Source organism: Streptomyces diversicolor (genome assembly GCF_057537855.1).
The window spans coordinates 1-57,671 of record NZ_BAAJXA010000023.1 but is presented as its reverse complement, the minus strand read 5'-3'; the positions used below and the strand labels follow the sequence as shown (position 1 = coordinate 57,671).

Genomic DNA, 57,671 nt, shown 5'->3' with positions numbered 1-57,671 from the left:
TGTTCCTGCGACTGCGAGCCGATGACCCCGTCCTCCAGGATTCCCGCCGTGTGCACGACGGCGGTCAGCGGATGCTCCGGTCCGACGGCGCCCATCACCGCGGCCAGCGCCCGCCGGTCGGTCAGATCGCAGGCGGCGAACGTCACCCGGGCCCCTTGTCCGGCCAGCTCGGCGGTCAGCTCCGCGGCGCCCGGCGCGTCGGAGCCGCGCCGGCTGACCAGCACCAGGTTCCGCACCCCGTGCTCGGCCACCAGATGCCGCGCGACCACGCCTCCGAGACCGCCGGCACCGGTGATCAGCACGGTGCCGTCGGGCGTTAGGGGCTGTTGGACCGTCAGCACCAGCTTGCCGACGTGCCTGGCCTGGCTCATGAACCGGAACGCCTCCGGTGCCCGGCGCACATCCCACGCCGTCACCGGCAGCGGCCGCAACGCGCCGGCCTCGAACAGCGTCACCAGTTCCCGCAGCATCTCCTGGATCCGATCGGCGCCGGCCTCCATCAGGTCGAAGGCCCGGTAGCTCAACGACCGGTCGCGGAAGTCCTCCGGTGACCGGATGTCGGTCTTGCCCATCTCCAGGAACCGTCCGCCCGGAGCCAGCAGATCCACCGACGCGTCCACGAACTGACCCGCGAGCGAGTTCAGGACCACGTCCACACCCCGGTCCGCGGTGGCGGCCCGGAAACGCTCACGGAAGTCGAGGTCCCGGGACGACGCCAGCCGCCCGGCCGTAACTCCCCACTCCCGCAGGGCACCCCACTTGCCCGCACTCGCCGTGGCATAGACCTCCGCGCCTCGGTGGCGTGCCAGCTGAATCGCCGCGAGCCCGACACCGCCGGCGCCGGCATGGACCAGCACCGACTCACCGGGTTCCAGCCCGGCGAGATCCAGCAGCCCGTAGGAGGCGGTCAGGAACACGACAGGAACCGACGCCGCGGTGGCGAACGACCAGCCCTCGGGGATCCTCGCCAGCAGCCGGTGGTCGGTCACCGCCACCGGACCGAACGCGCCGAACGCCAGGCCCATCACCCGGTCGCCGGGCGACAGGTGCGGCACACCGGGACCGACCTCCGTGACGACACCGGCGACCTCGCTGCCCAGCGGGCCCGCCGCGCGTACGTCGCTGACCATGTCGAGCGCGTTGAGCACATCGCGGAAGTTGAGGCCCGCCGCGTGGACCTGGACGCGCACCTGCCCGTGTGCAAGCGGATCGGCCAGTTCCAGAGCCGGCACGAGCGCCAGGTTCTCCAGCATGCCCTTGTCCGTGGAGTCCAACCGCCAGGGCACGTCCTGCGGTGCGGGCAGTTCGTCGGCCGGCCGGGCCCGGACGAGCCGTGCGGTGTGCAACCGCCCGCCGCGCACCGCCCACTGCGGCTCGCCGGACGCCAGGATCGCGCCCAGCACACCGGCCTCGATCCCGATGCCAGTGCCGGTGTCGGTGTCGGTGTCGGTGTCGAGCAGCACGATCCGGTCCGGGTTCTCCGACTGCGCCGACCGCACGAGACCCCACACCGCGGCGGCGGCCAGGTCGGTCACCGGCTCGCCCGAGCGCACGGCCACCGCGCCCCGGGTCGACACCACCAGCGGGATCGACGCGAACCGTGCCTCACCAAGCCAGTACTGCAGCTGCCGCAGCACCCAGCCGGTGAGTTCGTGCGTGGACCTGACCACCGGGTGCGGCCCGCCGGCCACGGCCAGCACGACCGCTCCGGGCACCGGCCTGCCCTCGTCGAGCGCGGTACCGACCGCGCTCAGGTCGAGGTGGTCCGCGCCACGGGAGGCGACTGTCACCCAGTCACCCATCGGGTCGGCTGCGCCGGGCCCGGTCTCACTCCACTGCGTCAGCAACACGGCCCCGTCGCCCAAGCCGGCCGTCAGGCTGTCCGGGGCGAGCGCCCGCACGGCCAGCGATCCGATGGACAGCACGGGAGCGCCTGCGCTGTCGGCGACCGCGACGGCGACCTGGTCCGGGCCGGTCCGGGTGAGTACGACCCGCAGCCGCGACGCACCCGAGGCGCGCAGCCGTACGTCGGTGAAGCTGAACGGCAGCCCGCCCTGCTCGGCCGCGTCGAGACCGGCGAAGACCGTGGTGTGCAGTGCCGCGTCCAGCAGCGCCGGATGGATGCCGAACGACTTTGCCGAAGCGCGGGCGGACTCCGGCAGTTCGACCTCGGCGAGGATCCGGTCCCCGCTCCGCCATGCCTTGCGCAGCCCCTGGAACACCGGGCCGTAGCGGAGGAAACCGCCTTCGGCCAGCCGCTGGTAGAACTGCTCGGTCTCCAGCGGTGCCGCATCCGCGGCGGGCCAGGTATGGGCAAGAGGGTGGAACGCGTCGTCGGCCCGGTCGTCGGCGGCGGACGCGCTCACGACACCGGTCGCGTGGCGAGTCCATCTCTCCTCGCCGTCCACCCGCGCATACACCGTGACGCTGCACCGTTCAGCCTCGTCGAGCGCCCCGGCCACCACCTGCACCTGCGCGCCGCCTGAGGCGGGGAGCACGAGCGGCGCCTCAAGGACGAGTTCGTCGAGCCGGTCGCAGCCGACGCTGTCTCCCGCGCGGATCGCCAGCTCCACGTACCCGGTGCCGGGGAAGATCACCGAATCGCGCACGGCATGGTCCGCAAGCCACGGATGCGTCCGCACCGACAGCCTGCTGGTGAAGACCACCTCGTCGTTCTGCGGCAACGACAGCATCGCTCCCAGCAACGGATGCTCCGCCGCCGTAAGCCCGGCCGCGCCGACGTCGGTCGCCCCGCCGGCGCTCTGTGGCCAGAAGCGCTGATGCTGGAAGGCGTAGGTCGGGAGCTGGACGCGCCGCGCCCCGGAGTCCGGGAGCACGGTCGTCCAGTCCACGGCCACGCCGTGGACACTGGCCTGGGCGACCGCCAGCACCATGCGGTGCAGGGACCCTTCGCCACGCCGGAGCGTGCCCGCGACGGGCACCACGCCCTCACGGGAGTCGACGATGTCCTGCACCGCGGGCACCAGCACCGGATGCGGACTCACCTCCAGCACCACCCGGTCACCGGCATCCAACGCCGCCGTGACCGCCTCCTCGAACCGCACCGTGCTCCGCAGATTCCGATACCAGTACCCCGCGTCCCACTCCGCGGTGTCCGCCTGCTCCCCTGTCACGGACGAAAACACCGGGATCGCCGCGGGCCGCGGCGCGATCGACGCCAGGTCGGTCAGCAGCCGCTCCTCGATCCGCTCCACCAGACGCGAGTGCGACGCGTAGTCCACCGCGATCCGCCGCGCCCGCACACCCCGCCCCTCGCAGTCGGCCAGCAGCCGCTCCAGAGCACCGGTCTCGCCGGCGACGACCGTCGACTCCGGCCCGTTGATCGCGGCCATCGACACGTCCGGGTGCTCCGCGAGCAGCTCACGCACCTGACCGGCAGGCAACGGCAAGGCCACCATCCCACCGCCACCGGCAACCTCTTCCGCGATCGCCCGGCTCCGCAACGCCACCACCCGCGCCCCATCAGCCAACGACAGACCACCCGCCACACACGCCGCCGCGATCTCACCCTGCGAATGCCCCACCACCGCAGCCGGCTCCACACCGAACGACCGCCACACCGCGGCCAACGACACCATCACCGCCCACAACACCGGCTGCACCACATCCACCCGCCCCAACGCCACCTCATCACCCAGCACCCGCTCCAACGACCAGTCCACAAACGGCCCCAACGCCTCACCACAAGCACGCATCGACCGCGCGAACACCGGCGACCCGGCCAGCAACTCCCGCCCCATCCCCACCCACTGCGCACCCTGACCCGGAAACACGAACACCGCCCTGCTCCCCACCCGCGCCACACCCCCCACCACACCCCGAGCCGCCTCACCCGCAGCCGCCGCACGCAAACCGGCCAGCAACTCCCCCCGACCAGCACCCACCACCACCAACCGATGACCGAACACCGCCCGCGAACTCACCAACGACCACCCCACATCCACCCCACCCACCGACGGACACCGCTCCCAGTACTCCAGCAACCGGGCCGCCTGAGCCCGCACCGCCCCACCCGACTTGCCCGAGAGCACCAACGGCACCACAGGCTCGACCTCGGCTGCTTCCTCCCCGGCCACGGCTTCGACAGCCGGGGTTTCGACAGCCGGGGTGTCGTCCGCGTCGGCTTCGGCAGGAGCCTCAAGGATCACGTGCGCGTTGGTCCCGCTCACGCCGAACGCCGACACCCCGGCCCGGCGGGGGCGACCGGTCTCCGGCCACGGCGTCGCCTCGGCGAGCAGCCGCACGTTGCCCTGGGACCAGTCGACCTTTGTCGACGGCTCGGCCACGTGCAGGGTTTTCGGCAGCAGCCCGTGCCGCAACGCCATCACCATCTTGATCACACCACCGACACCGGCCGCCGCCTGCGCGTGTCCGATGTTCGACTTCAGCGACCCCAGCCAGAGCGGCCGGTCCTCTGGCCGGTCCTGACCGTAGGTCGCCAGCACCGCCTGCGCCTCGATCGGATCACCGAGCTTCGTCCCGGTGCCGTGCGCCTCCACCACATCCACATCGGCGGCGGACAGCCCCGCCGCGGCCAACGCCTGCCGGATCACCCGCTGTTGAGAGGGGCCGTTCGGCGCCGTCAGACCGTTCGACGCGCCGTCCTGATTCACCGCGCTGGACCGCAGCACCGCCAGCACCTCATGACCGTTGCGGCGAGCGTCCGACAGCCGCTCCAGCACCACCACACCGACGCCCTCGGACCACCCGGTCCCCTCGGCATCGTCCGAGAACGACCGGCACCGGCCGTCCGCCGCCAGACCACCCTGCAGCGTGAACCGGACGAACATGTCCGCCGCGGCCATCACTGTGACACCGCCCGCGAGGGCGAGCGAGCACTCGCCCGACCGCAGCGCCTGCGCCGCCAGGTGCATCGACACCAACGACGACGAACACGCCGTGTCCACACTCACCGCAGGGCCTTCGAAGCCGAACGTGTACGCCACGCGCCCCGACATCACGCTCCCGGCCGCGCCGGTGAGCAGATGGCCTTGCAGCTGCTCCTCGGCTCGTGCGACCAGTTCGGCGTAACCGGTCTGGTAGACGCCCGTGAACACACCGGTCGCACTGCCGGCCAGCGAACTCGGGTCGATGCCCGCGCGTTCCAGTGCCTCCCACGACACCTCCAGCAGCAGCCGCTGCTGCGGGTCGGTGGCCAGCGCCTCACGCGGGGAGATCCGGAAGAAGGCCGCGTCGAACTCGCCCGGCTCGTCGAGGAACCCGCCCTCGCCGGTCGCGGACGTACCGGTGCCCGGGCCGCCGCTGCCCAGCAGCGAGTCCAGGTCCCAGCCGCGGTCGGCCGGGAACGGCGTGATCCCATCGGTCCCCTCGGCGACCAGCCGCCACAGGTCCTCCGGGCCGAAGACGCCGCCCGGGAACCGGCACGCCATGCCCACCAGCACGATCGGATCGTCGGCGACGGACGCGAGAGCCGGCATCACGGCGGCCTCGGCGGGTTGCGCGCCGAACTCGGCCGCCAGGTACCTCGCCACGTGGCCGACGGTCGGGTGGTCGAACACCAGGCTGGCCGCCAGGGCGACGCCGGTCCTGGCCTGTAGCAGATTGCGCAGTTCGACCGCGGTCAGCGAGTCGAAGCCCAGCTCGCGGAACGGCTGAGCGATGTCGATCCGCTCGCCCGGGGCGTGCCCCAGCACCGTCGCGGCCGACTCGCGGACCAGGTCGGCCAGCGCCTCCAGCCGGTCCGCGTCGGACAGTGCGGCCAGCCGTCGGCCGAGGCCGTCGCCGCCGCCGTCGGTGTTGTCCGCGGCACGCCGCGCCGCGGACCCGGCCAGGGAACGCCACAGTGGCGTGATGTCCCGCTGGGCCCGCAGCGCGGCCATGTCCAGCCGGGTCGGTGCCAGCAGCGGACGGTCCGCGCGCAACGCCCGGTCGAACAGCTCCATGCCCTGCTCCACCGACATCGGCGGGGTGGCCGAGCGCGCGATCCGCCGCCGGTCGGTGCCGGACAGGGCGCCCACCATGCCGAGCTTTGTGGACCACGGTCCCCAGGCCAGCGACATGCCCGGCTGCCCGTGGTGGCGGCGCTGCTGCATCAGCGCGTCGAGGAACGCGTTGCCCGCGGCGTAGTTGGCCTGGCCACCGCCGCCCAGCAGGCCGCCGAGCGACGAGAAGGCCACGAAGAACGACAGGTCCCGGGTCAGCTCGTGCAGGTTCCAGGCCGCGTCCACCTTGGGGGCGAGCACCCGGTCCAGTTGCTCGCGCGACAGCGACGCGAGCACACCGTCGTCGACGACGCCCGCGACGTGCACGACCCCGGTCACCGGGTGCTCGGGCGGGACCTCGGCGAGCGCCTCGGCGAGCGCCTGCCGGTCGGACGCGTCACAGGCCGACGCCGCCACCGTGGCGCCGAGCGCGCCGAGCTCCGCCAGCAGTTCCCCGGCACCCGGGGCAGCCGCACCGCGCCGGCTGACCAGCAGGAGGTTCCGCGCGCCGTACTCGGTCACCAGGTGCCGTGCTGCCAGCGCGCCCAGCCCACCGGTGCCGCCGGTGACGACGACCGTACCCTCGGGATCCAGCACCGGCGCCGGTTCGTCACCCGCGTCGGCCCGGGTCAGGCGCGTCGCGAAGAGCCGGCCGTCGCGCAGCGCCAGTTGGGGCTCGCCGGCGGCCAGTACGTCACCGAGCACCGTGGCGTCGAGCCGGTCGGTGCGGGAGTCGGTGTCGAGCAGGACGAACCGGCCCGGGTTCTCCGTCTGCGCCGACCGGACCAGGCCCCACACAGCCGCCGCGGCCAGATCCGTGACCGGGTCACCGGGTGCGGTGGTGACCGCGCCCCGGGTCCACACGATCAGCGGCGGGCCCGCGGGGTCCGCCGGCCACTGCTGCAACTGCCGGAGCACATCGGCGGTCAGCTCATGCGTGCTGTCCACCACCGAGTCCGAGTTCCCGGACGCCCGCAGCACCACCGTGCCCTCCTCGGCAGCGGGCACGGGGTCCATGGGCCCGACGACGGTCCAGCGGCCCAGCGGGGTGGCACCGCCAGGAGTCGGTACCCAGCTGATCTCCAGCAGGGAACGGTCCCCGGTGTCCACCACGGTGCCGACCGCGTCGAGCGGTCGCAGCGTCACGGAACCGATCGACAGCACGGGTGAGCCGGTCCCGTCGGCGGTCGCGAGCGACACCTCGTCCGGCCCCTCGGGAGTCAGCGCGACCCGGAGCCGGGCCGCACCGGAAGCGAGCAGATCCACGTCGCGGAAGGCGGACCCCGCCCCTTCCCTGCCCGCGAGCGTGCTTGCCCGCAGTGCCGCGTCCAGCAGCGCGGGGTGGAGCCCGAACGACTCCGCGGCACCACGGCCGGACTCGGGCAGCTCGACCTCCGCGAGGATCCGGTCGCCGTGGCGCCACGCCTTCGTCAGCCCCTGGAACATCGAGCCGTGTTCGGCGGAGGGCTCGTAGAACCCGGTCACGTCGATTTCCTCGGCTTCCGGCGCGGGCCAGACCCCGCGCAGCGGGCCGAACGGGTCCGGACCGGCCGCGCGGGCGGCCGTGCCCAGCCGGCCGGTGGCGTGGCGGGTCCACTCCCGTGCGCCGTCCGCCCGCGCGTACAGGGCGAAGCTCCGCCGCGCGTCCTCGTCGGCGGCACCGACCAGGACCTGGACCTGGACGACTCCCGTGGCCGGCAGCACCAGCGGCGTCTCCAGCGCTAGTTCCTCGACCCGGTCGCAGCCCACGCTGTCGCCGGCGCGGACGGCCAGCTCGACACTGGCCGTGCCCGGGAAGACCGCGGTGCCGCCCACCGTGTGGGCGGCCAGCCACGGGTGCGTGCGCAGCGAAAGCCGGCTGGTGAACACGATCCCGTCGTCCGTGGGCGACGGCACCACGGCGCCGAGCAGCGGGTGCTCCGCCGGGCTCAACCCGGCCGAGGTCACGTCGGCGACGCCTGCGACCGTGTCGGGCCAGAAGCGGCGGTGCTGGAACGCGTAGGTCGGCAGCGCCACCCGCGCCGCGCCCCGGCCCGCGAACACCGCGGTCCAGTCCACCGCCACACCGTCCACGAACAGCCGCGCCACCGCGGACAGCACCGCCGACGCGTCGTCCTGATCGCGGCGCAGCACCGGCGTCACGAGCGTGCCCGGCGCACAACTGTGGTGCGCCGCACCGGAAAGCACACCGTCGGGCCCCAGTTCCACCAGCGCGGTCACGCCCTGGTCGGCGAGCAGGCGCACACCGTCGGCGAATCGGACCGTGCCGCGGACCTGGTCCGTCCAGTACCGCGGGGAGCACAGCTCTTCAGCGGACGCGATCTCACCGGTCAGGTTCGACACGATCGGGATCCGCGGCTGCCGGAACGCGACCGTCTCCAGTACCACGGCGAACTCCGCCAGCATCGGATCCATCAAGGGCGAGTGGAACGCGTGCGACACCCGCAGCCGCGTCACCTGGGCGCCGCGGGCGGACGCCACCTCGGCCACCCGGTCCACGTCGCCCCGCGGCCCCGAGACCACCACCGAGTCCGCCGTGTTCACGGCCGCGACCGACACGGTCTCCGGCAGGATCTCGGCGATGTCGGCCTCGGCCAGCGTCATCGTGGCCATCGCGCCGCCCGAAGGGAGCGCCTGCATCAGCCGGGCCCGCGCGGCCACCACCCGGCACGCGTCACCCAGCGACCACACCCCGGCGACGTAAGCGGCCGTGACCTCACCGATCGAATGTCCCAGCAGATAGTCCGGGGTCGTCCCGAACGCCCGCAGCACCTCGAACAACGCCGCCTCGACCGCGAACAGGGCCGGCTGCGCCCACCCCGTCTCGTTGATCAGCTCCGCGTCCTCGCCCCACATCACCTCACGCAACGGCCGATCCAGCAGCGGATCCAACTCCGCGAGAACCCCGTCCAGCGCGGCGGCGAACACCGGCGACTCCCCGTAGAGCCCGCGGGCCATCCCGACCCGCTGCGCACCCTGCCCGGTGAACAACACCCCGAGCCGCGTGTCGGCCTTCGCGGCATCCGAGACGGTCCCGGCGCCGGGCTCACCCGCCGCGAGGGCACGCAACCCGGTGACGAGTTCGTCTCGATCCGTGCCCGGCACCACGGCGCGGTGGTCGAACACCGCGCGGGAACCGGCCAGCGACCACCCGATGTCGGCCGGTCGCAGCGACGGGTCCGCCTCCACGAAGTCCAGCAGCCGCGCGGCCTGCGCCCTGAGGGCCTCCTTCGTCCGGCCCGACAGCACCCACGGCACCGCGGCCGTGAGCACGGCGGGGGTTTGCGGGGCGGCACGACGCTCGTCGCCCGCTGCCGCCTCCAGGATCACGTGGGCGTTCGTCCCGCTGACGCCGAACGACGACACCCCGGCCCGGCGCGGACGGCCGGTGTCCGGCCACGGCGTCGCCTCGGTCAGCAGCCGTACGTCGCCCTGCGTCCAGTCGATCTGCGTCGAGGGCTCGTCCACGTGCAGGGTCTTGGGCAGAATCCCGTGGCGCAACGCGAGCACCATCTTGATCACACCGCCCACTCCCGCCGCGGCCTGGGTGTGTCCGATGTTCGACTTCAACGAGCCCAGCCACAGCGGCTGCCCGTCCACGCGGTCCCGGCCGTAGGTCGCCAGCACCGCCTGCGCCTCGATCGGATCACCGAGCTTCGTCCCGGTGCCGTGCGCCTCCACCACGTCCACGTCCGCGGCGGACAGACCGGCCGCGGCGAGCGCCTGCCGGATCACCCGCTGCTGGGACGGACCGTTCGGCGCCGTCAGACCGTTCGACGCACCGTCCTGGTTCACCGCGCTCGACCGCAGCACCGCCAGCACCTCATGACCGTTGCGGCGCGCGTCCGACAGCCGCTCCATCACCACCACACCGACACCCTCGGACCACCCGGTGCCGTCCGCGTCGTCCGAGAACGACTTGCACCGGCCGTCCTGCGACAGTCCGCCCTGCGCGGTGAACCAGACGAACGCGTCGGCGGTGGCCATCACCGTGACACCGCCGGCCAGCGCCAGCGTGCACTCACCCGTCCGCAGGGCTTGCGCGGCCAGGTGCATCGCCACCAGCGACGACGAGCACGCGGTGTCCACACTCACCGCGGGGCCTTCCAGCCCCAGCGTGTAGGCCACCCGGCCGGAGATCACACTGGCCGCCCCACCCGTGATCTGGTGCCCCTGCAGGTGCTCACCACCGCGGGCGACCAGGTTGGCGTAGTTCGAGGAGTAGACGCCCGCGAACACCCCGGTCGAGCTGCCCGCCAGCGAGAGCGGATCGATTCCCGCCTGCTCCAGGGCTTCCCACGACACCTCCAGCAGCAGCCGCTGCTGCGGATCGGTCGCCAACGCCTCCCGCGGCGAGATCCGGAAGAACGCCGCGTCGAACTCACCGGCCCCGTCGAGGAAACCACCGCGGCCGGTGGCCGAGGTCCCGGAGCCGGGCCCGTCGGTGCCCCGCAGTGTCTCCAGGTCCCAGCCGCGATCGTCGGGGAACGCGGTGATGGCGTCGGTCCCGTCGGCCACGAGCCGCCAAAGACCGTCCGGATCGGACACTCCGCCGGGGTACCGGCAGGCCATGCCCACCAGCACGACCGGATCATCGGCCACCGGGGCCGCCGCCACGGGCCGCGTGACGGCGCCGGCCGCCGGGGCCGGGGCCGTGTTCCCGAACTCCTCTGCCAGGTGCGCGGCGAGGCGGGTGACGGTCGGGTAGTCGAACACCAGGGTCGCCGGCAGGGTGGCGCCGACGCCGGCCTCCAACGTGTTGCGCAGGTCGACCGCCGTCACGGAGTCGAAGCCCAGCTCGCGAAACGGCTGGTCCGTGCCGATCCGCTCACCCGACGGGTAGCCGAGCACCGCCGCGGCCGACTCGCGCACCAGCTCCACCAGAAGGCGGTCACGCTCCACGGCGGACAGTCCGGCGAGCCGCCGTGACAGTCCTTCCCCGGCACCGCGCGAGTTGTCGGCCGCACGCCGCACCGTGGTGCCCGCGAGCGAGCGCCACACCGCGGGCACCTCGGCCTGGGCCCGCAGCGCCGGCAGGTTCAGCCGGGTCAGCACGAGCGCCGGGTCCTGCGAGCCCAGCGCCCGGTCGAACAGGTCCATGCTCTGCTGCGTCGACAACCCGTGCTCGGAAGCCCCAGAACCCCAGGCCAGCGACAGACCGGGGAGCCCGTCCCGGCGGCGCTGCCGCGCCAGCCAGTCGGCGAACGCGGTCCCGGTGACCGCGTCGAGCGACGAGAACAGCACGAAGAACGCGAGATCGAGGTCCCGGGTCAGCTCGTGCAGATGCCAGGCGCCCTCGATCCGCGGCGCCAGCACCCTGTCGAACTCCTCCCGGGACAGCGTCTCCACCGCGAAGTCGTCGTCCACGTCCGCGGCGTGCACGACCCCGGTCACCGGGTGCTCCGGCGGCACGGACGCGAGCACGTCGGCCAGGGCCGCCCGATCGGTCATGTCGCACGCCACGACCGACACGGTGGCGCCCCGCTCCGTCAGGTCCGCGGCAACCGCCTCGGCCTCGGGCGTGGCAGGGCCGCGCCCGCCGACCAGCAGCAGGTGCCGGACCCCGTGCCCGGTGACGAGGTGCCGGGCGAGGACACCAGCGCGGTGGCCGGTGCCGCCCGTGATCACGATCGTCCCCGCGGGATCCAGCGCCGGCGGGGCTGTGGCGGCACCGCTGACCCGGGTGAGCCGGGCGGCGTGGAACTGCCCGGCGCGCAGGGCGAGGTACGGCTCGCCGGTGGCCAGCGCCAGGCCCAGTCCGGCGGCGTCCAGCTCGGTGTCGGCGTCGAGCAGGACGATCCGGCCCGGGTACGCGGCCTGCGCCGAGCGCACCGGACCGTGCACCGCGGCGGCGGCCGGATCGGTCACCGGATCGTTCCGGCCGGTGCTCACAGCCCCGGTCGTCACCACGACCAGCGGAACATCCGCCGAGCGCTCATCGGCCAGCCAGTCCTGTAGTCGGCCCAGCATCCGGCCCGCGGCCTGGTGCGCGGAGTCGGCCACCGCGCCCGGGTCTGAGGACACCGGCAGCACTACCGCGGCAGGCGTCGGCTCGCCGTCGAGTGCCGAGAGCACCTGATCATCGGGCCCGGCCAGGCGCCACTGGTCCACCGGGATCGCGGCGGTCGCGGGCACGGCGTTCCACCGCAGTTCGAGCAGCGCGCCGTCGCCGGTGCCCGCACTCAGACCGTCGGCCGTCAGCGGCCGCATGATCAGGGAGCCGATCGACAGCACGGGACGTCCGGTCGAGTCCGCGATCGCCACGGCAACCTGGTCCGGGCCGACACGGGTGAGCGCGACCCGCACCCGGGACGCACCGGACGCTTGGAGCACCACGTCGGTGAAGCCGAACTGAAGCCCGTCCAGCCCGGCGAACGCCGAGGTCTGCAGCGCGGCGTCCAGCAACGCGGGGTGGATGCCGAACGACTTGGCCAGGCCACGGCCGGCCTCGGGCAGCTCGATCTCGGCGAGGATCCGCTCGCCGGATCGCCACGCCCGGGTCAGCCCCTGGAACACCGGCCCGTAGCCGAACCCGTCGTCATCGAGCCGCTCGTAGAAGCCCGCGGTGTCCAGCGGTATCGCCTCCCGCGGCGGCCATGCCTGGGTGACCGGGTCGAACGCCGTCCCGGCGAGAACCTGGCCGTCGGCGCCCAACTGGCCGGTGGCGTGCCGGATCCACTCCTCCTGCCCGTCGGGACGCGCGTACACGGCCACGTTCCGCCGACGTGTCCCGGTATCGGCGTCGCCGACCACGACCTGCACCTGCACGCCGCCCTGGGCGGGCAGCACCAGCGGCGCCTCCAGGACCAGTTCCTCAAGCCGGTCGCAGCCCACGCTGTCGCCGGCGCGGACCGCCAGCTCGACGTACGCGGTCCCGGGCAGCACCGCGACGCCGCGCACGGTGTAGTCGGCGAGCCAGGGATGGGTGCGCAGGGACAGGCGGCTGGTGAACAGCACGCCGTCCGTCTGCGGCAACGGCACCGTCGCGCCCAGCAACGGGTGCCGCGCGGAGCTGAGACCGGCCGCGGTCACGTCGGCGGGCCCGGTGGCCGGTTCGGGCCAGAAGCGTTCGTGCTGGAACGCATACGTCGGCAACGCGACGCGCCTGGCGTCGCGACCCGCGAACAGTGTCGCCCAGTCCACGCGGACGCCGTGCGCGTACGCCTGCGCGAGCGCCACTGCCGTCCGGGGGAAGCCGCCTTCACCGCGACGCAGGGTGCCCATCACGACGGTGCTTTCGCGACCGTCCACCATGTCCTGTACGGCGGGCACCAGCACCGTGTGCGGGCTGACTTCGAGCACCGTGCCCGGCCCCGTGTCGAGGGCGGCCGTGAGCGCGTCCTCGAACCGCACCGTGCTCCGCAGATTGCGGTACCAGTACCGCGCGTCCCACTCCGCGGTGTCCGCCTGCTCCCCTGTCACGGACGAAAAGACCGGGACCACCGCGGGCCGCGGCGCGATCGGCGCCAGGTCGGTCAGCAGCCGCTCCTCGATCCGCTCCACCAGCCGCGAGTGCGACGCGTAGTCCACCGCGATCCGCCGCGCCCGCACACCTCGCCCCTCGCAGTCGGCCAGCAGCCGCTCCAGAGCGCCGGTCTCGCCGGCGACGACGGTCGACGTCGGCCCGTTGATCGCGGCCATCGACACGTCCGGGTGCTCCGCGAGCAGTTGGCGCACCTGTCCGGCCGGCATGGGCAGCGCGGCCATCCCGCCACCGGTGAGCTGTTCGGCGATCGCGCGGCTGCGCAACGCCACCACCCGCGCCCCGTCCGCCAACGACAGACCACCGGCCACACACGCGGCCGCGATCTCACCCTGGGAGTGGCCCACCACGGCCGCGGGCTCGACGCCGAACGACCGCCACACCGCGGCCAGCGACACCATCACCGCCCACAGCACCGGCTGCACCACATCCACCCGCCCCAACGCCGCCTCGTCACCGAGCGCCCGCTCCAGCGACCAGTCCATGAACGGCTCCAACGCCGTCGCACAATCACGCATCGACCGCGCGAACACCGGCGACCCGGCCAGCAACTCCCGCCCCATCCCCACCCACTGCGCACCCTGACCCGGAAACACGAACACCACGCCACCACCGTGGCGGGCAACGCCACGGACCACGCCCGGCGCAGGCCGGCCGTCAGCCACCGCACGCAGACCGGCCAGCAACTCCTCCCGGTCGGCGCCCACGACGACCGTCCGGTGGTCGAACACCTCTCGTGAGCCGAGCAACGACCACGCCACGTCGAGGGGACGCAGCGACGGATCGGCGCCGACGTGCTCCAGCAACCGGGACGCCTGCTCCTGGGCGGCCTCGGCCGACTTCCCGGACAGCACCCACGGCACGACGCCGTCCTCAGTGGACGACTGTCGCGCCGGGACGCCGGGGTCTTCGGGCGGGGCTTCGAGAATCACGTGCGCATTGGTGCCGCTGACCCCGAACGCGGACACGCCCGCCCGGCGGGGGCGGCCGGTCTCCGGCCACGCGACAGCCTCGGTCAGCAGCCGGACGTCGCCTCGTGCCCAGTCCACCTGGGCCGACGGTCGGTCCACGTGCAGCGTCTTCGGCAGCACTCCGTGCCGCAGCGCCATCACCATCTTGATCACACCCGCGACACCGGCCGCCGCCTGCGCGTGCCCGATGTTCGACTTCAACGACCCCAGCCACAACGGGCGGTCTTCCGGCCGGTCCTGACCGTACGTCGCCAGCAGCGCCTCCGCCTCGATCGGATCACCGAGCTTCGTCCCGGTGCCGTGCGCCTCCACCACATCCACATCGGCGGCGGCCAGCCCCGCCGCGGCCAACGCCTGCCGGATCACCCGCTGCTGGGACGGACCGTTCGGCGCCGTCAGACCGTTCGACGCACCGTCCTGATTCACCGCGCTCGACCGCAGCACCGCCAGCACCTCATGACCGTTGCGCCGGGCGTCGGACAGCCGCTCCAGCACGACCACGCCGACGCCCTCGGACCACCCGGTCCCATCGGCCGCGTCCGCGAACGACTTGCAGCGACCGTCCGCCGCCAGCGCACCCTGCGCGGTGAAGCCGACGAACGCTTCGGGCGTGGGCATCACCATGACCCCGCCCGCCAGCGCGAGCGAGCACTCCCCCGCCCGCAACGCCTGTGCGGCCAGATGCATCGCCACCAACGACGACGAGCAGGCCGTGTCCACACTCACCGCAGGACCTTCCAGCCCAAGGGTGTAGGCCACCCGGCCGGAGATCACACTGCCCGCGCCACCGACGATCAGATGCCCCTGCGACTGCTCGCCGGAGTGGGACGCCAGCTCGGTGTAGCCGGTCTGGTAGGCGCCGACGAACACACCAGTGGGGCTGCCCGCCAGCGACGAGGGCATGATCCCGGCCTGCTCCAGCGCTTCCCAGGAGGTTTCGAGCAGCAACCGCTGCTGCGGATCGGTCGCCAGCGCCTCCCGCGGCGACATCCGGAAGAACGCCGCGTCGAAATCGCCGACGCCGTCGAGGAAACCGCCTTCGCCGGCCGCCACGAGGGCGTTCGTCCCCAGCAACTCGTCCAGGTTCCAGCCACGGTCGGCCGGGAACGGGGTGATGCCGTCGGTCTCGTCGATGACCAGCCGCCACAGGTCGTCCGGCCCCGTCACCCCGCCCGGGAACCGGCACGCCATGCCGACCAGGACGACGGGGTCGTCGGTGAGTGAGACGAGCGCGGGCACCGTGGCCGCCTCCGCCGCGCGGGCCTCGCCGAACTCACCGGTCAGGTGTGCCGCGAGCCGGCTCACGGTCGGGTAGTCGAACACCAGGCCGGCGGGAAGGCTCGTCCCCGTGCCTGCTTGCAGCAGGTTGCGCAGCTCGACCGCCATCAGCGAGTCGAAGCCCAGGTCCTTGAACGGCCGGTCCTCGTCGATACGCGTGCCGGCCGCGTGCCCCAGCACGGCCGCCGCCGATGCGCCGACCAGGTCGAGCAACGCGGCCCTGCGTTGTTCCTCGGACAGGCCGACCAGCCGCGCCGCCGGCCCCTCGGAACTCGCCTCGTCCGGCTGCGAGCCGCCCAGTGCTTCGGCGACCTCGGCCAGATCCGACAGCAGGGCACTCGGCCGGACCGCGGTGAACACCGGAGCGAACCGGCTCCAGTCGAGGTCGGTGACGACGACTGTCGCGTCGCCTTGGTGCAGCGCCCGTTGCAGCGCGGCGATCGCCAGCTCGGGCCGCATCGGCACGACACCCAGCAGGTCCAGTTCGTCCCGCTCGGCCGCGGCCAGGCCCAGCACCATGCCGGTCTCGCCCCACGACCCCCAGGCGACCGATGTCGCCGTCCGGTTCCGCGCGCGGCGGTGCTGCGCGAGCGCGTCGAGGCAGGCGTTGCCCGCCGCGTACGCGGCCTGCCCGCGGCTGCCCCACGCCGCCGCCCCGGAGGAGAACAGCACGAACGCGTCGAGTTCCCGATCACCTGTGAGCTCGTCGAGATGACGTGCCCCGTCGGCCTTCACCCGCAGCTGACGCTCGAACCGTTCCCGGGTCGTCGCCGCCAGCGCCACGTCGTCGTCCATGACCCCGGCGGCGTGCACCACTGTCCGCAAGGGGCATTCGTCCGGTACGTCCGCCAGCACCGCGGTCAGCGCGGCACGGTCGGCGACGTCGCAGGCCACCACGCTCACCCGTGCGCCCGCGGCCTCCAGTTCCAGCCGGATCTCGTCGGCGCCCTCGGCCGCCGGTCCGCGCCGGCTCAGCAGCACGAGGTGTTCGGCGCCCCGCTCGACCAGCCACCGGGCGACCCGAGCGCCAAGCCCACCGGTGCCCCCGGTGACCAGCGCCGTCCCGGACGTCGTCCACGACGGCGGACCGGCGGTCTTCGCCGGGGCGTGCACCAGCCGGCGGCCGTAGCAGCCGGAGGAGCGGACCGCGATCTGGTCCTCGCCCGCGGTGTCCGACACGGCGGCGGCGAACCGGCGCGCGGTGCGCGGGTCCAGCGTTCCGGGCAGGTCCACCAGACCGCCCCACAGCTCGGGTTCCTCCAGCGCGGCGACCCGGCCGAGCCCCCAGAACGCGCCCTGCCCCGGAGCGGTCACGGGGTCATGGGGCCCGGTCGACACGGCGCCCCGCGTCACCACCCACAGGCGGGCGGACAGACCCGTGTCCCGCAACGCCCGCAGCAGCAGGGTGGCCGACACCAGTCCGGTCGCCGTGTCCGGCTCAAGCGCCGCGGGTGACAGCACCCCGGCCACCGGGACGCCCGACCCGGCGGCGTCGCTCAGCTTCCCGGCGAGCGCCGCGCGATCGGGTCCGCTGTGCTCCAGCACCCGAGTCCCGGCGCCGAGGGCGTCGACGATCTCCCGAGTCCCGGCGTCCTCACCGGCTCCAGCCGGTACCACGACCAGCCAGCGGCCGGGCGTCGCCGCCGTGGGAGCCACCAGCGGCTTCCAGCTCTCGCGGTATCGCCATCCGTCCGTTGTGGACTCTTCGCGGCGACGCGTGCGCCACGACGCCAGTGCCGGCAGCATCGAAGCGGCCTCGGCGCTGTCGAGGCCGAGCGTGTCCGCCAGCGCCTCGACGTCCTGCTGCTCCACCGACGTCCACAGCCGCTCGTCGGCCGGGTCGCCGGACGCCCGGGACGCGACCGGAGACGGCTCCGGCCAGAACCGCTGCCGCTGGAAGGCATAGGTCGGCAGCGGAACGCGGGTGGCGCCACGCCCGGCGAACACCCCGGCCCAGTCCACGGCCACACCCTGCGCGTACAGCTGCCCGAGCGCCGAGAGCACGGTGCGCACGCCGTCGTGCCCGCGCCGCAACATCGGCGCCACCACCGTTCCCGGAGCACAACTGTGCTGCGCGGGCCCCGACAGCACCGCGTCCGGGCCGAGTTCCACCAACGCCGTCACACCCTGCTCGGCCAGCGAGCGCACCCCGTCGGCGAACCGTACCGTGCCGCGCACCTGCCGGACCCAGTACTCCGGCGAGCACAGGTCGTCGGCGGCGGGTTCGCCGGTCAGGTTCGACACCACCGGGATCCGCGGCGGCCGGAACTCCACCGACTCCAGGACGCCGGCGAACTCCGCCAGCATCGGATCCATCAAGGACGAGTGGAACGCGTGCGACACACGCAACCGCGTCGCCTTGGCGCCGCGCCCGGCCGCGGCGGCCAACGCCCGCTCGACGTCATCCCGCGGACCGGAAAGCACCACCGAGTCCGCGGTGTTCACCGCCGCGACCCAGACCCCGTCGGGGAGCAGGTCCGCGACCTCGGCCTCGGAAAGCCCCACCGCGGCCATGGCCCCGCCCGCCGGCAACGCCTGCATCAGTCGGGCCCGTGCCGCCACCACCCGGCAGGCGTCGGCCGGCGACCACACACCCGACACATACGCGGCGGTGAGCTCCCCGATCGAATGCCCCAGCAGGTAGTCCGGAGTCACCCCGAACGCGCGCACCACCTCGAACAGGGCTGCTTCCACGGTGAACAACGCGGGCTGCGCCCAGCCCGTCTCGTTGACCAGCTCCGCGTCCTCGCCCCACATGACCTCACGCAACGGTCGGTCCAACAGCGGATCCAGCTCGGCCAGAATCATGTCCACGGTGGACGCGAACACCGCGGACCGGTCGTAGAGGTCCCGCGCCATCCCGATCCGCTGCGCGCCCTGTCCCGGGAACAGCACGCCCACCCGGGGCTCGGGCCGGACCGTGTCCCGCACCGCTCCGGGGGGCGGGTCGCCGGCCGCGACCGCTCGCAGCCCGGCCACCAGCTCGTCCCGGTCCGCGCCCGCCAGCACGACGCGGTGGTCGAACGCCGACCGCGAATGGGCCAGCGACCAGCCGACGTCCACCGCGTTGCGCGACGGGTCCGCTGCCACGAACTCCAGCAGCCGGGCCGCCTGCGCCCGTAGCGCGTCCTCGGACTTCCCGGACAGCACCCACGGCACGCCGTCGGCCAGGACACTCGCGGCACCGGTCGCCGCGGGTTCGGTCGGAGAGCCGGCGGGGGCTTCGATGATGGCGTGCGCGTTCGTGCCGCTGATCCCGAACGAGGACACGCCGAACCGGCGCGGATGCCCGTTCTCCGGCCAGGGCATCGCCTCGGTCAGCAGCCGCACGTCGCCCTGGGACCAGTCGATCCGCGCCGAGGGCTCGTCGACGTGCAGGGTCCTGGGCAGCACACCGTGCCGCATGGCCATGACCATCTTGATCACACCGCCCACGCCGGCCGCGGCCTGTGTGTGTCCGATGTTCGACTTCAGCGACCCCAGCCAGAGCGGCCGGCCGGCGGGGCGGTCCTGACCGTAGGTGGCCAGGATCGCCTCGGCCTCGATGGGGTCGCCGAGCCGGGTGCCGGTGCCGTGGGCCTCCACCACGTCGATGTCCGAAGCGGACATTCCCGCTGCGGCCAACGCCTGCCGGATCACCCGCTGCTGCGCGGGACCGTTCGGCGCCGTCAACCCGTTGGAGGCGCCGTCCTGGTTCACCGCGCTCGACCGCAGGACCGCCAGGACCTCGTGACCGTGGCGACGGGCGTCCGACCACCGCTCAAGCACCACGATCCCGACTCCCTCGGACCAGCCGGTGCCGTCGGCGGCGTCGGCGAACGACTTGCAGCGTCCGTCGGCGGCCAGCCCGCCCTGCGCCGTGAACTCCACGAATCCCTCGGGGCCGGCCATCACGGTGACCCCGCCCGCCAGCGCCAGCGAGCACTCCCCCGCCCGCAACGCCTGCGCCGCCAGGTGCATCGCCACCAACGACGACGAACACGCGGTGTCCACGCTCACCGCCGGACCCTGAAGGCCCAGCGCGTAGGACACCCGGCCGGACAGCACACTGGCCAAGCTGCCCGTGAGCAGATGCCCCTGCAGGCGGTGGGCCGAACGGGAGAGCAGATCGCCGTAGCCGGACTGGTAGACGCCGGTGAAGACGCCGGTCTGACTGCCCGCCAGCGCGGCGGGGTCGATCCCCGCGCCTTCCAGCGCCTCCCACGACACTTCCAGCAGCAGCCGCTGCTGCGGATCCGTCGCCAGCGCCTCCCGCGGCGACATGCCGAAGAACGCCGCGTCGAAGTCGCCGACGCCGTCGAGGAATCCGCCGTGCTCGGTGGCGGAGAGGCCGGGCCCGTCGGTGCCCCGCAGCGCGTCGAGGTCCCAGCCGCGGTCGGCGGGGAACGGTGTGATGGCGTCGGTTTCCTCCACGACCAGCTGCCACAGACCGGCCGGATCGGACACCCCGCCCGGGTAGCGGCAGGCCATCCCCACCAGGACGACGGGGTCGTCGGCCACGGGTGCCGGTATCACCGCGGGCCGTGCCTCCGGCTCCGCGGTGGGGGCCTGTCCGAGCCTGCCGGACAGGTACTCCGCCAGCCGGGCCACGGTCGGGTGGTCGAACACGACACCGGTCGGCAGTGCGAGCCCCGTCCGCGCCCGCAGCAGGTTGCGCAGCTCGACCGAGGTCAGCGAGTCGAACCCGAGCCGTTTGAACGGCTGCGTGGTGCTGATCTCCCTGCCCGCGTCGTGTCGCAGCACGGCCGCCGCGGCCTCGCGCACCAGGTCGACGAGCACCCGTCGGCGCTCCGCACCGGACAGTCCCGCCAGCCGCGTGCTGTCCGTGGTGTTCTCGGCCGCGCGGCGCCGGGTGCCGCCGGCCAGGGACCGCCACACGGCCGGCACGTCCGCCTGGGCGCGCAACGCCCCCGTGTTCAGCCGGGTCAGTCCCAGCACCGGCGCACCGGCACGCAGCGCCCGGTCGAACAGCGCGAGGCCCTGCGCCACCGGCAGCTCCGGCATGGCCGACTGCGCGATGCGCCGCAGGTCGGTGTCGGAGAGACCGCCGACCAGGCCGACCTCGGTCGTCCACGGCCCCCAGGCCAGCGACAGGGCCGGGAGTCCCGCGTCGTGGCGCTGCTGCATGAGCGCGTCCAGGAAAGCGTTGCCCGCGGCGTAGTTGCCCTGCCCGCCGTTGCCGGTGAGGCCCGCGACGGACGAGAAGACCACGAACAAGGACAGGTCGTGGTCGCGGGTCAGTTCGTGCAGATACCAGGCCGCGTCGGCCTTCGGGGCGAGCACCCGGTCGAGTTGCCGGCGCGACAGCGACCCGATCACCCCGTCGTCGAGCACCGCCGCGGTGTGCACGACCCCCGTCACCGGGTGCTCCACGGCCACGGACGCCAGCGCGTCGGCCAGGGCCCGCCGGTCGGTCACGTCGCACGCCGAGACGATCGTCTCGGCGCCGAGCCGCGCCAGATCCGCCACCAGTTCGGTGGCGCCGGGTGCGTCCGGGCCGCGCCGGCTGAGCAGCAGCAGGTGCCGGACGCCGTGCTCGGTCGCCAGGTGCCGGGCGAAGAGACCACCGAGGCCACCCGTGCCGCCCGTGATCACGACCGTGCCGGCACCGTCCAGGACCGGCCCGGCTCCGTCGGCCGGGCTCACTCGGGTCAGGCGAGCGGCGTGCAACCGGCCGGCGCGCACTGCCAGTTGCGGCTCGTTAGCGGCCAGGATCCGGCCCAGCACGGCGGTGTCCGGTTCGGCGTCGGTGTCGACGAGGACGAACCGGCCGGGGTTCTCGGTCTGCGCCGATCGCACCAGGCCCCACACCGCTGCCGCCGCCGGATCGGTGACCGTGTCCCCCGGCCTAACGGCGATCGCGCCCGTGGTCGCCACGACCAGCGGCGTGGCGGCGAACCGCTCGTCGCTCAACCAGTGCTGCACCTGCTCCAGCACCCACCCTGTGACGTCGTGGACGGACTCCACGACCGCGTCCGGGTCCCCGGTCACCGGCAGCACCACCACCGGCGGCGGCGGTCCCGCCGCCACGGCGTCCGCGATCGAACCGGGACGATCGACCACCAGCCGGTCCGCCGCCGCGGCGGCGGTGCCGGTGATGCCCGGCCAGTCCAGCCGCACCAGTGCGCCGTCGCCGAGACCGGCGCGCACGCTCCGCGCGGTCGGCGGGCGCACGGTCAGCGATCCGATCGACAGCACCGGAAGGCCGGCGGTGTCCGCGACGGCCAGCGAGACCTCGTCCGGCCCGGTGCGGGTCAGTGCCACCCGCAGCCTCGACGCTCCCGAGGCCCGCAGCACCACGTCCGTGAAGCCGGCCGGCAGCCCGTCCACTCCGGCGAGGCTTCCCGCCCGCACCGCGGAATCGAGCAGCGCGGGGTGGATCTCGAACGATTTGGCGCCGGTGTCCGCGGGGAGCCCGACCTCGGCCAGGATCCGGTCGCCGTGGCGCCAGGCCCGGGTCAGGCCCTGGAACAGGGGGCCGTACGCGAACCCGGCCGCGTCCAGCCCGTCGAACAAGCCCGAAATATCCACCTCGGTCGCGCCGGGCACCGGCCAGATCCCGGTCACGGCGTCGAAGTCCGCGTCCGCGTCCGTGGAAACGCCGGTACCGAGCACGCCGGTGGCGTGCCGGGTCCACACCTCCTGTCCGTCAGGGCACGCGTACACCGCCACGCTCCGGCGGGAGTGGGCGTCGGCGTCCGAGACCACCACCTGGACGCGCACGCCCCCTTCGGCGGGCACCACCAGCGACGTGTCCAGGGTCAGCTCGTCCAACCGGTCGCAGCCCACGCTGTCACCCGCCCGGACGGCCAGCTCCACGTAGCCGGTGCCGGGGAACAGCACGGTGTCCCGCACGGTGTGGTCGGCCAGCCACGGGTGCGTGTGCAGCGACAGCCGGCTCGTGAACAGCACGCCGTCCGTGTGCGGCAACGGCACCCTCGCACCGAGCAACGGGTGCTCGGCCGGGCTCAGGCCCGCGGCGGTGACATCGGTGGCCACCTCGACGGTGTCGAACCAGAAGCGCTCGCGCTGGAAGGCGTACGTCGGCAGCGGCACGCGCTTCGCGCCGGCGCCGGCGAACACGGCGGCCCAGTCGGCGTCCACACCCGCGGCCACCACCTCGGCGAGGGCGGCGACGAACCGGCCCGTGCCGCCGTCGTCGCGGCGCAGTGTGCCGGCCACCACGACGCCCGGGTTCTGGTGCGCCTCCGCCACCTCGCCGATCGCGGTGGTCAGCACCGGGTGTGTCGAGACCTCCACGAAAACCCGGTGGCCCGACGCGATCAGCGCCTTTGTCGCGTCCTCGAAGCGAACCACGTCGCGCAGGTTGCGATACCAGTAGTCGGCGTCCACACGAGCGTGGTCGGCCCACTGCCCGTCCACCGTGGACATCCACGGCACCTCGCCCGGCCGCGCGGTGATGTCGGCCAGCTCCGCGCGCAGCCGTTCCTCGATGGCGTCGACGTGCCCGGAGTGCCCGGCGAAGTCCACCCCGGGCAGCTGCCAGCGATGGACCCGCGCTTTCGACAGCACCCGGCCGAACTCGCCCAGCGCCTCGGCGTCGCCCGAGACCGACACCGAGGCCGGCCCGTTGACCGCCGCGATCCACAGGCGGCCCGCCCACGGCCGCAGGGCTTCGGTGACCCAGTCCGCGCTCATGAGCACGGACAGCATCGCGCCGCGCCCGGTCAGCACCTCGGTGATCATCCGGCTGCGCCGCGCGACGATCCGCGCCGCGTCCTCAAGGGTGAGGTACCCGCCGACGACCGCGGCCGCGAGCTCGCCCTGGGAATGCCCGACCACGGCGGAAGGCTCGACGCCCAAGGACCGCCACAGTGCCGCGAGCGACACCATCACGGCCCACGACACCGGCTGGAGCACGTCCACCCGTTCGAACCCGGGAGCGCCCTCGGCGCCACCGACCACCTCGGCCAGGTCCCAGTCGACGTAGGGGGCCAGCGCGTCGGCGCACTCCCGCAGCCGCGCGGCGAACACCGGGGACGAGGCCATCAGGTCGCGGCCCATCCCGGTCCACTGCGCGCCCTGGCCGGGGAAGACGAACACGGTCTTCACGCCGCCGGGCCGCGCGATGCCCCGCGCCACCCCCGGCGCGGACTCCCCGGTCGCCGCCTTCCTGAGGCCCGCCAGCAACTCGTCCCGGTCCGAGCCCGCCACCACGGCCCGGTGCTCGAACAGCGACCGGGAGGTGACCAGCGACCAGCCCACGTCTGCGGTGCGCAGGGCCGGGTCCGCCTCGACGAACTCCAGCAACCGGGCGGCCTGCGCCCGGACCGCCGCGTCCGACTTGCCGGACAGCACCCACGGCACCGCGACGGAATCGGACGGCGCTTCGGGCGCCGCGTCCGGCACCGGTTTTTCGGGTTGTTCGGGTTTTTCGGGAGCCTCAAGGATCACATGGGCGTTGGTGCCGCTGATGCCGAAGGAGGAGACCGCGGCCCGGTGCGGGCGGTCGTCGTCCGGCCAGGGGGTGGGGTCGGTGAGCAGCCGGACGGCCCCGGCCGACCAGTCGACGTGCGGGGTGGGCTCGTCGACGTGCAGGGTCTTCGGCAGCAGGCCGTGCCGCATCGCCTGGACCATCTTGATGATCCCGGCTACCCCGGCCGCGGCCTGCGTGTGCCCGAGGTTGGACTTCACCGAGCCCAGCCACAGCGGACGTTCCCGGTTGTGTCCGTAGGTCGCCAGGATCGTCTGGGCCTCGATCGGGTCCCCGAGCCGGGTGCCGGTGCCGTGGGCCTCCACCACGTCCACGTCGGACGGTGCCAGGCCGGCGTCGGCCAGTGCCTGCCGGATCACCCGCTGCTGCGACGGGCCGTTCGGCGCCGTCAGTCCGTTGGACGCCCCGTCCTGGTTGACCGCCGAACCCCGCACCACCGCCAGCACCTGGTGCCCGTTGCGCCGAGCGTCCGACATCCGTTCCACCAGCAGCAGGCCCACGCCCTCGGCCAGGCCGAAGCCGTCGGCGGCGGCCGAGAACGCCTTGCACCGGCCGTCGCCGGCCAGCCCGCCCTGCCGGGAGAACTCCACGAACATGCCGAGGTTCGGCATCACCGTGGCACCGCCGGCCACGGCCAGGTCGCACTGGCCCGCCCGCAGCGCCTGCACCGCCAGGTGCAGGGCCACCAGCGAGGAGGAGCAGGCGGTGTCGACGGTGACCGCCGGGCCCTCAAGGCCGAGGCTGTACGCGATGCGGCCGGAGTGCACGCTGCCGGTGGTGCCGGTGAACACATACCCACCGAAGCCGGTGTCGTCGCCCGTGCCGGGCCCGTACTCCAGTGTCATCGCGCCGATGAACACGCCGGTTCGGCTGCCGCGCAACGTGGTCGGGTCGATGCCCGCGTGTTCGATCGTCTCCCACGACGTTTCCAGCAGCAGCCGCTGCTGCGGGTCCATCACGGTGGCCTCGCGGGGCGAGATGCCGAAGAAGTCGGCGTCGAACAGGTCCGCGTCGTGCACGAACCCGGCCTCGCGCTGGTAGTGGTGGCCCGGCCGGTCCCTCTCGGGCGCGTACGTCCCGGTGATGTCCCAGCCCCGGTTGGCGGGGAACGGCGTCAGCGCGTCGGCGCCGCTCGCGACGAGCTCCCACAGGCGGTCGGGGCCGTGGGCGCCGCCCGGATACCGGCACCCCATCCCGACGATCACGACCGGGTCCTCGGTGGCGGGCGTGAGCCGGTCCGGTTCGTGACCGGCGCCGGGATCGGGACCGAAGAGCCGCTCGGCGAGGGCGGCGGCGAGCGCGGCGGGCGTCGGGTGGTCGAAGGTGACCGTGACCGGCAGCGTCAGTCCGCTGGCCGCCGCGACCCGGTTGCGCACCTCGACCGCGGTCACCGAATCGAACCCCAGGTCGCGGAACGGCCGGTCCGGATCGACCGCGTCCGCCGCGCTCTCGCCCAGGGCGAGGGCGACCTCGCGGCACACCAGCTCTGTCAGCACCGCCTGTCGGCGGGCCCGCTCCAGGCCGGCCAGTTCCTCATGCAGCGAAGGATCCGGAAGCGAAGGGTCCGAAGAGGACTGTCCTGTGCCGGCCTCGGCCACGGGCAGGTCGGTCGGCGGCTCCGGGGCGTGGCCGGCGTACAGCGCATCGCCGCAGGGCTCGGCGCCGCCCACGTATGCCTCGCCCAGTGACAGCAGGAACCTGCGGAGGTCTCCCTGGTCGCGGCGCAGCGAACCGCACACCGTCGCCGGAACCGGTCCGGATTCCACGGTCTCCTGCATCGCCGCGGTCAGCACCGGGTGCGGGCTGACTTCCACGAGCACCCGGCAGCCGTCGGTGAGCAGGGCCCTGGTGGCTTCCTCGAACCGCACCGGGTGGCGGAGGTTCCGGCACCAGTATGCGGCGTCCAGCGCCACCGCGTCCCCGGGCAGCCGGGCCCCGAGGTGCGCCGAGTAGAACGGGAGCCGCGGCGTCCGCGGCCGGATCGGTTCGAGGTCCCTTCGCATCGACGGCAGGATCTGCTCGATCTGCGGCGAATGCGCGGCCAGCCGCGCCGCCACCCGGCGGACCGGGATCCCCTCGGCGGTCAGGGCCGCCACCAGCTCCGCGGCCGCTGCGGTGTCCCCGGACGCCAGCACCGTGGCCGGTCCGTTGATCGCGGCCACCACCAGCGCGTCCGGCCATGCCGCCAGCCGCTCGCGCACCAGTTGTTCGGGCGCGCGCACCGACACCATCTCGCCCCGGCCCTCGATCGTCGCCTGGGCCCGGCTCCACAGTGCCGCCACCCGCGCGCCGTCCTCCAGCGACAGCGCGTCGGCGACGACGGCCGCGGCCACCTCACCCAGGCTGTGCCCGGCCACCGCGGCGGGCTCGATCCCGTGGGAGAGCCACACTTCGGCGAGCGCCACCATCATCGCGAACAGCGCGGGCTGGACCACGTCGACGCGGTCGGGCGGGGCCGGATCGCGCAGCACGTCCAGCAGCGGCCAGTCCACGAAGGGCTCAAGTGCCTGCGCGCAGTCCTCAAGACGGGCCCGGAACACCGGGGACTCGGCCAGCAGGTCCCTCGCCATCCCCGGCCACTGCCCGCCCTGGCCGGGGAACACGAACGCGACCGGCCCGCCGAGAGCGGTGCCCTCGACCAGCCCGGGCGCTCCGTGGCCGGCCGCCAGCGCCCGCAAGCCGTCGGCGAAGCCGGTTCGATCGGCGGCGACGACGGCCGCGCGGTGCGGCCCGTCGGCGGCCATCGCGCGTAAGGCCGCGCCGACATCGGCCGGCCGCACGTCCACCCGTGCGTCCAGGTACTCGGCCAGCCGCCCGGCGTGGGCGCGCACCGACTCAAGGTGACCTCCGGGCAGCAGCAACGGCAGCCATTCCGGGCCGGAGCGGACCGGCTGATCAGTGCGCGCGGAACGCATCGAACACCTCCACCCGGGGAACATCCGCCGACGAGTCACGAAAATCGACTTCGAAAACGTTTCGCCGAGTGCGCACGAAGTCCCTCTCATTCAACCTGCAACCGAAGCGATCGAGCAGATCGGCCGCCGTCCGGGAAAACCGGCATGCCCGAAAATCAAGGCTAGCGTTGCAATGCGCGACATCAACTCCCCAACTTGGTAGTCCGGTTCGGACATCCCCGGGAAGTCACACGACCACCAGCATTGGTGATACCGCGCCGGAAGAGATCCGTGCGAATCTCGGCCAGGTATTTTGCCGACGAGAATGGCGCCGCAGTCCGCCCTCATCATTCGGAGCAGACACATCACATGCGCGAGGAAACTGATTACGACCTGGTGGTGGAGACGTCGTCCGGCTCGGTTCAGGGCTTCCTGGACCGGGGCGTGCCGAACTGGCGCGGCGTGCCGTACGGTCGGGTCGGGCATCGGTTCCGGCCACCGGCGCCGGTCGTCCCCGTCGAGCGGATCGACGCACGCCACTGGGGCCCGGTCTCCTGGCAACTGCCGATCATCCCCGGCCAGACGCCCTCCACAGTGCCCCCCGACGCGACCGAGAGCGAAAACTGCCTCAACCTCAACATCTGGTCGCCCGACCCCGACCCGGGCGCACGCAGGCCGGTGCTGATGTGGCTGCACTTCGGCAGCCGTGCCTACGGCAGCGGCAGCACGTCGACCAACGACGTCTGGCACTTCGCCGCCCGGCACGACGCCGTCGTGGTCACCGCGAACTACCGGATCGGGGCCTGGGGCTGGCTCTATCTGGGCGCGCTGGACCCGGACTTCAAGGACAGCGCCAACCTTTCCATGCTCGACCAGATCCAGGCGCTGCGCTGGGTCAAGGAGAACGTGGCCGCCTTCGGCGGTGACCCGGACAACGTCACGTTGTTCGGCCTGTCCTCCGGCTCGTCGGACGTGGCGGCGCTGCTGGGTGCTCCGGCGGCCAAGGGGCTGTTCCACAAGGCGGCGCTCTACAGCGGCGCCCAGCCGCCGATGACCGAGGAGCGAGCCGCCCGGTTCGCCGAGGACTTCCTTGCGTCCGCCGGACCGCTGGCGGCGACGCCGGCGGATCTCGTGCAACTGCCCAACGTGGGGCTGCGCACCATCCATCGGCGGATGCTGAAGCAGGCCACGTCCACGTCCCACGGCCCGGCCATGATCCGGTACGGGCCGTTCGTCGACGGCAACGTCCTGCCCCGCGGCCCGCTCGACTCGCTGGAGACGGGGCTCATGGCCGACGTTCCGCTGCTCGTCTCGAACGTCACTGAGGAGAGCGGGGCGTGGGACGCCTGGAACGCCATCGACACGGCCTACCTGCGCGCGTTCCCCGAGCACGACCAGTCGCTGCCCCACAAGGAGAAGATCGACGCCCTGTCCGAGCTGATCTGGGTGGGACCGGCCAAGAAGCTGCTCGCCGCCCAGCACAAGGGCGGCGCCCCGGTGTGGTACCAGCAGTTCGACTACGCGCCCTCCACCAACTGGCGGACCCTGCTCGCCTATCCCGAGCTGGCGAACCGGCCGGTCCACGGCGCCGACGTGGCCTGCCTGTTCCTCGACCCGGAAGGCACCGCCGGCTCCGACGAGGACCGTGCGGTCGGTGCGCAGGACCAGGCGGCGCTGCTCGCCCTGGCCAGGGACGGGCGGGTGCCATGGCCGCCGTGGACGCCGGAATCACCGGCCCCGCACCGGATCGGCGTACCCGCGGACTGATCCCGTCGACCGCCGGTCAGGGGTTCTCGTAGCAGCCGTCGATCCGGCCACGCGCGAGAACCCCGTCCGCGGCGTCGAGTACGGCGCGCGGCTTGGCCGATTCCGGGTCCGCGCCGCCCGCCACGGCGGTGATCGGCTTCGCCAGCGCGAAGAGCTGGAACACGTACCGGTGCGGGCCGTGCCCCTTGATCGGGTCCGCCCCGAGGTAGCCGCGGCCCTTGCCGGACCGCAGCACCCGCACGCCCGCGGTGGCGCTGTTCCGGTCGAGCGCACCCCGCGCGACGTCGGTCAACGCGGCGTCGAGAAGGAAGACTCCGTGGACGAACGGCTTCGGCAGGGGCACATCCGGGTCCTCGACGACCAGGAGCAGTTGCGCGGTGCCGGCGGGTGTCCCCGTCCAGCTCAGTGCCGGTGAGGTGTTCCGGCCGCCGGACCGCTTCCCGGCGTGCGCCACGGGCATCGGCGCGCCGTGCTCGAAGTCGGGACTGGTCACCCGCACGGTCTCGGGCCCCGCCAGGTTCGGCGTGTTCCAGGCCAGGCCCGTCTCTCCCGCCCGCCGGTTCTTCAGCAACTTCCCGAGCAGTGCCATGAATTCTCCTTGTCTGAACACTCCGGACCCTGGGGCTGACGCGCGAGGGCCACGGGCTGCCGGTGCCGGCCGGCGTCTCGTCGCACCCGTGATGTTCGGCGGGCGGTTCTTGGGCGCTCCGGTCGGCCGTCGGCCGTTTCCGCCGGGCTGCGCACGTGACGCACGATTCCACCATGTCCCGCGACGGAACCGGCATCACCAGTTCCGGCGGTTTTTCGCCACTGCGGGCCCGGGCGGACACCCTCGTACGCCACCAGGACGCCACCGGCCGACCGGGGCCGGTGAGCACACCCTCGGCACGGCCTGTTCACCTGCCGGGCGCGACGTCCCCTTCGGTTCCCGCTGCGGCCGCCCCCGGCGTCAGCGGGGCAGCGCGGCGCTGGTCAGGTCGGGCGAGGTCAGGGTCAGGGTGCTCGGCGCGGAGCGGCGGGCCGGCACGAGGTGCAGGCGCTCGACGCCGTCGACGCCCGGCGCAGGCAGGCCGGCCGCGCAGGCGCACTCGTGCTCGGTGAATCCCGCGAACCGGTAGGCGATCTCCATCATGCGGTTGCGTTCGGTGCGGCGGAGGTCGGCGACCAGGTGCACACCGGCGCGGGCGGCCTGGTCGGACAGCCAGTTCAGCAGGGCCGAGCCGACGCCGAGTGACACGACCCGGCACGAGGTCGCCAGCAGCTTGAGGTGCCAGGCCCGCTCGTGCCGGGCCAGCAGCACGATGCCGACGGCGCCGTACGGACCGAACCGGTCCACCATCGTCACCACCAGGACCTCGTGGCCGGGATCGGCGAGCAGACCGCGCAGCGTCGCGTCGTCGTAGTGCACGCCGGTGGCGTTCATCTGGCTGGTGCGCAGGGTCAGTTCCGCGACGCGGGACAGCTCCTGCTCGGTGGCGCGCCCGATGGTCGTCTCCAGGTCGAGCGTGCGCAGGAATTCCTCGTCGGGGCCGGTGAACTCGGCCCGGCTGGCGTCGCGCTCGAACCCGGCGCGGTACATCTGCCGCCGCCGGCGGGAGTCGACGGTGACGACGGCGGGACTGAACTCCGGTCGCAGGACCAGCCCCGCGGCCTCCTCGGCCGGGTAACACCGCACGTCGGGCAGGTGGTGTGCCACCTCGGCACGCTCGACCGGGTTGTCGTCGATGAAGGCGATCGTGTGGTGCGCGAAGTTCAGCCGCTCCGCGACGGCGCGCACCGACTGCGACTTCGGGCCCCAGCCGATGTGGGGCACCACGAAGTACTCGGCCAGCCCGAACTCCTCCAGCCTCGACCAGGCGTGCTCGTGGTCGTTCTTGCTGGCGACGGACTGCAGAACACCCCGTCCGTCGAGGGTGGTGATCACGTCCCGCACCCACTCGAACGGCCGCACGCCGTCATCTTCGAGCAGGGTGCCGCGCCACAGCGTGTCATCCAAGTCCCAGATCAGGCACTTCACCATCGGCACCGCGGTCATTGCCGTCCCCTCACTGTGCCCGCCCGGCCCCGCACGTGTTCGGCGAGCAGGAGCTGGCAGATCTCGGTGGTGCCTTCGATGACCTCCATCAGCTTCGCGTCCCGGTACGCGCGGGCCACCACGTGGCCGTCGGACGCGGCGGCGGACGCGAGGAGCTGGACCGCGCGGGAGGCCCCGGCGGCGGCCTCGCGGGAGGCGACGTACTTGGCCTGCACCGCGTCGGTGGCGACCTCGGGCGCGCCCTCGTCCCATGACGCGCTGGCGTGCTCACAGACGCGGGTCGCGATCTGCTCGCCGACGTACAGTTCGGCGAGCAGCCGGCCGACGAGCTGATGCCCGGCGAGCGGAGTTCCGAACTGCTCGCGGCGGCCGGTGTGTTCGACGGCCGCCGCCAGGCAGGCGCGCAGGATGCCGACACAGCCCCAGGCGACGGATATCCGGCCGTAGGTCAGTGCCGCCGTGACGACCAGCGGCAACGGCAGCCCGACTCCGCCGAGGACATGGCCGGCCGGCACGCGGACGTGGTCGAGGACCAGGCCGGCGTGCCCGGCCGCACGGCACCCGCTGGGGTGTGGCACCCGCTCGACCCGCACGCCCGGCGTGTCCGCGGGCACCACCACGGCGGTGGTGCCGCCCCGGTAGCCGCCGAACACGAGGAGCAGATCGGCGTAGTGGGCGGCGGTGACCCACACCTTGCGGCCGCAGACCACGAGTTCACCGGACCCGCCGTCGGTGATCGTGGTGGTCATCGCGGCGAGGTCGCTGCCCGCGCCCGGTTCGCTGAACCCGACGGCGGCCAGCTCCCCCGAGGTCAGCCGGCGCAGGAAGTGGTCGCGCTGCCCGGCGGTGCCCAGCCGGCGGATCGCCCACGCGGCCATGCCCTGGGAGGTCATGACGCTGCGCAGCGAACCGCACAGCTCGCCGACCGCGGCGGTCAGCTCGCCGTTGGCCCGGCTGTCCAGTCCCGCGCCGCCGTGCTCGACGCCGACCTGGGCACACAGCACGCCCAGCCCGCCCAGCTCGGCCAGCAGGTCGCGGGGCAGCTCACCGGCGACGTCCCAGCCCGCCGCCCGGTCGCCCACCCGGTCGGCGACGAGCCCGGCCAGGTCGTCGCTCACCGCTCGGCTTCCCGCAGCCGCAGCACCAGCGCGGTCATGGCGTCGACGGTGCGGAAGTTGTCCAGCGCGAGATCCGGACCGGCGATCACGATGTCGAAAGCGGACTCCAGGTGCACCACGAGCTCCATGGCGAACATGGACGACAGGCCGCCGGCGGCGAAGAGGTCCATGTCCCGCGCCCAGGTCTGCCTGGTGCGCTCAGCGAGGAACGCCTGCACGTGCTCGGCCACCGGCTCGGAGGATGTCTTCACGGTTGTGCCTTCCCGTAGTCGTAGAAGCCCCGGCCCGTCTTACGGCCGAGGTGACCGGCGCGGACCTTGTCGAGCAGCAGCTCGCACGGTGCCGCCCGGTGATCGCCGGTGCGCTCGGCCAGCACCCGCAGCGAGTCGGCCAGGTTGTCCAGGCCGATGAGGTCCGCCGTGCTCAGCGGACCGGTCCGGTGTCCGAGGCATTCGCGCATCAAGGTGTCCACGGCTTCGACCGTGGCGGTGCCCTCCTGCACGACGCGGGCCGCGTCGTTGATCATCGGGTGCAGGATGCGGCTGGTCACGAACCCCGGCCCGTCCCCGACCACGACCGGTTTGCGCGCCAGGGCGCCGAGCAGCCGGATGACTGCGGAGAGCGTCGCCTCGCCGGTGCTCGCGCCCCTGACGACCTCGACCGTCGGGATCAGGTAGGGCGGGTTCATAAAATGGGTGCCGATCAACCGCGCCGCGTCCGGCAGGTGTCCGGCCAGCTCATCGATCGGGATGGAGGACGTGTTCGAGACCAGCGGTACCTCGGCGCCGGTCAGTGCGGCGGTCTCCGCGAGCACCTTCGCCTTGAGCGTCAGATCCTCCGTGACGGCTTCGATCACCGCTGTGGCACCGGCCGTGCCGACGAGCGACCCGGTGACGGTCAGCTCGCCGCGCTCGCGGTCCGCCGGCAGCGCGTTCATCAACTGGGCCATGCGCAACTGCGCGGTGACCGCGGCCGGCGCCTGACGGGCTCTGGCCGCGTCGGTCTCCACGAGTGTGACCGGTACGCCGTGCCCCACGGCGAGCGCGCCGATCCCCAGACCCATCGTGCCCGCGCCGAGAACGGCGAGTGAGAAGTCTTCGACCTCGTCGCGCAACATTTGTTTCCTCCACTGGGAACGCTCGGTCGACGGACCGTCCCGTCTTTCCCGGAAAGGTGACGCATGTGTGAGTCACTTTTTTCTGACGAGCGTGATTCCGTCCGCCATCGGCAGCAAGCAGATATCGACTCGCTCGTCGGTGTGCAGCCGGGTGTTCAATTCGCGCACCGAAACGGTGTCGATGTCCGTCACGGCCGGATCGGCGACCCGGCCGAAGAACAACGTGTTGTCCACCACGATCAGTCCGCCCGGGCGCAGCAGGGGCAGCGATTCCTCGTAATAGTGGAGGTAGCCGGCCTTGTCGGCGTCGACGAACACGAAATCGAACTCGGCGCCCTCCTCACGCAGCGCCGCGAGCGTGGCACGGGCGTCGCCGACCCGCACCTCGATCAGGTCCGCCACCCCCGCCTGCTCCCAGAACGGCCTGCCCATGTCGGGCCACTTCGCCGCGATGTCGCAGGTCACCAGCCGTCCGTCGGTCGGCAAGGCACGCGCCATGCACAGCGTGCTGTAGCCGGTGAACGTGCCGATCTCCAGCACGGCGCGGGCGCCGGTGAGGCCGACGAGTAGCGCGAGCAGCTGTCCCTCCTCGGGCATCACCTGCAACGCCTGTGCCGCCGGCACCGTCGCCGTTTCGGCCCGGAGCCCGGCGAGCACCCGGTCGTCACGCAGGGAGGTGGCCCGCACGTAGTCGAGTATTTCCTGGTTCGCGGTGATCTGATGAGCCATGCGGATACTTTCGTGAAATGTCGGAGCGAGTGAGTGCGTTTCCGCGCTGCGGCCGGACCGGAGTCGTCCCGGCCGGCCGTCCCTTCGTCACGTCGGCCGGCCGGTGTGGACGGTCAGGCGGGGATGACGACCCCGAACTCGTCGGCCTGCCTCCGCTGGAACTCGCCGAACTCCCCGTGCAGTTGCCAGCGCCGAGCCGCGCCGCGCAGCGTGCCGGGTTCCCTGGTGCCCCAAGCGGCCTCGAACTCCGGCGGCAGCGGCCTGCTCGACGGCACCGACCACCACATGCGCAGCAGGTGCCGCCCGGTGTCCGCCGCTTCGTTGTCGAACCGCGTCCGGCCGTGCAGCACCAGGTGGTTGTTGATCAGCTGCAGATCACCCGGCTGGAACTCCATGGCGGTGACCAGGTCCGGCCGGGCCGCGATCTCCTCGACCGCCTCGACGGCGCGCCGCTGCCGGTCGGTCAGCCGCGGCGCCGCGGGGTTGTCCTGGCTGCGCAGGATCCGGCGGAGGTAGAACCGCGTCGTGGTCCGCCCCTCGTGACGGCCGAACACCGGGCACAGGAAGAAATCGGGGTGGTGCTCGTCCGGGGAGGCGACGTCGGCGAACGGAATCGGTTCGTACAGCGCGGGCAGCAGCTCGGGGTACACCCACGAGATCTCCCGCCGTACCGCTTCGGCACTCACGACGAGGCTGGTGCCGCCGCGGGCGGCGGCCTGCCGGCACAGCAACCCGACGATGTCCGTCGAGTCGATGTGGAATCCGATGTGCTGGTTCGAGCTGTGCACCCGCAGCGGGCCCGCGCGGCCCTCGTCGCGGATGTCGACCATGTGCGCGTTGGAGTTGTTCTGGATGAGCGGCACCCCGAGGTAGATGCCGAGCCCCCAGTACAGGCGGCGGACCTCGTCCTCGCTCTTCCCGGCGACCGGGATCCCGCGAACCAGCGCGAAGCCCGGCTCGGCCTCCAGCGACCGCAGGATGCGCCGCAGTTTCGGCCCCACCCTCGGTAACGGGAAATCGGCCTCGCCGGCGGCGAAGTCGGACTTGCCGCTCGCGAGCAGCGTGGCGAACGCCTTGTCGATCTCGGCCGCCTCCGGCACGGTCAGCTCGTGCAGCCACGGCTCCTCGTGCGGCGCGCGCGACACTCCGGGTTCCGCGTTCAGCACAGTCGACATCCCTCTTTCGTCCTTTCGGTAAGCGTCGGCCGCCTCAGTAGATGCCCTCGATCACCCGTTCGCCGCCGAACTCCTCGACCGGCCGGGGATCGGCCACCGAATCGCCGAACTGCCCTTCCGGGCCGCGGACCCGGATCGCCGAGTCCCGCTCAAGGTTGTTGGGCAGGAACACGCCCTTGCTGACGTGGCTCATCACGACCTGGCCGCGCCGGCCGTAGTCCACGGTCCGCCCGGTCCCGGGATCGACGACCCGGAACATCACGACCGGGGTGTACGGGTCGTAGATCACCTGGTCGCCCGCGCCGGTCCCGGTGCGTTCGGCCGCCCCTTCCAGGATCATGGCGCTGTTGTACCGGCTCACCATGCGCACCTGCGGGAAGTGCACCCGCGACAGTTCGAACCGCTCGTCGGCGGTCATGTGCGCGCCGCCCCAGAACACCACGGCCACCTTGGCGTTGATGAGTTCGACGAGGCGGGGACGGCCGGCGCATGCGCGCAGGATCGGCGGGGTGATCACCAGGAGGGCGACGTGCTGGGTTTTGAGCACGTGCTCGATCTGGTCCAGCACGTGCTCCACATAGGACTTCACCTGGTCCTGCTCACCGCGGCTGATCAGCTTCTTGACCCAGCGTGGGTCCACGTCGATGGAGAACTTGATGGTGTTCTGCTTCTTCACCACGTCGTCGTACTGGCCGCCGATCTTGTGCGGCCCGGTCGGCGTCGCGATGAGGATGTTGCCGGGTTCCCGGTCGGCGAACACGGGACCGGCGAGCATCCGGTCGATCGAGCTCTCGAACCAGTCGGGCATGAGGATCACGCGTTTGGGCGCGCCGGTGGTCCCGCCGGTCTCGAACACCTTGGGCGCCGGCGGGTGGGGGCCGTATCCGCGCGGGATGAGGTCCTCGACGGGAATCCCCCGCAGTTCGTCGACGACGTTGGGGAACAACGTCAGGTCCTCGTAGCCGCGCACGTCGCGGATCGGGTCGAAGTCGAGGGTTTTGGCGCGCTCAAGCCAGAACCGCGAGCCGGTGTCGGCGCCGAAGTGCCATTCGAGAGCGGTCCTGAGGTATCCCTCGGGGTCGGTCGGGCGGACCGCCGGGTCCAGCACCGCCCACCGCTTGTCGGTCAGGACGCCGGTCATGAAGAACCTCCGCTGTTCCGGATGTAATCCGCCGATTCCGAAGTTCGTTCCCGCTCCACCGGCCACGCGACGTCCGTGACCAGGTTGAGCGCGGTGGCCAGCTCCAGGACCTGCCTCGCCCGGGCGAGCACGGGCGGGCCGACCATCCTCCCCTGCGACGTGATGGTGATCGACCTGCTCTCCAGCGCCGCGAGGTCCACGGCGGCGCAGATCTCCAGCGCGTCGTCGATCTCGTCCGTGGTCGGGGTGTAGACGTCGTGGATGACGGGGATCTGCGCCGGGTGGATCGCCATACGACCGAGGAACCCGAGCCGGCGGCCGTGCTTGCTGGTGACCAGCAGCCCGCGCAGATCGCGGGGCTCGGCGTACACGCTCTGGCACGGATTGGGCAGGCCGGCCGCACGCGCGGCCACGATCACGCGGGCCCGGCAGGTGTCCATGGTCGGCCCCTCGGCGGTGGTGCTGAGGTCGGCCCGGAGATCGGACTCGCCGAGGCCGAGCATCGTCACCTCGGGCTCCGCGGTGGCCAGGGCGAACGCGTGTTCCAGCGCGACGGCCGATTCGACGAGCACATGGATCTTCGCCGGGTGACCCAGCTCCCGCAGCACCTCGGCGACGCGCCGGACGTCGGCGGGCGAGTCCACTTTGGCCACCCGCACCCCGGCGAGCGCGGGACCCGCGACCGCGCGGATGTCGTCCTCGCACAGGCCCGACGACATGGGGTTGACCCGCACGTAGGTGGGCTTCGCGGCCGGCGTGGCCATGGCCTCGGCGACGATCTCGCGCGCCTCGGCCTTGCGCGGGCCCGGGACGGCGTCCTCCAGGTCGAGTATCACCGCGTCGGCCTCGGTGTCGTAGGCGTGCGCGATCCGGTCCGGGTGGTGGCCGGGCACGTACAGGCAGCTGCGGAACACCCGGTGCCTTCCGTGGGCGTCGGTCATGACCCGGCCTCCCCGGCCGTCGAGCGGGCGGACCCGACGGAGCCGCACACGTCCTCGGTGTGGGCGCCGATCGGCGGACCGGCCCAGTCGATCCGGCCCGGAGTGGCGGACAGCCGGAACGGGACCCCAGGCATGCGCACCGAGCCCAGCTCGGCGTCGGGCACGTCCACGCTGAGACCGCGCGCCCTGAACTGCGGATCGGCCAGCACATCGTCGACCTCGTAGACGGGTGCGACGGCTGCTTCGGCCGCCTCGAAGGCGTCCACGACCTCGTTGCGGCACCGGGCGGCGATCCACGGCCGGATCGCGTCGTCGATCAGCTCGCGGTGCTCGGCCCGGCCGACCCCGGTGGCGAACCACGGCTCAGCGCCCAGATCGGGGCGGCCGACCAGCCGTACGACGCGTTCGGCGACCGTGCGCGCGGGGGCGGAGACGGCGACCCAGCGGTCGTCCGCGCAACGGTAGACGCCCCGAGGCGCACTGTTGTTGGACCGGTTGCCGACCCGTTCGGGCTTGAGGCCGAGGTGTTCGTAAACGGTGAGCTGGGCTCCCAGTGAGCCGATGAGCGTCTCGGTGATGGCGATGTCCGCGATCTGGCCGGTGCCGATCACGTCGCGGGCGCGCAGCGCGATCAGCACCGCGAGGGCCGCGTGCAGGCCGGCGATGGTGTCGCCGAGCGGGAACGCCGGGAGCGCGGGCGGCCCGTCGGGTTCACCCGACATCGCCGCCAGCCCGCTCATGGCTTCCGCCAACGTGCCGAAGCCGGGGCGGCGTGCGTACGGGCCGTCCTGACCGAAGGCGGTGACCCTGGCCAGCACCAGCCGGGGGTTGGCCGCGGCGAGCACCTCCGGGCCGAGGCCCCAGCGTTCCAGGGTGCCCGGCCGGAAGTTCTCGATGAGGGCGTCGGCCCCGGCGGCGAGCCGGCGGAACCGCCGCGCGTCCTCAGGCTCGCGCAGATCCAGCACCACGCTCTTCTTGTTGCGGCTCAGCACCTTCCACAGCAGCGGGACGTCGTCGTACGCATGGCCGAAGCGGCGCAGCGGATCACCCGAGGGCTGTTCCACCTTGATGACCTCGGCGCCGAAGTCCCCGAGCAGTCGCGCCGCGAACGGTCCCGCGAACAGCGTGGAGGCGTCGATCACGGTGAGCCCGGCCAGAGGTGCCGCGGGAGCGGGCACGGCCGACCTGCCACCTTCGGTTCTGCCGCGCGGACTCGCCATGCAGACCCTCCCCTTCGGGGCATCGGTGGAGCACGGCGAAATTACGGAAGCCCACCGAGGAAGGTCAAGGTTGTGCACGCCGCGCCATTCTCGGGCGCGGTTTTCGACTGCGTTTTTTGCGCAGTTGAACACCGGCGCCGGCATAACGGAACGTCCGGGACACGAGCCGGTTGTCTCCCGTAGCTCCCGCGGAGTTCGAATCCACCAGATCGGGTAGTGGCGGCGACATCACCAGTTCTGGCTGTTTCGAGCCGCGGGGCCCGCGCAGGCGTTGGCGGGTCGCCGTGGCACAAATATGCTGGCAGCACCGCCCACGGCCACTGAATCACGCGCGAACCGCGGGCCCTCTGACACGACCAGGAGTCCCATGTCCCAGGACGAGACGACCTGCCGGCCGGGCGACGATTCACCGGCCTTCGCAGAATCCGAACCGGCTGCCTGGCTGTCGGGCCAGCTGGCCACGAGCACCGTCCGCCGCATTCCCATCAGTTCACTCAACCTCGATTTCACCTTACGGCAGGACCGGGTGAACACCGAACACGTGCAGATCCTCGCCCAGATCACCGAGGAACTGCCACCGATCGTCGTGCACGAACAATCGGGCCGGGTCCTCGACGGAGTCCACCGCGTCCGCGCGGCCTTGACGCAGCAGCGGGACCATATGTCCGCCATTGTGTACGACGGTTCGGACGACGACGCTTTCGCCGTCGCCGTCCGGCTCAACACCGCACACGGGCTGCCGCTGTCGCGCGTGGAGCGAATCGACGCTGCGGCACGGATCCTGCGCACCCACCCAAGGTGGTCGAACCGCATGATCGCCGGGGTCACCGGGCTGGCGGAGTCGACCGTCCGGGGGCGGCGCCGTGACCTTCCCGAACCCGGGCCCCGCCCCTGCACCCGGGTCGGCCGCGACGGCCGCGTCCGACCGGTGAACGCCGCCGAGGGACGGCTGCGGGCCAGTCGGCTGCTCGCCGAGCGCCCGACCGCGTCGGCGCGGGAAATCGCGCGTGAGGCCGGAGTCTCGCCGAACACCGTGCTCGACGTGCGGCGCCGGCTCGCCGAGGGCCGGGAACCGGCGCCGGTCCAGGCCCGAGGCGGCGAGCCCGGTGGACCGGCGGCCCCTTGCCCCACCGGGCCCAGCGACCTGGAGAAGATCACCGAGGCCATGCTGGTCGACCTGATGGCGGATCCCTCGATCCGGCTCAACGACCGCGGGCGGCTCCTGATCCGCTGGATGCGGGCCAACCGGGAAGCGCTCAACACCCGGTCCGACGTCGTCTGCGCGATCCCCGATCACTGGTCGGTCCCCGTGGCCAGGTTGGCCCGGGAGTATGCGCGGTTCTGGCAGGATCTGGCCCGGCAACTGGAACACCGGTCGGCCACACCGCCCCGAGACAGCGCGGGCCCGTTCCTCGAACCACTCGGCCTGCCGTAGGAATCCGGCGGGTTCAGATCGCCGAACGCAGCAGGCCGGTGATCGCCGCCGGCCCGGTGTCCGCAGCCAGCCCGGTCACCAGGGCGGCGAGTTCACCGGCCACCGCGTCGTCCACCGCGCGCCGCGCGTTCACGCGGAACTTGGCCGTCAAGTCCGCCGCGGACAACGGATTTTCCGGGCCGCCCAGGTTGTGCCGGACCCGTTCCTCAAGCACGGTGCCGTCGGCGAGCCGCACGGTGAGCACGGCCGGGAACTGATGCGGGAAGATCCGCGTGCACTCCGGGTCGGCCACCGCGGTCACCCTCGCGGCCAGCGCGAGGCGGGCCGGATCGGCCACCGCGGCGTCGGTGAAGTCGGCGTGGGACAGGCCGACGCCGCCACCGCCGAGCAACGCCGCGGCCACCGTGTACGGCCCGCTGAACGCGCCGTGATAGCCGGACAGCGGCCGGCGTTTGTCCTCGATCGGCTCGGCGATGGTGCGCAGCACCGGTTCGGGCACGCCGAGGGTGAGCTCGGTGATGATGGCGGGATCGACGGCGCGCCGCCGGATCCGCAACGCGGCCTCCACCCCGGCGTGGGTGAAGTGGTTGCAGGGATAGGGTTTCACGAAGATCCGATCGCTCTCCCACCGCTCGCCGAGGTCCCGGGTCACGGCTTCGAGGTCGAACCGGTCGCCGCAGAACGCGCGCAGCAGGCCGAACCGGCCTTCCAGCGCGGTGGGCGGCCCGGTGATCCCGTTCCCGGCGAGCGCCGCGGCCACCACCCCGGCGTGCGCCGCCCAACCGCAGTGGACCCGTTTGACCGTGCCGCCCGTCCGGTTGGCCTCGATGATCCCGGATCCCATGCTGCACGCGATGCCGATGGCCGAGCTCAGCCGAGCGGCGCTCAGCCCACGCAGCATCCCGGCCGCGACGGCGGCGCCGACCGTGCCGCAGATCGCGGTGGCGTGCTGGCCGCGGTCGAAGAACACCGAGTTCGCGTTCTGCTCGTCGTAGCCGGCCATGCCTAGCCGACAGGTCACCTCGACCCCGACGGCCACGGCGTCGCAGAAGGCGGGCCCGGACGCGTCGGTCTGCTCCGCGACGGCGAGTGCCGCCGGCACGACCGCGGCCGACGGGTGCAGCACCGAAGGCAGGTGCGTGTCGTCGAAGTCCAGTGAGTGCGCGAGCGTGCCGTTGACCAGCGCCGCCGACGGCGCGGGCAGGCGGGCGGCCGAGCCGATCGCCGTGGCCTGCGGCGAACCGCCCCACTCCCCCACCGTGGCCGCGACGGCCTCGGCGGGCCGCTCCGACAGCGCGGCGAGGCAGTTGCCGAGCAGGTCCAGGAATCGGCCGGCGACGTCGCTCCGCCGGCCGGCCGGCAGTCCGTCGTGCGCGACGAGTTCGGCCAGCGCGCCCAGCCGTTCGGCCGGGGTCACGCGCCCACCACCGCGATCGGCCGGATCGGGGAACCGGTGCCACCGACGATGCGCAACGGCGAAACCACGATGGGAAACTCCGTGAGACCCGACGCGGCGATCTCTTCCAGGTTGAGGTGTTCCATCAGGTAGATGCCGTGCTCGACCAGCAGCAGGCGGTGCACCGGCAGCGTCCGGTGGCCTTCGCCCGGCGGGATCCGCTCGTAGGCCGTCGTGTCGGCGCCGGTGGCCGCGATGCCCTGCGCGGCCAGCCATTCGGCCGCGTCCTCGGCCACGCCGGGAACGCCGGTCGCGTGACCCAGGTAGGTCTCAGGGCTCGCGAAGTGGGCCGCCCATCCGGTCCGCACGAGCACGACGTCGCCGGGGCCGGGCAGGGCACCGGCGCGCTCGGCGGCATCCAGCAGGTCCTTCCGTGTGACGCCGTAGCCGGGCTGGAGCACGTCCACCCCGAGCACCGCGGCAACGTCCAGGAGCAGCGCCCGCGCGACGAGCGGCGGGATCTGTTCGGCGCCGAGTTCGGTGAACACACCGCCGCGCTGGGCCGTCTCCGCGTCCACGCCACCGTGCAGCCTGCCGTCGTGACTGACGTGTGACAGCGCGTCGATGTGCGTGCCCACGTGCCCGCCGGTGACGATCACCTCGCTGCTGGCCGAGCCGCCGTCCGGCCGGAGCAGGTCCCCGTGCCGGCGCGCCAGCGTCATCCGGAAACCAGGATGGTTCGGGGAGCAGGGCATGCCGGTGAACAGCGGGTGTCCCAGCTCGATCGTGCGCACGCCCTGGGCCAGCACGGCCAGCAGCGCGCTGGTTCGTGCGTCCGTCATGGATCAACTCCCGGGATCGGCACGGCGGCCGGCCGCGGTCGCACGCCGGTCGCGAGCGTGCTCAGCGGATGGGCTCGGCTCCCCGCGTGTTCAGGCGGCGCGCCAGGAGATCGATCACTTCTTCGGCGTGGTCGACGAGGTAGAAATGCCCGCCGCCGAACACCTCCAGCTCCGTCGGCCCGGTGGTGTGCTCCGCCCAGGCCCGCGCCTCGTCGAGGGTGACGCGAGGGTCCTCGTCGCCGACGAGCACCGTCACCGGGCAGTCGAGGCGCGCACCGGGATCGTGCCGATAGCGTTCGACGGCGCGATAGTCGCCGCGCACGGCCGGGAGGATCAGGGCGAGCAATTCCGGATCGGCGAGCATGGACTGGTGGGGCCCGCCGAGGCCCCGCAGCTCCGCCACGATCTGCGCGTCCGTGCCCTTGTGCACCTGCTCGTCGCGGTACCGGGAGGGCGCGCGCCGGCCCGAGACGAACAACCGCGCGGGCGCGGGCAGTCCCGCTTCCCGCATCCGCAGCGCCACCTCGTAGGCGAGCACGGCGCCCATGCTGTGGCCGAACAACGCCAGCGGCCGGTCGGCCAGTTGCCGCAGCGCCGCGAAAATGCGGTCCGCGTACTCGGGCACGTTGTCGATGCCCGGCTCGTTCCGCCGGGCTTGGCGGCCGGGATACTGCACCGCCATCACCTCGACGTCGGAACCGAATTTCTTCGCCAGCGGGAAGAAAAAGCTCGCCGAGCCACCGGCATGCGGCAGGCAGGCGAGGCGTACCGCCGCGCTCGGGGCCGGGTTGAACGTCGACACCCAGTTCTCGAAATACTCAGTCGAACCCGTCACGTCGCATTGTCCCCTCGGTACGGCGTGTTGTTTGGCCGCACCGGGATGCTAGGTCGCGACAGCGGTGGCCGGCCATCCTCCACCTTGATAGTCTCCGCCGACCGGGAGCGGTCACGGCCTCAACGGCCGCTCCCGGCGCTGACGCGACGGTGTTGACGAGCCCTTGCCCGACCGACAAGTCGCTGATTTAGTGACAGTTGGTTGTCACCCGGCTATCACTGAGCACTTCTCGTCGCCGAGGTCGCGGCGCCGGCCTCTTCGACTCGGGGAGGAGTCGTCGTCGCCATGTGCCACCGGTACCACGCCTTTCCCAGACCAGGCATCCCGCCCCGCGTCAGCCTCCGCGACGCCCTCAAGTCTCCGATCACGTACGGGACTCCGCACCACACGCCGGGCGCTGTGCGCCAGTGCCTCGGCAACCCGGCCCTCGCGGAAGGCGACGACGCGGCCGGCCGCCGCACGTGACCGACGAGGGAGACACTCATGTCCCAGCAGGCCAACGAAGCGATGGCCGAACGCCTCATCGACCTCTACAACACCGACGTGCACGCCATGATCGACCAGTGCTACCCGGACGACCTCCGGATCAAGATCAACGGCGTCCTCGCCATCACCGACCGCGACAAGTTCCACAAAGTCGAATCGAACGTCCTCGCCATCGCGCCCGACCGCCGGGCCGCGATCACCCGCCTCCTGCACACCGGCGACGACACCGTCACCGTAGAAGGCACCTGCACCTTCACCGACACCGAGTCCGGCTCGACCCGCCGCACCTACTGGTGCTCGATCTGGACCATCACCGACGGCCTCGTCACCTCCGACAGCACCTACCTCGATGCCTCCGTGTGGACCGGAGCCGGCTCCGGCGAACAGCGCCGCCCGACCCCCGGCGCAACCGGCACCGCCCTGGAATCGCCTGGTCCAAGGCCACGGTCGGAGTCATCCTGACCAACCCACCGTCCACCTCCGCGAGGACGCCGCCGCGGGCCCACCGCCGGCGCGGGCCACGAGCAGCGGCTGGAAGAAGCCGGTCTGCCGGAACGAGTGGGAAGTGCTCCAAGTCGTAGTGCTCGCCGTCATCGTGCCAGTGCCAGAGCTGGAAGGTGGCGGCTGTCGCCTCTGTTCGTCCGGGCACCGACGGCAACCCCCGGTTCACGACGAAGGGGACGTGCGGCTCCGTTCTCGCCTTGCCACGGCCGGCGGCCCGGATCAGGCGCGGTCCGCCGCCACCAGCCGCCGGCTCGCGATTCGGCGGTTTCCTAGCTCTTCTTGCGGGAGTACACCGAAAAGCGCACCACACCGGACCTGGTCCCGCTCATGGGCATGAATCCGTGTGAGCGGGCCGGGTTGTCCGAGACCCGGATCTGGGTTCCGGCGGAGGTCTCGTCGCCGTTGAGCCTCCTCTGCGGCACGAGCACACCGTTGCGGATCACCAGCTCGTCCGCCTGCAGGACGGCGACCGGTTGGTCGTCCCGCGGCCGAAGGTCCACCGTGAAGTTGTGGCCGGCCGCGATGAACATGTGTTCACCGCTGTGCAGCAGAAGCCCGTAGCCGATGGTCTCGCCACCACCGCGTTCTGCGAGGGCTTTGATCACGAACTCGTACCCGCCGAGGGTGACCGTCTCCGCGTCACCAGCCGTCACCCGGAAGCCGCGCACGCGGTCCTGGGTCCGGGCCGCGAGGATGTCCTTCTCAAGCGCCGCGAGCTGAGCGTAGGTGCGGCGCAGGTCAAGGGTCTCGTCCTCGTCGAGGGAGTCGAAGCCGAACGGCGAGACTCCGATGGCACCGTACTTTCCGATGGCGAGGAAGCTGTACGAGACGCCGTGACCGTCGGCGCGCATCTCGGGCACGAACAAGGTGGTGTTGGTATCCGCGTAGCCCTTGAAGGGGATCTCGAAGTCACCGAAGTACACGTCCGGCGCGAGGAAGGCGATCGAGGGTGCGGCCAGTTTCCACGCCGCGCCGACGTGCGGGAGCGGTCCCCCGCTGGGGAACACACCGGGGCCCTGGCCGCCGGCGAAGGCGACGTCCGCGGACTGGGGCACGTCCGGCACGATCGAGTCCAGCCACGCGTTGACGAACAGCGGAATGGGGTAGCGCTCTTGGCCCGCGGCGGCAACGTGCTCGACGTAGGCCGCGTAGTGCCAGGCCATGAACAGCTCGGCCTTGCGGTCGGCGTCGCCCGTCAGGCTGTCCCACGTCGGGGTGGACGGTTCGTCAGGGGCGTGGACGTGTGGGAAGGCTCCGGTGCGCAGGGCGTTTGCAAGGGCGGCCGGTACGGGAGCCGCCCAGGCGGCCGCCGCGTCTGCTCCGTGGGAGCGTGCGGCACCGAGAAGGCCGACCTCGTTCTCCACCTGCACCATGATCACGGTCTTCTCGCGGCTGTCGACGCGTGCAAGGTGCTCCATGAAGACGGCGAACGCACCAGCGTCAGCGGTGCGGTTGGCCGCGGAGAACGGGCTGAGGTTGTCCAGCGGGTTGCCGGCCTCGTCGATCTGCGGCGGAAACCGGGAGGCGTCGAGCTTGACCCAAGCAGGCGTGTAGCTCGACGAGCCGTTCTTCCAGCTCCCGAACCAGAGAAGCACCAGTTTGAGCCCGTGTTCGCGTGCGCCGGAGAGCATCGCGTCGACCAGGCCGAAGTCGAACTCTCCTTCGTGCGGCTCTACGAGTTCCCAGCTCACCGGGGCAAGAACGGTGTTCACCCCGGCGTCGGCGATCCGCTCCCACAGCGGCTGCAAGTACTCCGCGCTGGACGACGTCGAGTTGTGAAGCTCGATGCCGCGAATCAGGTAGGGCTCGCCGTCCACGACCAGCTGGCCCGTGGCGGCGTCGATGAAGTGGTCTTTCAAGGGCGTGGTCCAATCGGTCATTCATGGCGGAGGGCGGCGGGATCTTCGCCACCCGTCGGCGGCCTCGGGTTATGTGCCGAACCATGGGTCGGCTCTGTACAGGTCGCTGTTGTGAGCGAGGTGATCACTCCGCGTCGGGCGCTGTTTCCCGGCCCGCGTAGCGGAAGCCGGCGAACCGCGCCGCCCCCGCTCTCGCGTAGAGCCCGACGACCCGGCCGGTGAACGATGCGCAGGTTTCCGACGTCCAGTACCGCCCGTCCAGCTCGGCGAGCAGTGTGCCGCCCGCCAGCAACCGGATCCGTTCCCGCGCACGGCATTGTCCGCGGGCGTTCGCATCTCAAGGCGCAGTTCGACCGGACCGGGGAGGAAGGGTTTGCGCCACTCCTGTCGCAGACCGGCGACGGCGCCCCACGCCGTCACGACCGTGCTTCCGTCCTGTGTCCTCGCCTCCAAGCCGAAGTGATGCCGTTCGTCGTAGCGCGTCGCCAGGCCGCCTATTCTGGCGCCTCGGGCCACCAGCGCCCAGGCTGCCTGGCGCCACTGCCCGTCGTAGGCGGGCTTGCTGTGCCCGGCGTCGTTGACCGACAAGGCGGTCGTCTCGGTCACGAGGAACGGCGCCTGGCGGGAGGCGTACATGCGGTCGGCCGTCAGATGCAGGGCGTGCACGCCTGTGGTGAACCAGTACCGCTGACTGTGCCGCGGCTGCGGGAGCAGGAGGGTCGGACCAGTCGGACAGGCGGTGTGACCAGTAGACGAGTCCCCACTCCTCATTGAGGGTCTCGACGCCCTTGTAGCGATGACGTAGGTGGTCGACGAAGCGCTGGAAGACACCGTGGTTGTGCAGCAGGTGGAACCCCGGTTCGTTGTCGACCTGGACGCCGATGACCGAGGGGTGGCCGGCGTAGCGGTCCATGACGGCGCGGATGACGCGCTCGGCGTGGAAGGGGAAGGCGGCGTGGGTGAAGTCGACTTCCTGGCGTGCGCCCCAGTTGACGCGTTCGCCGCTGGAGGTCTCGCCGCCGATCTCGGGGTACTTGCGCGCGAGCCACGGCGGCACCGCGTAGGTGGGTGTTCCGAGGATGACCCGGATGCCGCGCGCATGAGCGTGGTCGAGGACCGGCTGCAGCCAGTCCAGGTCGAAGCAGCCGTCCTCGGGTTCCCAGGTCGACCACACGGATTCACCGACACGGATGACCCTGAATCCGGCCGCGGACATCCGGTCGAAGTCCTCGGTGACGCGCGGGCCACTCTGATACTCGGCGTACCCGAGTGTGTGGTTGCTCACCGGGGCGGCGCGGTGGACTCGCGGACGGCGAGCGTCGGTTCACCGAGATGTATCCGGCGACCGGTGGAGGTGGGCGCGGCGATCTCTTCGACCAGCAGGGCGACGCCTTGGGCCGCCATGGCGTCCAGGTCCTGGACGATGGTGGTGAGGGAGGGGTTGAGGAAGCGCGCCGCGGGGATGTCGTCCATGCCCACGACGCTGACGTCGTCCGGCACGCGGAGGCCGCTGTCGTGCAGGGCCCGGATCACCCCGATCGCCATTTCGTCGTTGGCGACGAAGACAGCGGTCATGGCCGCGTCCTCGGCGAGACGGAGCCCCGCCGCGAAGCCGCCCGCGCACGACCAGTCGCCCTCGACCGGGTCGACCACCGACAGGCCGGCGTCGGTCAGCGCGGAGCGCCAGCCGTCGGCACGGTCCCGTGCCGCCCACCAGCGGTCGGGACCGCGGACATGGCGGATCTCCCTGTGACCGAGGTCGATCAGGTGCCGGGTCGCCACATAGCCGCTGCGATCGCCGCGCTCCGCCGCCTCTATGCGGCGTGGGGCCGCGATGCTGTGGAACCGCCCCATGGTCAGTACCGGCACATCGACGTCCACCGCGAGGGGGCCCTCGTCGATGTCCTCGGGCAGGATCATGCCGTCGACGCCCTGCTCCAGAAGTCGCTCCACCGGGCCGGCGAGGGCGTGACCGTCGTCCTCGCCGGTGTGCGCGATGATGGTCGCGTAACCCAACTTGCGTGCCGTGGCCTCCGCCGCGACGAGGAGTGTCGTCGGGCCGTACAGCCGCTCGCCCAGCGCGACGACACCGATCCGGCCCGTTCGGCCGGAGGTGAGGCTGCGGGCCGCCGCGTTGGGGCGGTAACGCAGTTGCTGGGCTGCGCGGAGCACCTTCTCCCGTACCTCGGGACGGACATGCGGCTCGCCCCTCATCACCCGCGACACGGTCTTCTGCGACACACCGGCCAGGCGCGCCACGTCCGTGCTCGCAGGCCGGGGAACGGCTCTGTCCCCGCCGGTGGGTACCACGGCTCACCGATCCCTTCACATCCTGGCTTCGCCCGATGGCGACGCCGCCCCGGGTAGTTGAACGTGTTCAGACTACGTAGTCAAACGTGGGTTGGAAAGGACTCACATCGTCGCCGTCCGACGTCACCGGTTGTGCTTGGTTGACGGAGAAATAGACGCGTCGACTCTCTTGACTCTGCGCGTTCGAGCATTCAAGGTACCGTTTGACTTCGTAGTCAAAACGCGAAGCGGCTGGCCATACGACCGCCGTGCTCGGCCTCGCGGCACCGGGAGGCGGGCGGATCGGCGTCGGCGGGGGCGCCGTGCCGTCAGGGTCGCGACGGCCTCGGCAAAGATGACGAATTCCGGCGGGCGGGTGTGGTCGGCGAGGGGCGCGCAGAAGCGGCGCAGGGCAGTGGAGATTCGTTCCCGAGTCGGGAGGGTGTGGGCGTGCTTCGGGTCAGGTGCGGCAGGTCGCGCAGGCGTTCCTCGGCCGTCCAGCGGACGGCGTCGCCTTCGCGGGCTCGGCGGCCGTGCCGGCGCAGGCCCAGGTCGGCGAGGTGGCACTGGGCGAGCCGGACGACGTGGAAGCAGTCCACCACCACGGAGGCCCCATGCAGTCGCCACAGGCCGAAGACGCGCAGGCCCTGGCCGGCTACTCCCCCGGCCGGCTCGGTGCCGTCACGAACCGGTCGTCCGCGCCCCCACAGGTGCTCGCCCCCGCCGAGCCGCATGCGCGCTCGGCGTCCTGGCCCGCCCGATCGGGCGGCTCCTCCCCTTCCACCGAAAGCAGCACCATAACTGCGGCAGGGCCGCGGCACGCCAGTCGCCGCTCGTGTTCTTCGCGCTGCCGGCCAGGAAGGTCGGGCCCCAGGCGGCCGTCAGCCAGGTCGCATACCTGCCGCGCGACAGGCCCTGGTACCAGGCGTCGGTGAAGTCCGGGTCGGTGGCCACCAGGTCCTTGTGGATCAGATCCTGCCAGTAGCCGACGACCTTCTGCGTGGTCGCGTTGTCGACGTCGATACTGACCGTCTTTCACCGTAAGAGTCTGCTGGACCTGACCCCCTACGGCGCGGACAAGATCGCCTCCGATTTCGTTCCGGGCGCCTGGAGCCAGGTGACGCAGAACGGCGGCATCTGGGCCGTCCCGCAGGACTCCGGCCCCATGGGAACCCTGTATCGCACCGACATCTTCGCCAAGGCCGGCGTGAGCGCCCCCACGACGTGGGACAAGTTCGCCGCCGACGCGCAGACGGTCAAGAAGAAGACCGGCGCGTACATCACCAATATCCCGGGCAACGACAGGCCACAGACGCTCGGATTCTTCTCCCAGGCCGGCGCCAAGCTCTTCGACTACGGTGGAAGGCCGGGCAGAAGACGGCGGCGAACTGGGGGCGGTTCGTCGGACGCGGTGATGGCTGCCACCTCGCACCCGATTCAGGCTTACGAGCTGGCGAAGTTCATCAACAACGACCCGTCCTCCACGATCAAGCTGGCCAACAAGCAGTCGCTGTACCCGACGACGACCGCCACGCTGTCCAACCCTGAATTCACGGACGCGAAATCAGGGATTCAGCGTCAAGTAAGCCCCGGTCGGGCGGCCGGACGCCCGACCGGCCCACCACATCAGAAGGCAGCCATGACCGCCGAAGCACCGCACCGCACGGCGCCCTCCGCCCTGACCGCCCGTCCACGCCGGGGCATCCGCGCCGGCCGGACCAGGACCGTGTGGCTCCTCACCGTCCCCTTCCTCCTGGTCTTCGTCGCGTTCTTCGAGCCGGACTGTCTGCTCGGCTCACAGACCGCTCAAGCAGTGCCCTTCTTGATCATCTGTGCGGTGGCGGTCACGGGTCAGGTGCCGGAGGTGCGGTGCTTCCTGGAAGTTGGCGACGGCGGCGCCATACGTCTTCGCCCAGTCGGTCAGGGCAGCGATGGGTTCGGTGAGGGTCTGGCCAAGGTCGGTGAGGCTGTATTCGACCCGTAGGGGTGCCTCGGCATAGGCACGGCGTTCGATCAGGCCGTAGCTCTGAAGTCTGCGCAGTGTCTGGGTGAGTACCTTGCGGGAGATACCACCAACGAGGTCGACGAGTTCACCGTGCCGGCAGGACCTGCGACTGAGGGCGAACAGGACGACGACGGCCAATTTGTTGGTGATGATGTCGATAGCGAGCCGGGTGGGCAGTCGGCGAGGAAGACGCTTCCGGCTGAGTCATGCATGGCCGAAGGTTACCTGAAGGTTCCTATCAGCTCAGTAGCGTCTTCCTGCATGAGTACGTCACACACGAAAACCTATGTTCTTGTCCATGGTGCTTGGCACAGCGGGCGCGTCTGGGACCGAGTGGTTCCTTTGCTGACCCGGGCCGGGCATCAGGTCTTCGCGCCTTCGCTGACCGGCCACGGCGAGAAGGAACACCTGCTCACTCCAGACGTCGACCTGGACACCCACGTCGGCGACGTCGTCGCTCTCCTCGGCGAACGGAATCTCACCAACGTGGTCCTGGTCGGGCACAGTTACGCCGGGATGGTCATATCCGGCGTGGCCAGCGAGGTCCCGGACCGGATCGCGCATCTGGTCTACGTCGACGCGATGGTCCCGACTGACGGTGAGAGTGCGCTGGACGTCATACCGGAGAAGACCCAGCGACTGATCGACGCGGCCGCCGCCTCCGACGCCCCCTGGCGCATCCCGCCCGTGCCGGAAATGCCCGCGCCCATGGGGCTGTTCGGGGTGACCGACCCGGCGGACACCGCGTGGCTGCGCACCATGCTGTCGGACGAGTCGGTGCGCTGCTTCCTGCAGCCGGTCCGGCTGGACAACCCGGCCGTGGACGCGATTTCCCGGACCCACATCCACTGTGTCGGCAGCGCACCGGAGGACGTCACGCGCCGCCCAGTGCCGGCGGTGCGGCCGGGTGGCGCTACGTCGCAGGTGTGGGAGCTGCAAAGCGGCCATGACTGCATGGTCACCGTGCCGGACGCACTGACCGACCTGCTGTTGAAGGCCGGCTGACCGGTTGCCGGTTGCCTGACGCAGGGGCGTCGCGTGGCCGCGGCACTTTCGAGATCCCCGGTGATGGCCCGTCATGTCAGCTTAGTTCGAGACCGGATACAGGCGCAAGCACCGCTCGTTGCTCATGTAGGTGTCGAGTCCACATGACCACAACCGAAGACCGTGCCTGCCGTCTCATCTTCTCCTATGCCGTCGGGCCTGGACAACTGGCCCGTGCCCACTCGCCACAGCCGCTGCCCGACGCTGTGCGTCTGGCACGGTTCCTCGCCGGCCTGCCAGATCCACGCGCTCGCCGTGGCCGGCGTTTCCCGCTTATCGCGGTCGTGGCGGCTGCGGCGGCGAGCGTGCTGGCCGGCGCGAAATCCCTGACCGCGGTCACCGAGTGGATCGCGGACGCACCCCGCTGGGTCATCCTGGCCCTCGGCTTCAGCGTCGATCCGTTCAGCAAGACAGTCGCGGTTCCGCATCCCACCACGGTCATGCGGTTGCTCGGCCGTCTCGACGGCGACGCCTTGGACGCCGCCGTCTCCGCGTTCCTGCAGACCATAGGCGAGTCTGTGCACTCCGGAAGGCGGCTACGGGCAGTGGCTGTCGACGGCAAGGTCCTACGTGGCTCCCGCTCGGCGGGCGGGAAGGCGGTATGGCTGCTGGCCGCGATGGACCACACCGGCACCGTGCTCGGCCAGAGCCAGATTGACGACAAGAGCAATGAGACACCGGCCTTCATCCCCCTGCTGACCGGGATCAGCCTGCAGAACACGGTGATCACAGCCGATGCAGCCCACACACAGCACGCGAACGGCACCTGGTTGCGCGAGCACAACGCGCACTACATCGCGGTCGTGAAGGCCAACCACCCCGTCCTGCTGGGCCGGTTGAAGGAACTGCCCTGGAGGGACATCCGTCTCGACCACTACGACCAGACCAGCGGCCACCGCCGCATCGAAATCCGTCGGCTCAAGGCAGCGGTATTCCGCCACCTCGACTACCCCGGAGCCTGCCTCAGGGATCCACAGTGGCGGCCTGCCCCGCACCATGGCCACCCTGCGCAACCTCGCGATCAGCGTGTTCCGCCAGGACGGCCGGACCAACATCGCCGCTGCCTGCCGTCATACGGCCCGCGACCCACAGCCACCCCTGACAGCCCTCGGAATCACCTGATCAACCTGGACAAATCGACTACACGCAATAGCCCTGGAGCATGACCGCGCCCCCCTTGAGCAGTGAGGCGGCACGCACCACGGTGAAGTCCGCCGCTGTCGGCCGCAAGCGCCGCCCCGTCGAGCGCGACAAGCGGCGGAGCAACGTGCTCACCGTCTTCATCTGGCTCACGGTGATCTACTTCATCGTCCCGCTGCTATGGCTCGTGATATCTGGCACGAAAGACAATGCCAACCTCTTCACCAGCTTCGGCCTCTCGTTCGGCAACTCCTTTGAATTCTTCGGGAATCTCGCCTCCCTGTTCACCTTCCAGAACGGCATCTTCGACCGATGGCTGCTCAACACAGCCGTGTACGCCGTCATCGGCTCAGTCGCAGCGGCCGCGCTCTCCACCATGGCGGGTTACGTTCTGGCCAAGTACCGCTTCCCCGGCTCCAGAACGGTATTCAACATCGTCCTCGGCTCCATCATGGTGCCGCTGACCGCGCTGGCGCTGCCCACCTACCTGCTCTTCGGGGCCGCCGGGCTGACCGACACCGTGTGGGCGGTCAGCCTGCCCTCGCTGGTGAGCCCCTTCGGCGCTGCACGGATTGGTCATGCTCGGCCGAACCGATCGGCTGCGCCCGGGATATGACGCCGACCGGCTCGACATCCTGATCGAGCAGTTCCGCACCGCAGGGTCGTGAGGCGACACACTGCGCTGACGCCACCTCCCTGCGCATTCATGGGCGCGTCGACCGGCGGGGGCGGTTCGCCGCGGTGATTGCCTCAGCCGGCCTGCGCTTCGGTGACGACGCTGGTGACGTACCGCTCCGCTCCCTTGCCCCGCGACCGGACCAGCAGTCGCAAGGGCTGAGGCAGGCGGCGTGGCAGATCGGAGGGAGCGGTCACCAGCCAGCGTGTGCGCAGAGTCTGTCCCGCCATGACCGGCGTGCGACGGATCGCGCGTCGAGGGACGGCCTTCCAGCCCTCCGGCACGAGGAGTTCCGAGCTGACGACCGTCGTGGATGCCGTTGTGACGGTGGTCGTCACCTCCATCGCTCTGCCTGGTTCCACCAGGACAGTGCCGTCCGGCGGCGTCTCGATGGCGACCGTGAGCCGGGGGTCCTCCGTCCGCCATGACTGCCAGGCACAGACCCCTACGGCACCGCCCGACGCGCCTACGGCCCTGAGCCTCAGGGCGGCGGTTGTGACGGCCTGGTCCAGCAAGATCCGGTTGAGGGCTCCGCGTTGGGGGGTTTCCGGGATGCGCCGTTGACCGGGTAGGGGGCTCCACCTGCCGCCCTGCTCCAGGTATTCGAGCTCGTAGGAGTCGGGGGTGCGGACACCGCCGCCGTCGTCGTAGAACGAAATCCGTAGGTCCGACACAGGTGTGGGGACCCCGAAGTCCACGGTGAGCCAGTCGGTGCCGTTCGGGCTGCCGTAGTTGGTCCACCGCGATGACGGTGCGTCAATATGCAGGTCCTGTCCGTCGATGGCCTTGGCCGGGCTGTCGAGGGGGAAGGTGTACGTGGCACGCGCGACCGGATAACCCTCCTGTTCGACGTTCGCCAGGTCATCGACCTCATGGGGCAAGGTGTGCTGTTCGGTCCTGCCGACGTCGAGCATCACCGGCTTCAGGTCGGCCTGCTGGTGTATTCGCCGGCCGTCCAGCCATACGGTGAGACCGGCGCCCTGCCCGTATTGCCGACCCCCGCGGTCCCACACGACGCTGAGGTTGTGTCCGTGGTAGGCGAGGTTCTCCACGGCGAAGTGATCCCATGCGCGGGGCGCGAGCGGCGCGATGGCGACGGTGGCATCCTGCTGGGGCCGGATGCCGAGCAGCCCGGACAGCACCAGGTCGTTGAAGGTGGAGTGGTTGTAGTCCTCACTGTGCCCACGGCTGTCGTAGAGCCAGCGGTCCTCGTCGGGGTGATGCGCCTCGGCCACGTAGGGCTTGCCGTCCTTCCGGTGGGTCAGGGCGTAGGCGCGGAGGGCGGCGTAGTAGTCGGTGCGGTCGACGTGGGACTGGGCGGGGTAGTCGATGAGGAGGTTGGCCAAGGCGGTGAGCGTCTGGCTGGTGGCGAACGGCCAGCTCGGACCATCCCAGCGGCAGCAGCCTTCGAGTGCCTGATACATGAACCATGGGCTGCGGCGCTCGACCGTAGTGGGTCCGAAAGGCGCGGAAAATCCTTCGGGATCGCGTAGTTGGGCCCAGGCCGCCGCGTTCCCCGCCGGTGCCATGTGGAAGTACCAGGGGAGGAAGCCGATCTGCTCCCGGTCGGTGATCTTGCGCCGTTCGGGATTCCTGTCGCGCATGACGTGCTTGTAGAACTGATCCTCCTCGTCCCACAGCAAGCGCTCCTGATTCGCCTGCAGGGCACGGGCACGGTCGTCATAACGATCGGCCTTCGCATCGTCGCCTCGTTGACCGCGGCGCCGCAGGAGCGCGGCGATCGCCCTGGCATCGCCGTACTGGTAGGCGTTGAGGGTGGGGCGGAAGCCGTCACCACCGTGGTACGGGTCGTCGCTCTGGTAGGAGCTCGCGGTGTACTCCATCGCGTCCCATACCGGTGTCTGCCAGTAGAGACCGACTTCGTCGTCGAACTGCGGTGCCCAGCCGTTCCACTGACGCTCCAGCTCGGGAAGCAGACCGAGGGCGTGCCCCCATCTGCCGTCGGCCGAGGCTCGGGCCACGACGGCGTCTGCGATCCAGAAGGAGTACTGGTGTGCCCAGTCGGTGGTGTTCTTGTTGAGCAAGTCCGTGGCCGGCTTGGGCCCTGAACCGCTGCCGCGCAGCCAGTAGCCGATGTAGTCGTCGAGGTAGCGGTGGTCGCGCAGCCAGCGGGCCTCGCGGATGTGGTGAGCGGCAGCGGCGACGATCCCGCCGTGCGGCGCGGAGTAGCCGACCGGACCCAGGAACTCCGAGAGGATCCACCCCTCCTCGGGCCCGGTGTACTTGAGGGCATGCTTGATCACGCGCCACCGGTAGTAGTAGGTGTCCCGGATCGCGGCATCGGGCAGGTCGACGAAGGGGATGTTCGCTTCGTACCACTCGGCCTCCGGCAGGTCCGCGAGCAGTGACCGGTGGTCGAGGAAGGCTGTTCCGGGTCCCACTGCCGGGTACATCGCAGGCGTGGCCGATCCCTCGCCGACTGCGGTCGCCTTGCCCGGAGGGCTGCTTGCTGCCATCACGCGCGCGGCCGCGCCGGCCGGCAACGAACCGCTCAGGGCCAGCGAGCCCAGAGCCGCAGTGCCGCCGTGAAGAAATCGCCGACGATCGAGGGTCATAGCGAGTACTCCTTCCGCGAGAACGAGCGGACAGGCCCCTCCCGGGGAGGTCCGACGGGTGGAACGCCGGAGGTTCATGGCTCAGACTGCCATGGGTGGGTGCTCAGTTGAAGAGCCTGTGCAACGTTGGAAACCGAGATGCCCTACGCGCATCAACGCCCTCATCCAGCCGTTGGCTCGTGATGTCGCATCGCGGCCAGGGCACCGGTAGCGCGGCCGTCTCGCGCGGTTCGGCGGCAGCCTGGGCGACGAGCTCGGCGAGCGTGGCGTCCGGCTCGGTCAGCCAGCGGGACGTGACACGCCGGGACACCGCTACCGCCACGTCGGCGATGCAGCGTGCCTTCCGGGCTCGACGCCGCGGCGCTCAAGCGCCCGCGCCGGCGCGTCGGCGATGCCGGCGCGCTTGATCGGATCGCGTTCGGTCAGTGCAGGGTCGGCGGCGATCACCTTGACGCGGCGCAGCAGGAACTCGCCCGGACGGCAGACCTTGTCTGCGGTCCCCAGCGCGGACAGCACTGCCTCGATCGGCGCGAGGCCGGGGTCTGCCGCCTCGACCTGAGCGACGCGCCTTCCCTGGCCTCGACCCCCGCCTCCCCGAGGGCCGTATCACCCTGACTCCACGCCTGCCCGAACGCTGGGGAGCGGTGCGCCTAGACAACCTGCGTCTCGGTCCGGCACGCCTCCGGCTCTCCGCCACCGGAGACACCACCCACGTTCGTCGGCAACGGCTACCTCGCCGCGCGAGTGCCGGCGGCGGGTATGGGTTACGGCAGCTCGCTCATCGCCACCCAGTCCGAGCCGGCCGGCTTCTACGCCTCCACCGATTCCGGCAAGAACGAGGAGCGTGCCGCCCTGCCGAGCTAGAGCACGCTCGGGTTCGGCCGCAGCGGCGGTGTCTACGGAACGGGGGGGTGGTCCTGTCCGTTCGGCCGGCTGTGCCCGACCGCGTACGGGCAGATCTCTGGCGGAGCGTTCGTCGAGACCTCCCATTCGGGCGGGATCGTGGGCGGCTACCTGGCCGGCCTGAACACCAACGGTCGGTCGACGGTCGGCGGCACCGACGTCATCCCGATCACCAACGCCCCGGCCGGCAAGGCCACGTTGGCCGTCCGCTACGGAAACGGAACCGACGGCCCGCAGACCGTCCACCTCGACGTGAACGGCACATCCCAGCACCTGTCCCTGCCCAGCACCGGCGGTTGGGACAAGTGGGGTGTGCTGAACGTGCCCGTGACGCTGAACGGGGGCGCGAACACGCTGAAGGTCGTCGTCGAGGAGGGCGACGAGGCGAGGGTGAACGTGGACTACTTCGACCTCTATCCGGACGGCACCCAGCCGCCGACCGATATCGCTTCGGACACCCCGGGCACGACCAGCAAGTACAAGCAGTCGCTGAACCTGCGCACCGGGGTGCTGAGCACGTCGTTCGACTGGCCAGACGTACCGGATCACCAAGTAGGTGGGCGTGGCCTCCAGAGTCGACACCGACACCCCGCAGAAGTTCGCCGCGGACACCGCGGCCCGCGCCGCCGAGGACGGCTACAAGGACGCGCGCGCCCGCAACGACAAGGCGTGGTCCCGGCTGTGGAAGTCGGACATCTCCATCCCGGGTGACAGCACCATGACGGCGCAGATCCGCGCGTCGATGTTCTACCTGCTGGCGAGCATGCGCGCCGGGGTCAACGGGAGCACCAGCCCGGGCGGGCTGTCCTAGGACGGCTACAGCGGTCACGTGTTCTGGGACATGGAGACCTGGATGTACCAGGCTCTCCTCGCCCAGTACCCCGACATCGCCAACGGCGCGAACACCTACCGGCAGAAGATGCTGCCCGCCGCCAAGGCCGAAGCCGCGAAGCTGTCCACCCCCGACCAGCCGATCAAGGGCGCGAAATACCCGTGGTAGAGCGCGCTGACCGGCAAGGAGACGACCCCGGACTGGTCCCCCGACGGCCGGCACGAGATCCACATTACCTCCGACGTCGCCTTGGCCCAGTGGCAGTACTACCAGGCCAGCGGCGACAAGACGTGGCTGCGGGACAAGGCATGGCCGGTGCTGAAGAACATCGCCGACCACTGGGCCACCCGCGCCACACCCGACGCGGCCGGCGGCTATGACATCAACGGCGTCAAGGGCCTGGACGAGTACCACGACAACTTGACGTGCTCCCTGGCCTCAAGTCCAGGGATTCCGGCCTGGGTCGTCTGACCCTTCCGGGGGCTTCCTGCTTCACCACGCTGTGCGGGCACGTGTGCCCGTCTGTAGAGTCGGCACGGAGCGCGGTGCCGGTGTTCCCACC

General features: G+C 71.7%; 27 protein-coding genes and 4 pseudogenes (1 of these 31 running past the window's edge). 10 read left to right on the top strand and 21 right to left on the bottom strand.

The features are described 5' to 3' along the window. A protein-coding gene (locus tag AC27LF_RS26195) for a type I polyketide synthase (RefSeq protein WP_487231275.1) crosses the window boundary here: on the bottom strand, positions 1–27,065 show its 5' portion. 5,449 nt of this gene lie to the left of the window's left edge; the window shows 27,065 of its 32,514 coding nt (coding positions 1–27,065); it begins with the start codon at positions 27,063–27,065; the stop codon falls past the left edge of the window. A 348-nt stretch (positions 27,066–27,413) separates the two neighbouring features. Here AC27LF_RS26195 and AC27LF_RS26190 point away from each other — a divergent pair, with 348 nt between their 5' ends. Continuing rightward, positions 27,414–28,811 carry a carboxylesterase family protein gene (locus AC27LF_RS26190; protein ID WP_479658685.1) on the top strand — a complete coding sequence of 466 codons (1,398 nt, stop codon included), beginning with the start codon at positions 27,414–27,416 and terminating at the stop codon, positions 28,809–28,811. 16 nt (positions 28,812–28,827) lie between these two features. On the opposite strand, the gene AC27LF_RS26185 is transcribed toward AC27LF_RS26190, so the two are convergent. The 10 genes from AC27LF_RS26185 to AC27LF_RS26140 form a co-directional block, all read right to left on the bottom strand. Continuing rightward, positions 28,828–29,400, bottom strand: a complete 573-nt coding sequence (locus tag AC27LF_RS26185) for a YbhB/YbcL family Raf kinase inhibitor-like protein (RefSeq protein ID WP_479658684.1) — start codon at positions 29,398–29,400, stop codon at positions 28,828–28,830. 360 nt (positions 29,401–29,760) lie between these two features. Further along, the gene (locus tag AC27LF_RS26180; protein WP_479658683.1) at positions 29,761–30,846 is read right to left on the bottom strand and encodes an HAD-IIIC family phosphatase; all 1,086 of its coding nucleotides are present in this window, start codon (positions 30,844–30,846) and stop codon (positions 29,761–29,763) included. Continuing rightward, complete coding sequence (locus tag AC27LF_RS26175; RefSeq protein WP_479658682.1) at positions 30,843–31,964, bottom strand: acyl-CoA dehydrogenase family protein; 1,122 nt, start codon at positions 31,962–31,964, stop codon at positions 30,843–30,845. The genes AC27LF_RS26180 and AC27LF_RS26175 overlap by 4 nt, the downstream gene beginning before the upstream one ends. Beyond that, positions 31,961–32,215 (bottom strand): acyl carrier protein, encoded by a 255-nt coding sequence (locus AC27LF_RS26170; protein ID WP_479658681.1) that lies wholly within the window; start codon positions 32,213–32,215, stop codon positions 31,961–31,963. The genes AC27LF_RS26175 and AC27LF_RS26170 overlap by 4 nt, the downstream gene beginning before the upstream one ends. Continuing rightward, a complete protein-coding gene (locus AC27LF_RS26165) occupies positions 32,212–33,081 on the bottom strand; it encodes a 3-hydroxyacyl-CoA dehydrogenase family protein (RefSeq protein WP_479658680.1) in 870 nt (289 codons plus the stop codon). The genes AC27LF_RS26170 and AC27LF_RS26165 overlap by 4 nt, the downstream gene beginning before the upstream one ends. 72 nt (positions 33,082–33,153) lie before the next feature. Further along, positions 33,154–33,810 (bottom strand): O-methyltransferase, encoded by a 657-nt coding sequence (locus AC27LF_RS26160; protein WP_479658679.1) that lies wholly within the window; start codon positions 33,808–33,810, stop codon positions 33,154–33,156. Positions 33,811–33,923: 113 nt separating this feature from the next. After that, positions 33,924–34,985: a TauD/TfdA family dioxygenase gene (locus tag AC27LF_RS26155; protein ID WP_479658678.1), complete on the bottom strand. Its 1,062-nt coding sequence runs from the start codon at positions 34,983–34,985 to the stop codon at positions 33,924–33,926. Positions 34,986–35,019: 34 nt separating this feature from the next. Beyond that, the gene (locus AC27LF_RS26150; RefSeq protein ID WP_479658677.1) at positions 35,020–36,126 is read right to left on the bottom strand and encodes a phenazine antibiotic biosynthesis protein; all 1,107 of its coding nucleotides are present in this window, start codon (positions 36,124–36,126) and stop codon (positions 35,020–35,022) included. Continuing rightward, on the bottom strand, positions 36,123–37,067 hold the full coding sequence (locus tag AC27LF_RS26145) for an HpcH/HpaI aldolase/citrate lyase family protein (protein ID WP_479658676.1): 945 nt from the start codon (positions 37,065–37,067) through the stop codon (positions 36,123–36,125). The genes AC27LF_RS26150 and AC27LF_RS26145 overlap by 4 nt, the downstream gene beginning before the upstream one ends. Then, positions 37,064–38,287, bottom strand: coding sequence for a CaiB/BaiF CoA transferase family protein (locus tag AC27LF_RS26140; protein ID WP_479658675.1), 1,224 nt, complete (start codon positions 38,285–38,287; stop codon positions 37,064–37,066). Before AC27LF_RS26140 ends, AC27LF_RS26145 begins: the two co-directional genes overlap by 4 nt. 367 nt (positions 38,288–38,654) lie before the next feature. Here AC27LF_RS26140 and AC27LF_RS26135 point away from each other — a divergent pair, with 367 nt between their 5' ends. Next, entirely contained in the window at positions 38,655–39,722 is a 1,068-nt protein-coding gene (locus tag AC27LF_RS26135; protein WP_479658674.1) for a hypothetical protein, read from the top strand. Positions 39,723–39,735: 13 nt separating this feature from the next. On the opposite strand, the gene AC27LF_RS26130 is transcribed toward AC27LF_RS26135, so the two are convergent. From AC27LF_RS26130 to AC27LF_RS26120, 3 genes are all read right to left on the bottom strand, one after another. Next, positions 39,736–41,139: an MmgE/PrpD family protein gene (locus AC27LF_RS26130; RefSeq protein ID WP_479658673.1), complete on the bottom strand. Its 1,404-nt coding sequence runs from the start codon at positions 41,137–41,139 to the stop codon at positions 39,736–39,738. After that, positions 41,136–41,960, bottom strand: coding sequence for a cyclase family protein (locus AC27LF_RS26125; protein ID WP_479658672.1), 825 nt, complete (start codon positions 41,958–41,960; stop codon positions 41,136–41,138). The genes AC27LF_RS26130 and AC27LF_RS26125 overlap by 4 nt, the downstream gene beginning before the upstream one ends. Positions 41,961–42,021: 61 nt before the next feature. Then, positions 42,022–42,795 carry a thioesterase II family protein gene (locus tag AC27LF_RS26120; protein ID WP_479658671.1) on the bottom strand — a complete coding sequence of 258 codons (774 nt, stop codon included), beginning with the start codon at positions 42,793–42,795 and terminating at the stop codon, positions 42,022–42,024. A 483-nt stretch (positions 42,796–43,278) separates the two neighbouring features. Here AC27LF_RS26120 and AC27LF_RS26115 point away from each other — a divergent pair, with 483 nt between their 5' ends. Then, the gene (locus AC27LF_RS26115; protein WP_479658670.1) at positions 43,279–43,743 is read left to right on the top strand and encodes a nuclear transport factor 2 family protein; all 465 of its coding nucleotides are present in this window, start codon (positions 43,279–43,281) and stop codon (positions 43,741–43,743) included. A gap of 311 nt (positions 43,744–44,054) precedes the next feature. On the opposite strand, the gene AC27LF_RS26110 is transcribed toward AC27LF_RS26115, so the two are convergent. The 4 genes and pseudogenes from AC27LF_RS26110 to AC27LF_RS26095 all read right to left on the bottom strand — a co-directional run bounded on the left by AC27LF_RS26110 (position 44,055) and on the right by AC27LF_RS26095 (position 47,903). Then, positions 44,055–45,644 (bottom strand): GH35 family beta-galactosidase, encoded by a 1,590-nt coding sequence (locus AC27LF_RS26110; RefSeq protein WP_479658669.1) that lies wholly within the window; start codon positions 45,642–45,644, stop codon positions 44,055–44,057. A 124-nt stretch (positions 45,645–45,768) separates the two neighbouring features. Continuing rightward, on the bottom strand, positions 45,769–45,936 hold the full coding sequence (locus AC27LF_RS26105; protein ID WP_479658759.1) for a hypothetical protein: 168 nt from the start codon (positions 45,934–45,936) through the stop codon (positions 45,769–45,771). A 203-nt stretch (positions 45,937–46,139) separates the two neighbouring features. Further along, positions 46,140–46,929: pseudogene (locus AC27LF_RS26100) on the bottom strand (beta-galactosidase); the annotation flags it as partial. After that, the gene (locus AC27LF_RS26095; protein ID WP_479658668.1) at positions 46,926–47,903 is read right to left on the bottom strand and encodes a LacI family DNA-binding transcriptional regulator; all 978 of its coding nucleotides are present in this window, start codon (positions 47,901–47,903) and stop codon (positions 46,926–46,928) included. The gene AC27LF_RS26095 and the pseudogene AC27LF_RS26100, both read right to left, overlap by 4 nt. A gap of 1,030 nt (positions 47,904–48,933) precedes the next feature. Between AC27LF_RS26095 and AC27LF_RS26090 the strand changes: the two genes are divergently transcribed. Beyond that, complete coding sequence (locus AC27LF_RS26090; protein ID WP_479658667.1) at positions 48,934–49,917, top strand: ABC transporter substrate-binding protein; 984 nt, start codon at positions 48,934–48,936, stop codon at positions 49,915–49,917. Here AC27LF_RS26090 and AC27LF_RS26085 read toward each other — a convergent pair. Continuing rightward, positions 49,804–50,150: pseudogene (locus AC27LF_RS26085) on the bottom strand (winged helix-turn-helix transcriptional regulator); the annotation flags it as partial. The gene AC27LF_RS26090 and the pseudogene AC27LF_RS26085 sit on opposite strands and share 114 nt — an antisense overlap. Before the next feature lie 49 nt (positions 50,151–50,199). On the opposite strand from AC27LF_RS26085, the gene AC27LF_RS26080 reads away from it, so the two are divergent. From AC27LF_RS26080 to AC27LF_RS26070, 3 genes are all read left to right on the top strand, one after another. Continuing rightward, positions 50,200–50,943 carry an alpha/beta fold hydrolase gene (locus AC27LF_RS26080; protein ID WP_479658750.1) on the top strand — a complete coding sequence of 248 codons (744 nt, stop codon included), beginning with the start codon at positions 50,200–50,202 and terminating at the stop codon, positions 50,941–50,943. 143 nt (positions 50,944–51,086) lie between these two features. Beyond that, positions 51,087–52,148 carry an ISAs1 family transposase gene (locus AC27LF_RS26075; protein ID WP_479658666.1) on the top strand — a complete coding sequence of 354 codons (1,062 nt, stop codon included), beginning with the start codon at positions 51,087–51,089 and terminating at the stop codon, positions 52,146–52,148. Then, on the top strand, positions 52,145–52,738 hold the full coding sequence (locus AC27LF_RS26070; RefSeq protein WP_479658665.1) for a carbohydrate ABC transporter permease: 594 nt from the start codon (positions 52,145–52,147) through the stop codon (positions 52,736–52,738). Before AC27LF_RS26075 ends, AC27LF_RS26070 begins: the two co-directional genes overlap by 4 nt. Before the next feature lie 134 nt (positions 52,739–52,872). On the opposite strand, the gene AC27LF_RS26065 is transcribed toward AC27LF_RS26070, so the two are convergent. Both AC27LF_RS26065 and AC27LF_RS26060 read right to left on the bottom strand, forming a co-directional pair. After that, entirely contained in the window at positions 52,873–55,200 is a 2,328-nt protein-coding gene (locus AC27LF_RS26065; protein ID WP_479658664.1) for a discoidin domain-containing protein, read from the bottom strand. Between the two features lie 486 nt (positions 55,201–55,686). Then, positions 55,687–55,890: a hypothetical protein gene (locus AC27LF_RS26060; protein ID WP_479658663.1), complete on the bottom strand. Its 204-nt coding sequence runs from the start codon at positions 55,888–55,890 to the stop codon at positions 55,687–55,689. A 486-nt stretch (positions 55,891–56,376) separates the two neighbouring features. Here AC27LF_RS26060 and AC27LF_RS26055 point away from each other — a divergent pair. The 3 genes and pseudogenes from AC27LF_RS26055 to AC27LF_RS26045 all read left to right on the top strand — a co-directional run. Next, positions 56,377–56,679 (top strand): annotated as a pseudogene (locus AC27LF_RS26055) (carbohydrate-binding protein); the annotation flags it as partial. 160 nt (positions 56,680–56,839) lie between these two features. Next, complete coding sequence (locus AC27LF_RS26050; protein ID WP_479658758.1) at positions 56,840–57,088, top strand: hypothetical protein; 249 nt, start codon at positions 56,840–56,842, stop codon at positions 57,086–57,088. A gap of 30 nt (positions 57,089–57,118) precedes the next feature. Then, positions 57,119–57,580, top strand: a pseudogene (locus AC27LF_RS26045) (hypothetical protein). Positions 57,581–57,671 lie beyond the last annotated feature (91 nt).

Bases quoted from the DNA above. Each gene is read 5' to 3' on its own strand.
- AC27LF_RS26190 (WP_479658685.1), top strand. From the start codon at position 27,414: ATGCGCGAGGAAACTGATTACGACCTGGTGGTGGAGACGTCGTCCGGC.
- AC27LF_RS26185 (WP_479658684.1), bottom strand. From the start codon at position 29,400: ATGGCACTGCTCGGGAAGTTGCTGAAGAACCGGCGGGCGGGAGAGACG.
- AC27LF_RS26180 (WP_479658683.1), bottom strand. From the start codon at position 30,846: ATGACCGCGGTGCCGATGGTGAAGTGCCTGATCTGGGACTTGGATGAC.
- AC27LF_RS26165 (WP_479658680.1), bottom strand. From the start codon at position 33,081: ATGTTGCGCGACGAGGTCGAAGACTTCTCACTCGCCGTTCTCGGCGCG.
- AC27LF_RS26160 (WP_479658679.1), bottom strand. From the start codon at position 33,810: ATGGCTCATCAGATCACCGCGAACCAGGAAATACTCGACTACGTGCGG.
- AC27LF_RS26155 (WP_479658678.1), bottom strand. From the start codon at position 34,985: ATGTCGACTGTGCTGAACGCGGAACCCGGAGTGTCGCGCGCGCCGCAC.
- AC27LF_RS26150 (WP_479658677.1), bottom strand. From the start codon at position 36,126: ATGACCGGCGTCCTGACCGACAAGCGGTGGGCGGTGCTGGACCCGGCG.
- AC27LF_RS26145 (WP_479658676.1), bottom strand. From the start codon at position 37,067: ATGACCGACGCCCACGGAAGGCACCGGGTGTTCCGCAGCTGCCTGTAC.
- AC27LF_RS26140 (WP_479658675.1), bottom strand. From the start codon at position 38,287: ATGGCGAGTCCGCGCGGCAGAACCGAAGGTGGCAGGTCGGCCGTGCCC.
- AC27LF_RS26135 (WP_479658674.1), top strand. From the start codon at position 38,655: ATGTCCCAGGACGAGACGACCTGCCGGCCGGGCGACGATTCACCGGCC.
- AC27LF_RS26125 (WP_479658672.1), bottom strand. From the start codon at position 41,960: ATGACGGACGCACGAACCAGCGCGCTGCTGGCCGTGCTGGCCCAGGGC.
- AC27LF_RS26115 (WP_479658670.1), top strand. From the start codon at position 43,279: ATGTCCCAGCAGGCCAACGAAGCGATGGCCGAACGCCTCATCGACCTC.
- AC27LF_RS26080 (WP_479658750.1), top strand. From the start codon at position 50,200: ATGAGTACGTCACACACGAAAACCTATGTTCTTGTCCATGGTGCTTGG.
- AC27LF_RS26075 (WP_479658666.1), top strand. From the start codon at position 51,087: ATGACCACAACCGAAGACCGTGCCTGCCGTCTCATCTTCTCCTATGCC.
- AC27LF_RS26070 (WP_479658665.1), top strand. From the start codon at position 52,145: ATGACCGCGCCCCCCTTGAGCAGTGAGGCGGCACGCACCACGGTGAAG.